The sequence below is a fragment of the Kribbella sp. NPDC058693 genome, assembly GCF_042715335.1.
Lineage (GTDB): Bacteria > Actinomycetota > Actinomycetes > Propionibacteriales > Kribbellaceae > Kribbella > Kribbella jiaozuonensis.
The window spans coordinates 57,053-114,723 of record NZ_JBHXSQ010000002.1 but is presented as its reverse complement, the minus strand read 5'-3'; the positions used below and the strand labels follow the sequence as shown (position 1 = coordinate 114,723).

At 67.3% G+C, this 57,671-nt stretch carries 45 protein-coding genes (1 of these 45 cut by a window edge); 12 read left to right on the top strand and 33 right to left on the bottom strand.

Translation table 11 applies throughout. The annotated features are described in order from the left end of the window. Positions 1-39: 39 nt before the first annotated feature. Positions 40-2,130 carry a M6 family metalloprotease domain-containing protein gene (locus ACFWUU_RS10285; RefSeq protein ID WP_380174470.1) on the top strand — a complete coding sequence of 697 codons (2,091 nt, stop codon included), beginning with the start codon at positions 40-42 and terminating at the stop codon, positions 2,128-2,130. Here the strand turns inward: ACFWUU_RS10285 and ACFWUU_RS10280 are convergent. The 5 genes from ACFWUU_RS10280 to ACFWUU_RS10260 are packed head-to-tail and all read right to left on the bottom strand — an operon-like array spanning position 2,098 to position 8,022. After that, a complete protein-coding gene (locus ACFWUU_RS10280; RefSeq protein WP_380174468.1) occupies positions 2,098-2,736 on the bottom strand; it encodes a histone deacetylase in 639 nt (212 codons plus the stop codon). The genes ACFWUU_RS10285 and ACFWUU_RS10280 overlap by 33 nt on opposite strands. A 9-nt stretch (positions 2,737-2,745) precedes the next feature. Then, complete coding sequence (locus ACFWUU_RS10275; protein ID WP_380174466.1) at positions 2,746-4,332, bottom strand: peptide ligase PGM1-related protein; 1,587 nt, start codon at positions 4,330-4,332, stop codon at positions 2,746-2,748. Next, positions 4,329-5,447: a response regulator gene (locus ACFWUU_RS10270; RefSeq protein WP_380174464.1), complete on the bottom strand. Its 1,119-nt coding sequence runs from the start codon at positions 5,445-5,447 to the stop codon at positions 4,329-4,331. The genes ACFWUU_RS10275 and ACFWUU_RS10270 overlap by 4 nt, the downstream gene beginning before the upstream one ends. Further along, entirely contained in the window at positions 5,444-5,830 is a 387-nt protein-coding gene (locus ACFWUU_RS10265) for a response regulator (protein WP_137257432.1), read from the bottom strand. The genes ACFWUU_RS10270 and ACFWUU_RS10265 overlap by 4 nt, the downstream gene beginning before the upstream one ends. Next, entirely contained in the window at positions 5,827-8,022 is a 2,196-nt protein-coding gene (locus tag ACFWUU_RS10260) for a GAF domain-containing protein (protein ID WP_380174462.1), read from the bottom strand. Before ACFWUU_RS10260 ends, ACFWUU_RS10265 begins: the two co-directional genes overlap by 4 nt. A gap of 200 nt (positions 8,023-8,222) precedes the next feature. Here ACFWUU_RS10260 and ACFWUU_RS10255 point away from each other — a divergent pair, with 200 nt between their 5' ends. Beyond that, the gene (locus ACFWUU_RS10255; protein ID WP_380174460.1) at positions 8,223-10,250 is read left to right on the top strand and encodes a phosphocholine-specific phospholipase C; all 2,028 of its coding nucleotides are present in this window, start codon (positions 8,223-8,225) and stop codon (positions 10,248-10,250) included. 65 nt (positions 10,251-10,315) lie between these two features. Here ACFWUU_RS10255 and ACFWUU_RS10250 read toward each other — a convergent pair whose 3' ends face one another. From ACFWUU_RS10250 to ACFWUU_RS10215, 8 genes are all read right to left on the bottom strand, one after another. Then, on the bottom strand, positions 10,316-13,462 hold the full coding sequence (locus ACFWUU_RS10250) for a type ISP restriction/modification enzyme (RefSeq protein WP_380174458.1): 3,147 nt from the start codon (positions 13,460-13,462) through the stop codon (positions 10,316-10,318). 265 nt (positions 13,463-13,727) lie between these two features. After that, positions 13,728-14,615 (bottom strand): ABC transporter ATP-binding protein, encoded by an 888-nt coding sequence (locus tag ACFWUU_RS10245; protein WP_380174456.1) that lies wholly within the window; start codon positions 14,613-14,615, stop codon positions 13,728-13,730. Then, the gene (locus ACFWUU_RS10240) at positions 14,612-15,403 is read right to left on the bottom strand and encodes an ABC transporter ATP-binding protein (RefSeq protein ID WP_233714993.1); all 792 of its coding nucleotides are present in this window, start codon (positions 15,401-15,403) and stop codon (positions 14,612-14,614) included. The genes ACFWUU_RS10245 and ACFWUU_RS10240 overlap by 4 nt, the downstream gene beginning before the upstream one ends. Before the next feature lie 22 nt (positions 15,404-15,425). Next, on the bottom strand, positions 15,426-16,301 hold the full coding sequence (locus ACFWUU_RS10235) for an ABC transporter permease (RefSeq protein ID WP_233714994.1): 876 nt from the start codon (positions 16,299-16,301) through the stop codon (positions 15,426-15,428). 5 nt (positions 16,302-16,306) lie between these two features. Beyond that, positions 16,307-17,401 carry an ABC transporter permease gene (locus ACFWUU_RS10230; protein WP_137257437.1) on the bottom strand — a complete coding sequence of 365 codons (1,095 nt, stop codon included), beginning with the start codon at positions 17,399-17,401 and terminating at the stop codon, positions 16,307-16,309. After that, positions 17,398-19,137, bottom strand: coding sequence for an ABC transporter substrate-binding protein (locus ACFWUU_RS10225; RefSeq protein WP_380174454.1), 1,740 nt, complete (start codon positions 19,135-19,137; stop codon positions 17,398-17,400). The genes ACFWUU_RS10230 and ACFWUU_RS10225 overlap by 4 nt, the downstream gene beginning before the upstream one ends. 349 nt (positions 19,138-19,486) lie before the next feature. Then, a complete protein-coding gene (locus ACFWUU_RS10220; RefSeq protein ID WP_380174452.1) occupies positions 19,487-22,567 on the bottom strand; it encodes a sacsin N-terminal ATP-binding-like domain-containing protein in 3,081 nt (1,026 codons plus the stop codon). Positions 22,568-22,583: 16 nt separating this feature from the next. Further along, complete coding sequence (locus ACFWUU_RS10215) at positions 22,584-23,021, bottom strand: cupin domain-containing protein (protein ID WP_380174450.1); 438 nt, start codon at positions 23,019-23,021, stop codon at positions 22,584-22,586. 52 nt (positions 23,022-23,073) lie between these two features. Between ACFWUU_RS10215 and ACFWUU_RS10210 the strand changes: the two genes are divergently transcribed. Together ACFWUU_RS10210 and ACFWUU_RS10205 are read left to right on the top strand one after the other, a co-directional pair. Continuing rightward, the gene (locus ACFWUU_RS10210) at positions 23,074-23,868 is read left to right on the top strand and encodes an SGNH/GDSL hydrolase family protein (RefSeq protein WP_380174448.1); all 795 of its coding nucleotides are present in this window, start codon (positions 23,074-23,076) and stop codon (positions 23,866-23,868) included. After that, positions 23,865-24,443 carry a GNAT family N-acetyltransferase gene (locus ACFWUU_RS10205; protein WP_380174446.1) on the top strand — a complete coding sequence of 193 codons (579 nt, stop codon included), beginning with the start codon at positions 23,865-23,867 and terminating at the stop codon, positions 24,441-24,443. The genes ACFWUU_RS10210 and ACFWUU_RS10205 overlap by 4 nt, the downstream gene beginning before the upstream one ends. On the opposite strand, the gene ACFWUU_RS10200 is transcribed toward ACFWUU_RS10205, so the two are convergent. The 3 genes from ACFWUU_RS10200 to ACFWUU_RS10190 all read right to left on the bottom strand — a co-directional run bounded on the left by ACFWUU_RS10200 (position 24,440) and on the right by ACFWUU_RS10190 (position 25,960). Beyond that, positions 24,440-25,228 (bottom strand): GNAT family N-acetyltransferase, encoded by a 789-nt coding sequence (locus ACFWUU_RS10200; protein WP_380174444.1) that lies wholly within the window; start codon positions 25,226-25,228, stop codon positions 24,440-24,442. The genes ACFWUU_RS10205 and ACFWUU_RS10200 overlap by 4 nt on opposite strands. After that, positions 25,225-25,392, bottom strand: a complete 168-nt coding sequence (locus ACFWUU_RS10195) for a hypothetical protein (RefSeq protein WP_170989919.1) — start codon at positions 25,390-25,392, stop codon at positions 25,225-25,227. The genes ACFWUU_RS10200 and ACFWUU_RS10195 overlap by 4 nt, the downstream gene beginning before the upstream one ends. 73 nt (positions 25,393-25,465) lie before the next feature. Further along, positions 25,466-25,960, bottom strand: coding sequence for a MarR family winged helix-turn-helix transcriptional regulator (locus ACFWUU_RS10190; protein ID WP_233714997.1), 495 nt, complete (start codon positions 25,958-25,960; stop codon positions 25,466-25,468). Positions 25,961-26,172: 212 nt separating this feature from the next. Here ACFWUU_RS10190 and ACFWUU_RS10185 point away from each other — a divergent pair, with 212 nt between their 5' ends. Beyond that, positions 26,173-26,817, top strand: coding sequence for a hypothetical protein (locus tag ACFWUU_RS10185; RefSeq protein ID WP_380174442.1), 645 nt, complete (start codon positions 26,173-26,175; stop codon positions 26,815-26,817). Here ACFWUU_RS10185 and ACFWUU_RS10180 read toward each other — a convergent pair. Both ACFWUU_RS10180 and ACFWUU_RS10175 read right to left on the bottom strand, forming a co-directional pair. Further along, complete coding sequence (locus tag ACFWUU_RS10180; protein ID WP_233714998.1) at positions 26,756-27,499, bottom strand: YqjF family protein; 744 nt, start codon at positions 27,497-27,499, stop codon at positions 26,756-26,758. The genes ACFWUU_RS10185 and ACFWUU_RS10180 overlap by 62 nt on opposite strands. Next, positions 27,472-27,792 carry a hypothetical protein gene (locus ACFWUU_RS10175; RefSeq protein WP_380174441.1) on the bottom strand — a complete coding sequence of 107 codons (321 nt, stop codon included), beginning with the start codon at positions 27,790-27,792 and terminating at the stop codon, positions 27,472-27,474. The genes ACFWUU_RS10180 and ACFWUU_RS10175 overlap by 28 nt, the downstream gene beginning before the upstream one ends. Before the next feature lie 59 nt (positions 27,793-27,851). On the opposite strand from ACFWUU_RS10175, the gene ACFWUU_RS10170 reads away from it, so the two are divergent. Further along, entirely contained in the window at positions 27,852-28,910 is a 1,059-nt protein-coding gene (locus tag ACFWUU_RS10170; RefSeq protein ID WP_380174439.1) for an epoxide hydrolase family protein, read from the top strand. Here ACFWUU_RS10170 and ACFWUU_RS10165 read toward each other — a convergent pair. From ACFWUU_RS10165 to ACFWUU_RS10130, 8 genes are all read right to left on the bottom strand, one after another. Next, positions 28,907-29,908: a sugar phosphate isomerase/epimerase family protein gene (locus tag ACFWUU_RS10165; RefSeq protein WP_380174437.1), complete on the bottom strand. Its 1,002-nt coding sequence runs from the start codon at positions 29,906-29,908 to the stop codon at positions 28,907-28,909. The genes ACFWUU_RS10170 and ACFWUU_RS10165 overlap by 4 nt on opposite strands. A gap of 167 nt (positions 29,909-30,075) precedes the next feature. Continuing rightward, positions 30,076-35,445 carry a ThuA domain-containing protein gene (locus ACFWUU_RS10160; RefSeq protein ID WP_380174435.1) on the bottom strand — a complete coding sequence of 1,790 codons (5,370 nt, stop codon included), beginning with the start codon at positions 35,443-35,445 and terminating at the stop codon, positions 30,076-30,078. Between the two features lie 91 nt (positions 35,446-35,536). Continuing rightward, on the bottom strand, positions 35,537-36,697 hold the full coding sequence (xylA, locus tag ACFWUU_RS10155) for a xylose isomerase (RefSeq protein ID WP_380174433.1): 1,161 nt from the start codon (positions 36,695-36,697) through the stop codon (positions 35,537-35,539). Next, positions 36,694-37,857, bottom strand: a complete 1,164-nt coding sequence (locus ACFWUU_RS10150) for a Gfo/Idh/MocA family protein (RefSeq protein WP_137257447.1) — start codon at positions 37,855-37,857, stop codon at positions 36,694-36,696. The genes xylA and ACFWUU_RS10150 overlap by 4 nt, the downstream gene beginning before the upstream one ends. A gap of 29 nt (positions 37,858-37,886) precedes the next feature. After that, the gene (locus ACFWUU_RS10145) at positions 37,887-38,927 is read right to left on the bottom strand and encodes a substrate-binding domain-containing protein (protein WP_137257448.1); all 1,041 of its coding nucleotides are present in this window, start codon (positions 38,925-38,927) and stop codon (positions 37,887-37,889) included. A 10-nt stretch (positions 38,928-38,937) separates the two neighbouring features. Further along, the gene (locus tag ACFWUU_RS10140; RefSeq protein ID WP_202877899.1) at positions 38,938-39,927 is read right to left on the bottom strand and encodes an ABC transporter permease; all 990 of its coding nucleotides are present in this window, start codon (positions 39,925-39,927) and stop codon (positions 38,938-38,940) included. 80 nt (positions 39,928-40,007) lie between these two features. After that, the gene (locus tag ACFWUU_RS10135; RefSeq protein ID WP_380174431.1) at positions 40,008-41,510 is read right to left on the bottom strand and encodes a sugar ABC transporter ATP-binding protein; all 1,503 of its coding nucleotides are present in this window, start codon (positions 41,508-41,510) and stop codon (positions 40,008-40,010) included. After that, positions 41,507-42,769, bottom strand: a complete 1,263-nt coding sequence (locus ACFWUU_RS10130) for an ROK family protein (RefSeq protein ID WP_380174429.1) — start codon at positions 42,767-42,769, stop codon at positions 41,507-41,509. The genes ACFWUU_RS10135 and ACFWUU_RS10130 overlap by 4 nt, the downstream gene beginning before the upstream one ends. 157 nt (positions 42,770-42,926) lie before the next feature. On the opposite strand from ACFWUU_RS10130, the gene ACFWUU_RS10125 reads away from it, so the two are divergent. Continuing rightward, entirely contained in the window at positions 42,927-44,420 is a 1,494-nt protein-coding gene (locus ACFWUU_RS10125; RefSeq protein ID WP_380174427.1) for a lectin, read from the top strand. Here the strand turns inward: ACFWUU_RS10125 and ACFWUU_RS10120 are convergent. From ACFWUU_RS10120 to ACFWUU_RS10110, 3 genes are all read right to left on the bottom strand, one after another. Continuing rightward, positions 44,417-45,226 carry a hypothetical protein gene (locus ACFWUU_RS10120; protein WP_380174425.1) on the bottom strand — a complete coding sequence of 270 codons (810 nt, stop codon included), beginning with the start codon at positions 45,224-45,226 and terminating at the stop codon, positions 44,417-44,419. The genes ACFWUU_RS10125 and ACFWUU_RS10120 overlap by 4 nt on opposite strands. A 252-nt stretch (positions 45,227-45,478) precedes the next feature. Further along, entirely contained in the window at positions 45,479-46,276 is a 798-nt protein-coding gene (locus tag ACFWUU_RS10115; RefSeq protein ID WP_380174423.1) for a dienelactone hydrolase family protein, read from the bottom strand. A gap of 10 nt (positions 46,277-46,286) precedes the next feature. Then, positions 46,287-46,664: a YciI family protein gene (locus tag ACFWUU_RS10110; RefSeq protein ID WP_380174421.1), complete on the bottom strand. Its 378-nt coding sequence runs from the start codon at positions 46,662-46,664 to the stop codon at positions 46,287-46,289. Between the two features lie 133 nt (positions 46,665-46,797). Here ACFWUU_RS10110 and ACFWUU_RS10105 point away from each other — a divergent pair, with 133 nt between their 5' ends. Further along, the gene (locus ACFWUU_RS10105; protein WP_380174419.1) at positions 46,798-49,677 is read left to right on the top strand and encodes a S8 family serine peptidase; all 2,880 of its coding nucleotides are present in this window, start codon (positions 46,798-46,800) and stop codon (positions 49,675-49,677) included. A 158-nt stretch (positions 49,678-49,835) separates the two neighbouring features. On the opposite strand, the gene ACFWUU_RS10100 is transcribed toward ACFWUU_RS10105, so the two are convergent. The 3 genes from ACFWUU_RS10100 to ACFWUU_RS10090 form a co-directional block, all read right to left on the bottom strand. Then, on the bottom strand, positions 49,836-51,395 hold the full coding sequence (locus ACFWUU_RS10100; RefSeq protein WP_380174417.1) for an amidohydrolase: 1,560 nt from the start codon (positions 51,393-51,395) through the stop codon (positions 49,836-49,838). 25 nt (positions 51,396-51,420) lie between these two features. Next, positions 51,421-51,813: a VOC family protein gene (locus ACFWUU_RS10095; RefSeq protein WP_380174415.1), complete on the bottom strand. Its 393-nt coding sequence runs from the start codon at positions 51,811-51,813 to the stop codon at positions 51,421-51,423. A 77-nt stretch (positions 51,814-51,890) separates the two neighbouring features. Further along, entirely contained in the window at positions 51,891-52,370 is a 480-nt protein-coding gene (locus tag ACFWUU_RS10090) for a winged helix-turn-helix transcriptional regulator (RefSeq protein ID WP_380174413.1), read from the bottom strand. A 164-nt stretch (positions 52,371-52,534) separates the two neighbouring features. Here ACFWUU_RS10090 and ACFWUU_RS10085 point away from each other — a divergent pair, with 164 nt between their 5' ends. The 3 genes from ACFWUU_RS10085 (at position 52,535) to ACFWUU_RS10075 (ending at position 55,714) form a co-directional block, all read left to right on the top strand. Next, positions 52,535-53,539, top strand: coding sequence for a helix-turn-helix domain-containing protein (locus tag ACFWUU_RS10085; protein ID WP_380174411.1), 1,005 nt, complete (start codon positions 52,535-52,537; stop codon positions 53,537-53,539). Positions 53,540-54,031: 492 nt separating this feature from the next. Then, complete coding sequence (locus ACFWUU_RS10080) at positions 54,032-54,874, top strand: alpha/beta fold hydrolase (protein ID WP_380174409.1); 843 nt, start codon at positions 54,032-54,034, stop codon at positions 54,872-54,874. 186 nt (positions 54,875-55,060) lie between these two features. Continuing rightward, positions 55,061-55,714 (top strand): alpha-ketoglutarate-dependent dioxygenase AlkB, encoded by a 654-nt coding sequence (locus ACFWUU_RS10075; RefSeq protein ID WP_380174407.1) that lies wholly within the window; start codon positions 55,061-55,063, stop codon positions 55,712-55,714. Positions 55,715-55,739: 25 nt separating this feature from the next. Here ACFWUU_RS10075 and ACFWUU_RS10070 read toward each other — a convergent pair whose 3' ends face one another. Continuing rightward, a complete protein-coding gene (locus ACFWUU_RS10070; RefSeq protein ID WP_380174404.1) occupies positions 55,740-56,369 on the bottom strand; it encodes a hypothetical protein in 630 nt (209 codons plus the stop codon). Positions 56,370-56,488: 119 nt separating this feature from the next. Between ACFWUU_RS10070 and ACFWUU_RS10065 the strand changes: the two genes are divergently transcribed. Beyond that, positions 56,489-57,671: the 5' portion of an MFS transporter gene (locus ACFWUU_RS10065; protein WP_380174402.1), read on the top strand. It continues 74 nt past the right edge of the window; only the first 1,183 of its 1,257 coding nucleotides appear in the window; it begins with the start codon at positions 56,489-56,491; its stop codon lies off the right edge, out of view.

The window sequence follows — 57,671 nt, the reverse complement described above, 5'->3', positions numbered from 1 at the left end:
CTCGATGTTCCGCCCACTTCGTCGATCGGATGCCCGCCCGTGTCTGAGCAACGGAAAGTTCGTCGTGTCCTGCGGCTGGTTGCAGTGCTGGCCGCCATCTCGGTGCCGTCGATGGCACTTGCGTCGCCCGGTGCGGCTCCCCCGGATCCTGCGAATGCCTGGCAGTACCCGCACTGGCCGCAGCAGCAGCCCTGGCAGCAGTCGGGGCCGGACTTGCGGGTCGCGAAGACGACGGCGACCGGGCTGCCGGGGCCGATCGACCCGCAGAACTGGGAGAACCCGGATCACATGACGTGGGCCGACTACGTCAAACCGCCGGGGACGAACTGGGCCGACCCTGCGGTGAAGGGATCGCAGCGGACGTTCAAGGGTGCGCTCGTATTGCTCGACTACCCGAACCAGGACTTCGTGATCACCAAGCCGAAGGGCTCGACCGTGTTCGGCAACCCGAGCGCCGCGGCGAACGGCGTACCGCGGGACCAGGTCCCGGCGTTCTACCACGACTTCCTCAACAAGCCCGAGCCGCTCAACCACGGGCACACGCTGCACGAGTATTGGATGGAGGACTCCGGCGGCCGGTACGGCGTCGACCTCTCCGCGTTCGGCCCGTACCGGCTGCCGGGCAAGTCGCACGAGTACGGCATGGAGTTCCAGAGCCCCGCGGAGTGCCCGGCCGGCGACGATTGCGACCGTGACATCCGGACCGACGGCAAGGCCGCGTGGGTCGCCGACCAAGGGACCGAAGTACCGGCCGGCTTCGACTTCGTGTTCTTCCTCAGCGCCGGGCAGGACGAATCGTCCACCTGGCAGGAGTTCGGGATGATGAAGTTCCCGACCAAGGAGGACGTCACCGACGACTTCGGCCCGCCGGACCCGGCGCTGCCGAACTGGTCGGACACCCGGTACGTCGACTGGACGTCGTGGGCCGCCGGCGCGTCGATCTGGCCGAACGCGGGCGGCGGCTCGTCAACGCAGGCGGAGAGCTCCGGGATGGGCGTGTTCGCCCACGAGTTCAGCCACATCCTCGGGATCGGCGACAACTACAACAACCCGTACAGCATCCCGGCCCGGCGCGACTACACCGGTCCGTGGGAGATGCTCAGCCGCGGCAGCTTCAACGGCCCGGGCGGTCCACACAGCCGCTGGATGATCCCGGCGACCGGCGGCGCCTCGATGGGCGCGCAACACATGCTCCGCAACAAGGTCAAGCTGCAGATGGTCGACGAGCAGAACGTACTGCGGTTGTCCCGCGAGGCGCTCGCGTCGTCGGGTGTCGTGATCGCGAACGTCACCGCGCGCAGCGTGAACCCGGGCGCTAAGGACCTGTCCGGCGTCAACGTCGAGCTCGGCGGCGCGGGCGATCTCGACGCGCCGTGCGACGTGAACACGGACCCGATGTGCGACGGCCGCGGGTACCAGAACTACACGGTCGAGGTGGTCGACCGGATGGGCACGGACTCGTTCACGCCCGATTCCGGCGTACTGCTGACGAAGACCAAGAACCAGGACCGGGCGCCGTTCGAGTGGGTGATCGACGCGAACCCGCAGGACATCAACCTGACCGACTATGTCCTGCCCGACGGCACGAAGGTCCCGATCACGATCGGCGACTACCGCCAGCTGTCGGACGCGCTCTTCCACGCCGGTACGAACTCCGGCAGCGAGTACGAGTACACCGACACCGCGAACCGTCTGCACTTCTACATCACCAACGTCCACCGCGACCGCAAGGGCGTGCTGTCGTACACGGTCGCCATCCGCTCGCTCGACGGCTCGGGCGCGCAGAAGCGCGGCGTACGCGTCCTGCCCACGGTCGCGAAGCCGGACCGCAGCGGCGTACAGACCTGCACCTTCCGCCTGACCAACACCGGCAAGGCCGGTACGACGTCCGGCCCCGAGGACATCACGCAGTACCTGAAGGGCGACGTCTACCGCCTGTCCGCCAAGGCCAGCGGCTGGCCGGTCGCCCTCCCCAACGCCCTCGCGACCGCCAACGCCGGGCAGCAGGTAACCGTCCCCGTCTACACCAAGCCCGGCACCGGCCCGATCGGCAAGATCACCCTCACCGCCACCTCCGAAAGCGACCCGACCAAAACCTCAACCGCGACCTGCATCGCCATCAAGCACTGACCGCAAGGCGCCGGGCGTCCAACCTGACCTGACGCCCGGCGCCGCGAGCAGATAGTCGACCACGCGGTCGATCCCCCAGCCGTGCGCTTCCACCAGGCCGGTAGCGATCCAGCGCAGGTACGGCGCGGCCGGGGCGGAGGGGTCGAGGTCGGCGACGGTTCCGTGGGTGACGGTGAACATCGGTACGCCGTCGCGTTCGCCGAGGCGGGCCACGGTTTCGTAGCGGCCCGGGCCCATCGTGTGGAGTGAGTCGACCATGGGCAGCAGGCCGGCGAGGTCCACGGCGAACTCGCCGCCGGGCTCGCGGCGCATCTCCTGGGCGGCGACGTCGCCGAGTTGGTCAGGCGTGAGGAGGTACGCCCGGCCGGCAACGACCCCGTCGGCGCTCGCGTCGTAGAAGGCGGAGCCGCCGCCCCATACCTTCGACGTACCGGCGAAGACGAGGCCGCCGGGGAACTCGACGCCGGCGATCGCTTCCGGGTCGCTGTGGTCGCGGCAGCCCGGATAGACGCGCGCTCCGCCTTCGGGGCGGCCGCCGGCCAGGTAGCAGCGGAATCGGTCGAGTGCGAGATTGGATCCGTAGGCGACGTACCAAACTCGCTGCATGAAACCCCTTCAGAGCGGGAGCGGGCGTTCCGCGAAGGCCTGCTCGGCTTCGGCCAGCACGATCCGGGAAGCATCACGGTAGCGGCGATCCGCGTCCGCCGGGCTGTCCCCCACCGCCGTCAGCCCGAGCCGGCCGCGCTCGGTCAGGCAGCTGATCATGTGGAACACGATCCCCACCTGCCGCGACTGGTCGAAGTGCAGCCCGTTGCGGGCGACGATGTCGAACAGGTCCGCCGGCCCGAGCCCGGTCAGCAGCTCCGACTCGAGGTGATCCGTCGCGACCAAGTGCTTCTCCTGCCCACTCGGTGTCAGGAACAACGCCGTCTGCGGGTCGTAGCGCCCATCGGTGAGGAACTGCAGCGTCAGGAACGGATGCGTCGTACCGCCCTTGCGCAGGTTGAGTTCGATCGCGTACGCCGACCAGCCGACCGCACCGCGCACCACGACGAAGTCGACCGCGAACCGCCCGAGCGCGCCCTCGTCCGCCAGCCGCTGCCCGATCGTCGCCGCATGCTCGGTGATCATCCGCGCGTACTCCGGCGCCGCCGGGAACACACACCCGAGATAGCTCTGCCCACTCGCCCCGCCGAGCAGCTGATCGTGGGTCGACAGCAACTCGACCTTGCCGCCCGGCACGACCCGCAGCTGCACACTGGGACTCCGCAACTCGTCCCCGACGATCCGCTCCTCGACGATTCCACCGTTCTCCGCGAACTTCGCGATGTACACGTCGAACGGCGTCGTCACGGACTCCAGCTCCATCTCGCGAAGTCGCTGCAACACCTCGTCCCGCTCCCCCACCGCGCCGGGCGCCGGCAGCCCCTTCAACCGGACCACCGCATTGCCTTCACCGGACACACCTTCGTTGAGCTTCACGATCACGCTGTCCATCGTCGGCCGCTCGGCCCGCATCGTCAGCAGCGCGTCAGCGAGCTCATCCAGACTCCGCAGGTCCTCCTTGCCCAGCGGATGCGGTACGCCGAGCTCCGCGAACAACCGCCGGCACCCGGACTTCGACCCCAACGGCGCGAGCCGCGGATCAGCGGCGTACATCGGGATCCCGAGGCTGATCGCGACGTCCCGCTCGAGCTCGGTCGTGTTGTACGGAACCAGATGCGACCGCATCCGATTCGGAATCAGATCAGCAATCCGCTGCAACAACCGCGGCCGAGCCAACAACTTCTCACTCAGCGACACCGCCGACGCATCATCCACCGAGATCAACGACAACCGCGCCCGAGCATGACTCGGAATCACCCCCGGCAACAACGACAGGTAGTACTCGATGATCTCCGGCGCGATCGGCATCGACGTCACATAAACCATCCGCAACCGCGGCTCCCGCAACAGAATCAGCAGGAACAAGAACCGCTCCTCGTACGCCTGCATCAAGGTCCCGGTCTCAGCCTCGGTCTTGTCCAGCGTCAGCGACGGTACGACGATCACCGACTCGTCGTCATGGTTGCGCCGCATCGCGTCCCACACGCCGGCCATCCGCTCCTGCAGCAGATCGAACCGCTCGTACCGCTCCGCCTCGGTCAATGCCGAAAGCACGCGCTCCGTCCGGTCGGGCGCCGTCCACAGATCACCGGTCATGACGCAATCCTCGAGTTGTCGAGCCCACGGATGCTGTAGGCATGCACGGTCCGGCTGAAGCCGCGAACCTCCCGGAGTCCCGCGTCCTCGCCCAGGACCCCGTCCCCGGCGGCGCTGAAGACTCGTTCGGTCGCGAGGATCTGCCAGGGGTCGGCATCCGCGCACAGCCGTGCGGCGAGGTTGGTCACGCTGCCGATCGCCGCGTAGTCGAGTCGCCCGTCGAATCCGATCGTGCCCAGCGTCGCGTAGCCCTGCGCGGCCCCGATGCGCAGCGACAGATCGTGGCCGCGCCGGCTCCAGGCCTCGGCCAAACCACGGACTCTGGTGCGCATCGCGACACTCATCCGCAACGCACGCAGCGGACCGTCCTCGCACCGGACCGGATCGTTGAAGAACACCATCAAGCCGTCGCCGGCGAACCGCTCGAGCGTTCCCTCGAAGCGGAAGATCAGGTCACCGAGCGCGTGGTGGTACTCCTCCAGCACACCCATCACCTCCTCCGGCTCGCTCGCCTCCGCGAACGTTGTGAAGCCACGCAGGTCACAGAACACGACGACGATCTCGCGCCGGTGACTGGCCAGGAACGACTCGTCGCCGGAATCGACGATCAGCTCGGCGAGTTGCGGACTGAGGAAACGCCGCAGCCGACCCATCCGCTGCAGCTGCGAGACCTGGTGCTCGACCCGCGATTCCAGCTCCTGGTTCCATCCCGCCAGCTCGGTCGCCTGTCGTTTGATGGTGTCCTGGTACTGCTTGATCCGCGCGAGCGATGCGACCCTGGCCAGCAGTTCGCTCTGGTTGATCGGCTTGGTCAGGAAGTCGTCTGCACCGGCCTCGAGCGCCTTCACCTTCTGCTCGTCGCCGCTGGCCGTCACCATCACCACCGGCAGGTACGCCGTGTCCACCTGGTCCCGGATCCGCCGGCACACCTCGTACCCGTCGATCCCCGGCATCAGGATGTCCAGCAGGACGAGGTCGACGTCGTCGGCACCGATGACCTCCAGCGCCTGCTCACCCGAGGATGCGGTCAGTACGTCGTACCCTCGCGGGCTGAGGATTGCCTCCAGCAACCGGACGTTCGGCGGCTGGTCGTCGACGACGAGGACTCTGGTCATGTCGTCGCACCGCCGAGCTGGAGAAAGTCGCGCACCTGCTGCGGCAGCCGGCGGATGCTGATCGGCTTCTCGACGTACCCGGTGAAGCCCGATTCGAACGCGTCATGCCGGTCGTTGTCCATCGCGAACGCCGTCACCGCCACCACCGGTACGGCGTGCTCGCGCTCGCCGGCCCGGATCCGGCGCAGGGCCTCGGCGCCGTCGATACCCGGCAGCTGCAGGTCCATCAGGATCAGATCGGGATGCTCGGACGCCGCGAGCCGCACCCCGTCCTCACCCGACGTCGCCTCGATCACCTCGTAGCCGGAGAACCGTAGTACGTCCCGCAGCAGTTTGAGATTCTTCGGATTGTCCTCCACCACCAGGATCCGGCCTGGATTCATCGATTCTCCCCCTCGTCGTGGGCGAGCGCTCCGACCGCCCGCAATGCCTGCAGCAACGCGTCCCGGCTGACCGGCTTGACCAGGTAGGCGGCCGCGCCGAGGGCCGCGCCGCGACCCCGTTCGTCGACGATCGACACGATGACCACCGGGATGTCGCGGGTCGCCTCCTCGGCCTTCAGTGCCTGCAGCACCGCCCACCCGTCGATCCCGGGCAGCCGGATGTCCAGCAGTACGGCGGCCGGCCGAACCCGTCGTACTGCGTCCAGCCCGGACTGACCGTCGCCCGCGACGGTGACCCGCACGACCGGGCCGGACAGGTACGCGGTGATCAGCTCGAGCGACGGCCTGTCGTCCTCGATCACCACGACGTCCGTGACCGCCCGGGCCGGATCCGGCCGGACCTCCTTCTCCCTGCTGCGCAAGGAGAATCCGAAGGTGCTCCCGACGCCGACCTCGCTCTCCAGCCACATCCGCCCACCGAGCAGTTCGACGATCCGCCGCGAGAGCGTCAGGCCGAGCCCGGTCCCCTCCTCCCGGGACGGACCGCGACCTCCCTGCTGGAACGACTCGAAGATCCGCTCGCGATCCTCCGGAGGGATGCCGCGGCCGGTGTCGGTCACGGTGATGTGGACCTCGGCCCCGGACCGCGTCGCGCGGACCACGACCGAACCGCCGTCGTCGGTGAACTTGACGGCGTTCGTCATCAGGTTCAGCACCACCTGCTTCAGCCGGAGCTCGTCGGCGTACACCTCGTCGATGCCGGGTCCGATCTCGACCCGCAGCTCGAGACCGTGGACGGTCGCCCGCTCACGCAGCATCGCCACCGTGTTGTCGAGCAGCCGTCGCAGCGGGAACGTCGTGTACTCCAGCTCCATCCGGCCGGCTTCGACCTTCGACAGGTCGAGAATCTCGTTCAGCAGTTCGAGCAGGTGCTGGCCGGAGCCGTGGATGTCGCGCAGGTACTCCTCCTGCCGCTCGTTCAGATCCCCGAACATCCGCTCCAGCAGGACCTCGGAGAATCCCAGTACGGCGTTCAGCGGCGTACGCAGCTCGTGCGACATGCTCGCCAGGAATTCGGACTTGTGCCGGCTCGCCACCTCCAGCTCTGCACTCTGCTGCTTGAGCTCGCGATACAGCTGGGCGTTGAGCAGCGCGAGGGTCGACTGATCGGCGAACATCTCCAGCAGCGCGAGCGTCTCCGCCGAGAACTCACCGGGCCGTTTGCGCCGTACGACGAGTGAGCCGACGATCTGGCCCTCCCGCAAGAGAGGTACCGCGACGAGCGAGCGCCAGCCGGCGTCGTACAGGACGGCCAGGTGCGGATCGAGCTCGACCTCGCCGAGATCGGGGACCGCCAGCGGCCGGCCGAGCTTGGCGGCGCGACCGACCAGTGTCTCGTCGAGATGGATCCGGGTCGTGCGCAGCTGTTCGATCACTCCCGGGTCGGTCCGGTACACGCTACGCACCAGGAAACACTGCTGGTCCTCGTCGTACTCCATGATCGAGCCGCCGTCGGTCGCCGAGATCCGGACCGCGTGCTTCGCGACGGTCGAGAGCACGTTGGAGACATCGAGGCTGGAGTTCACCGCCTCGCCGACCTCGCGCAGCGCCTCCAGCTCACCGAGCTTGCGGGCCAGCTCGGCGCCGCGCGCCTCGAGCTGCTGGACCAGCTTCACGCTGTTGAGCGCCATCGCGGCCTGGCCGGCGAAGGCGGTGACGAGGTCCTGCTCGCCCTGCCCGAACGGACTGACCTCGTTGCGCCAGACCGCCAGCGCACCGACCACCTCGTCGTCGATCAGCATCGGCGCACCCATCGTGGTCCGGAACCCGGCCATGCGTTGCAGATCCTGCCGTCCGAACGCAGGGTCGGCGAGAACGTCGGGGATCTGCTGCGTGGTGCGGTCGAGGCCGACCCGGCCGATCAGTGTCGTCCGGTCCAGCGGCGTCGGATGCTCGATCAGGTACTGGATCGTCACGTCCGTCAGACCTACTGCCTTGCTCAACTGGAAGTGGCCGTCTTCGAACAGGTACAGGTGAGCGGCTTGTGAGCGGCAGAGGCGGCGGGCGCTTTCGACGATGGTGGTCAGGACGGTGTCCGGGTCTCCGGCCGAGCGGCCGACCGCGGACAGGACCTCGTTGGCCGCGGCGAACTGGTCGTTCAGCGCCGCGAGCTCCGCCTGGAGCCGTTCCACCCCGGATTCCCTGGCGCCGAAAAGCGCCCGCCCACCCATCGCAGCCTCCCCCAACCCCCAGGCCGCACTAGTCCAGTCTTGCGCCAAAGTGGAAAGCGAGCAATTCATCTTCCATCGTTTAAACGTTCAGATTAGGGTGCCTCCGTCGCAGTGCTGGTGATTCAGACTCCATCCGCCCCACCGCCTGTCAGGAGACTTGCATGCCAGACATCAATCGCCGGAGGTTCCTCCAACTGGCCGGAGCCTCGGCCGCGTTCGCCGCGATGGCGAACAGTATCGAGCAGGCGGCCGCCATCCCGGCGCACCGTCGGTACGGCACCATCCAGGACGTCGAGCACATCGTCGTACTCATGCAGGAGAACCGGTCGTTCGACCACTATTTCGGCACGCTGAACGGTGTCCGCGGGTTCGGTGACCCGCGGCCGGTGACGTTGCCGAGCGGTCAGCCGGTGTGGCACCAGAAGAACGCGCTCGGCAAGGAGATCCTGCCGTTCCACCCGGACGCCGACGACCTGGGCATGCAGTTCATCCAGGACCTCGCCCACAGCTGGGGCGACGCGCACCAGGCGGTGAACGGCGGCAAGTACGACCAGTGGATCCCGGCGAAGACGTCGACCACGATGGCGTACCTGACCCGCAAGGACATCCCGTTCCACTACGCGCTCGCCGACAAGTTCACGCTCTGCGACGCGTACCACTGCTCGTTCATGGGCTCCACCGACCCGAACCGGTACTACATGTGGACCGGCTACACCGGGAACGACGGCACCGGCGGCGGCCCGGTCCTCGGCAACGACGAGGCCGGCTACGGCTGGACGACGTACCCCGAGCGGCTCGAGCAGGCCGGCGTCTCCTGGAAGATCTACCAGGACATCGGTGACGGCCTGGACGCGGCCGGCGGCTGGGGCTGGATCGACGACGCGTACCGCGGGAACTACGGCGACAACTCGCTGCTGTACTTCAACAACTACCGCAACGCCTCGGCCGGGAACCCCTTGTACGACAAGGCCCGCACCGGCACGAACGCGAAGGCCGGCGAGAGCCTCTTCGGGCAGCTCACCGCCGACGTCAAGGCGAACAGGCTGCCGAAGATCTCCTGGATCGCGGCGCCCGAGGCGTTCACCGAGCACCCGAACTGGCCGGCCAACTACGGCGCCTGGTACATCTCCCAGGTCCTCGACGCGCTCACCTCGAACCCGGAGGTATGGAGCAAGACCGCGCTGTTCATCACGTACGACGAGAACGACGGCTTCTTCGACCACGTCGTACCGCCGTTCCCGCCGCTGTCCGCATCACAAGGCCTGTCTACGGTCGACCCCGGCCCGGACCTGTACACGGGTACGAAGGCCGCGCACGGCGCGTACGGTCTGGGTCAGCGGGTGCCGATGCTCGTCGTGTCGCCGTGGAGCACCGGCGGCTACACCTGCTCGGAGACGTTCGACCACACCTCGATCATCCGGTTCATGGAGTCGCGGTTCGGCGTCCACGAACCGAACATCTCGCCGTGGCGCCGCGCGGTCTGCGGCGACCTGTCGTCCGCGTTCGACTTCGGTACGACGGCCACCCGGCCGGCCAAGCTTCCCGACACCACCGCGTACCAGCCGCCGGACAACAAGCGGCACCCGGACTACGTGCCGACGCCGCCCGCGGTCGGTCAGGTGCCGGTGCAGGAGCGCGGCTGCCGCCGTACCCGGCCGTTGCCCTACGCACCGGTCGTCGACGGAGCCGTTGCCGACGGCAAGTACAAGCTGACCTTCAGCTCCGGGCCGCACGCCGGCGCGCAGTTCCTGATCACGTCCGCGAACCGCACCGACGGCCCGTGGACGTACACCGCCGAGGCCGGCAAGACCGTCGCCGACATCTGGAATCCGATCTACTCCGGCGGCGTCACCGACCTCACCGTCCACGGCCCGAACGGCTTCCTCCGCACCTTCAAGGGCAAGCCCGCGACCGGCCTGGAGATCACCGCCCGCGACAACGCCGGCAACCTCACCCTGACCATCACCTCCGACGCCGCCCGCCGGGTGACGATCAAGGACGCCTACACCGGCAAGAGCAAGAACCTCGACGTCCGCAAGGGCAAGACGACGTACACCGTCACCACCACCAGCCGCTGGTACGACATCTCGGTCACCACCACGACCGACACGACGTACCTGCGCCGCTACGCCGGCCACGTCGAAACCGGCGCCCCCGGTACCAGCGACCCGGCCATCAAGACGGCCTGAAACCAGGGCGAATGTCTGGCGGTGGGGCAGCACCCACCGCCAGACGAAGCCACCGACCGACCAGATCAGTCGCTGAACAGGTCACCGTTCGCAGGTGGCCTCGGCGCCTTCGTGGCCCACGACGGCACGGGTAGCACTTGTGCGGCCTCGAGATCTGGGACGGTGATCAATCGACCGTCCATGATCCGGGCAAGCAACTCACCCTGTGCTGGCTCGAGCGCCACGCACCGACCGATCACGTTGAGGAGCTCCAGGAGCTCTGTGGTCATGGCTGGTGTCCAGCGAGTAGAGATGATGTCATTCAGCGGCGAACCGCTCTTTCCAGTCGGCGCCTTCTTCCGGTAGTCGAACCAATGCCTGAGTACGAACATCCCGGACACCTGGTAGTCCACGACCTCCTGCGGAACCGGTGCGATCTCTCCTTTTCCGATGTGGAGGGTTCGGCTTGCCGGTGAGTACCGAAGCTGCGTCGGCATGTCGGCTTCACCGTCCGGGATGCTCACGCGCACCGTCGGCCGCTCGACCTGCAGCCGAGGTGGACCGAATGGACGACCTTCAGTCCGACTCACCGCACGTTCACCATAGGTGTGCAACCACAACACCTCCCGACCTAGACAGACCGCGTCGTTCCAATAGGTCGGGTCAGCGGTGAGGGGCATCCTGATACCAGGCGACGTAAGAAACTCAGCGAACCTCGAGAGGTACCCACTGTGCGAGGCTATCGCTGCGAAGTAAGCGACCAACTGATCCGCGTCAACATTGTGCCCGAAGCGGTCGGAAAGGAATTCCAGAAGACCCGGAGCGACGTTGGGAGAGACTGCCAAAGCGTCCCGGTAGAGCGGCAGAACGCGTCCGCCACGCCCCATGAAATAATGCATGTCGGGTATCAGCGCGGAGAACACCAATGCTGGACCCGCCGTGATCGGGTGCGCGTGCTGCTCGACCATGTAGAGCTGGTGATCCGACATCGTCCACCAAAGCGGGGCCCGAGGTCGATCCAACACGCGTGCGTCTGCGATCAGCCACTTCCTATCAAAGGATCGGTGAGCGATTCTTTGTACCTCCGGCGCCATTCGCCTTTCGGTACGCAAGGTCCCAACATGAGTTGGCAAGCCCGGCACGGGTCGCACCAGAGAATCGATCGTCGATGACGTTTCCTTCATCAAGGACCGCTTTTCGTCCGCCGATGCTGTCACTAAACAAGCCCAACGGCGCTCTAAAGACTCGATCTCTGGCGCATAGACCCAGGTACGGTTCGGTTTGACCCCCGGGACGACCCACGGCACCAGATCGATCATTGCTGGCATCGAGTTCCACCTCGCGCCAGACTCCGCCTCGAATGGCTTCCCCCAACCAGTTGTGCACACCGTCCACCGAGGTGACTCCAGTCCAACCTCCCCGAGTGCGGCTTCCTTTTCCTCGACTGTGCCACTCAAACTCAATCGATGGATCCGAGCTGGCACCGTCGGATCAGCATGTCCCTTTCGGATGAAGATCGCCACACAGATGGGCTGTTGATTCGCCTTGAAGAAGCGGGTCGAGACAGGTGGCTGGTGGCCTTCCGGCGTCAGGTCGATCAGCCAGCCCTCGTCGGCAGTACGCCGCAGGTACTCGCGCATCCCGGCGAAGCCAGGTCCGGTCGTGAAGCCGGCTGAGCACACCATCGCCACGATGCCGGCCGGATCCGCGGGATGCGCGTCGAAAGCCTTCCAGGTCGCCCAGCGCCAGAAGTAGACGTACTTGTTCGAGAGGACGTACTCGAGCTTGCCGTTGCCCGGCTTACGGAACGCGGACAGGCTGGGCGATGTGAAGGTGTCCCCGGGTTTCTCGATCCAGCTTGATGAACCCTTTGCCTTGTCCTTGTACGGCGGGTTGCCGATCACGACCATCACCGGGTCGTCGCGCTTGACCTGGTTGGCGCCGTGCCGCGACTGTTCAATCGCCTCGTACATCCTCCCGAGCGGGAGGATCTGAAGATCTGGGTCGTCCAGTGTGTCGGTGAGAAACCTGCGCTCACGGATCGGGATCTCTGCCCTGTGACGCTTCTTCAGCAGTGTGTGAATCCGCAACTCCGCGACCGCGTACGGAGCCGCCTGGTTCTCGAATCCAATCAGCCGGTTTGAGAGTTCGCGGAGGTGCGGAACCACCGCCCCCGGCCCCTCCTCCTGCGAAATGGTCTCCGCGACCGTGTTCACGACGTCCGCCAGGAAGCTGCCCGTACCCATCGCGGGATCCACGACGATGACATCCGACTGAGCGAACCCAAGTGGTCGATCGAGCCGCTCTCGCAATATCTCGTCGACGAATCTCGTCATGAATCCGACGAGTGCGGCGGGGGTGTAGTAGACACCACTCTTCTTGCGCAGCTCGGGATCGTACTTGGCCAGGAAGTTCTCGTAGAGCAGCGCATACGAATCGTCCGGGAAGAAGCTCCAGTCCACGACACTGAGCACGCGGATCATCGTTGTCAGCGCGACGCTGTGTTCCTCCTCCGGCTGGTCCGTGAGCACTGTCAACGCACGACCCATCAGGGAGTGCTTCTTCCCGAGCAGACGCGCAATCTCACCGATCGACTGGTGGTCGAAGCTGACTTCCTCGACCCGTGCGAGCAGGAGAGCAAAGGTCACCGTCTGGGCATACTGATCGGCGAACTCGGCGTCGGTGAGGTTCGGAAACAACACCTGCCGCCAGTCAGTTGCGAGCCTGGTGAAGTTGGGAGTTGCCTGTCCTCGCTTCTCGCGGTCGAGCTCAGTCGCTATGTCGTCGCGAAGCAGCCGGCACAGATTGGCGACCAGTCGAACCAAGTCGTCGAGAGTGCGAGGACGCTCAGGCTTCCACAACAGGAACCCGTCGATCACACTCTCGAACTCGCTGCCTGCTGCATGCAGATTTCCTGCCGCGTGCACCAAGCCGGGCTCAAGCCGAGCAACCTTGCCTTGGAGCTTGCCGAAACTGAAGCGAGCAAACTGCTCGCCATCGGAGTACAGAACATTCGGAAGTTGCTGGAATCGCCGCCACTGCTCGAGATCGTGTTTCCCGGGGCGTTGCCAGGTCTCCGGAACGCCGTGCCCTGGGCGTTTCAGCTCGACGTAACCCACCCGGGCATCGGCGACATCCACAGCATAATCAGGCCGAATGGAGAGATCCGGCAGACGCGTCTCGCCGATCATCGTGACCGTCAGACCGCGACTTTCCGCAACCGATCTGATCATCCGTTCGAATGGTCCCCGTAGATGGTCCTCACTCGAGCCCTCGCCGGTCCGAAGCTTGCGGGACACCTCTCGGCCGAAGCGCGCGATCGCGAGATCGATCGCCGCTTGTGCCGGCTTCTGAACAGCATTCGACCGAGGCATCAGTCCCCCAGTTGTTTCAAACGTTCAATGGCACCTCACGTCAGCGCAGACCTTGAACTATTTTCTGGCGCACCGAACGGCGCGGCGAGTTGACTCGGCGCGCCGTTCAGCGGTGACTGGCTCGTTAAATGATCGGGGCTTCCGGCTTGGTGGTGTCGGCTGGCGTGTTGTCGTCGAGGTGGTCGAGTTCGTCGACCTGGATGCGGGACGTCCAGCGTTGGTCGGGGTCGGGTTGGGGGATCGAGTCGAGGAGGAGTTTCGTGTACGGGTGGCTGGGCTCGTGCATGACCGTCGCGACCGAGCCGCGCTCGACGATCTGGCCCTTGGTGATGACCATGACCTCGCCGCCGAGGTAGTAGACCGTGGACAGGTCATGGGTGATGAACAGCGTGGTCATGCCGTGCTCGCGCTGGAAGTCGAGCAGGATGTCCAGGAAGTGCTTGCGGACCTGGGCGTCCAGCATCGACACCGGCTCGTCGGCGATGATGAACGACGGGCGGAGCATGTGGACGCGGGCCAGCATGATCCGCTGCCGTTGCCCGCCGGACAGCTGGTGCGGGTACCGTCCGAGCACGTTCTCCGGCTCCAGCCGGACGGCCTGCAGCGATTCCTCGATCAGCTTCAGGCCGGCCGCGCGGGTGTCGGCGAGTTTGAACTTCTTGACCGCCTTCCACAACGCGCGATCCACCCGGTAGAACGGGTTGAAGATCGCGTACGGGTCCTGGAACACCGGCTGCACGTCGCGCCGGTAGGCGTCGTACTCCGCCCGGCTCAGCTTGAAGATGTCCTTGCCGCCGTACAGTACCGATCCGGCCGTCGGCTTCTGCAGGCCGAGGACGTTGCGGGCGATCGTGCTCTTCCCGCTGCCGCTCTGACCGACCAGGCTGACGATCTGCGGCGGTGACGCGAGCAGGCTGAAGCTGACGTCGTCGACCGCGGTCACGTAGCCGTCGGCGACCCCACGGGCGTGGAATCGTTGCTGTACGCCACGAAGTTCGAGCTCGGACTTCACGATGCCTTCCTTCCCAAGCGCGGGATCGACTCGATCAGCTGCCGGGTGTAGGGATCCTGCGGATCCTTGAACACCTGGCGTACGCCGCCGACCTCGACCAGCCTGCCCTCGTACATCACCGCGACCCGGTCCGCGAGCTGCGCATGCACACCCATGTCGTGCGAGATCACCATCAGCGTCACGCCGAAATCGGTACGCAGGTCGGCGAGCGACTGCAGGATCACCCGCTGGATCGTCACGTCGAGCGCGGTGGTCGGCTCGTCCGCGATCACCAGGTCGGGTTCGAGTGCGACCGCGATCGCCATCAGCACCCGCTGCTTCATCCCACCGGACAGCTCGTGCGGATACATCCGGGCGACCCGTGGCTCCAGGCCGACCTGCGCGAGCAGCCGCGGGATCATGTCGCCGACCGCTTCCTTGCGGTTCGGTGCGTGCTCGACGATCACGTCCTTGAACTGGTCGTGCACCCGCATCACCGGGTTCAGCGAGCTCATCGATCCCTGTGGGAGATACGAGAGCGCGCTCCACCGCAGTACCCGGAGCTCTTCGCCCTGCACCTTCAGCAGGTCCACCGGCGATCGTCCGGCGGGATGGAACATCACCGAGCCGCCGGTCACCTTGCCCGGCGCCTTCAGGAGCCGGAGCAGTGCGACCGCGAGCGTGCTCTTCCCGCTGCCCGACTCGCCCGCGATCCCGAGGATCTCGCCGCGGCGGACGTCGAGGTCGATCGCGCGAACCGCCTGCACATCGCCGCGGTTCGTGGAGTAGACGACCTCGAGACCCTTCACTTCCAGAACATTGGCTGGCACGTTATTCACCGGCCACTCCCCTCAGCCGCGGGTTGTAGACCTCTTCGAGGCCGATGTTCACCATGTTCAGCGCCGCGAACAGCAACGTCAGCAGTCCGACCGGTACGACGAACATCGGCCAGGCTCCCAGCGTCAGCGCACCGGTACTGATCGCGCTGTAGATGATCTGACCGAGGTCGATCACGCCACCGGGCCCGAGCCCGATGATCTCCAGACCGACCAGTCCGAAGATCGCGCCGAGTGCCGAGGACGCAAACCCGACGCCGATGAACGGCAGCAGGTTCGGCAGCAGTTCGGTAGTGATGATCTCCAGGTCGCGGGCCTTGCTCACCCGGGCCAGATCGACGTACGGCCGGGTCCGCAGGCTCAGCACCTGGGAGCGGATCGTCTTCGCGGCGAACGGCCAGGCGAAGATCGAGATCATCACGCCGACCTGGAACAGGCTGACGTTCTTCGCGTACGCCGACAGCGCGATCAGCAACGGGAACGTCGGGATGACCAGCAGGATGCCGGTGAACGTGGACAGGATCCCGTCGATCCAGCCGCCCTTGTACCCGGCCACGAACGCCACGATCACGCCCACGACCGTCGAGATGACACCGGCGATCGCGCCGATCTGCAGCGAGACGGCCAGCGCCTTCACCACCATCGCGAACACGTCCCGGCCGAACTGGTCGGTGCCGAGCAGGTGCCCCGGCCCGGGCACCAGCCACTTGTCGTACGCCGCCAGCTCGATCGGGTCCTGGCCGCCGCCGATCGCCTTCGCGATCAACGGGCTGAACAGCGCGAGCAGGACCAGCACCCCGAGGATGACCAGTCCGGTCGCCAGCCGCCGGCTGTTCCGGATCGTCCGCAGTACCGCCGTCAGGATTCTCATCGTCATCACTTCCAGTACTTGACCCGCGGGTCAAGCAGCGGGAGCAGGAGGTCGAGGAGCAGGACGGCGGTCAGCACCGAGAAGATCGCCATGTCGGTGACGCCGAGGATCGTGTTGAAGTCGAGCTGCTGGATCGCGGTCACCAGCGTGGTCCCGAGACCCGGATAGTTGAACAGCTGCTCGACCAGCACGTTGCCGTTGAAGATGAAGCCGAGCGAGATCCCGAACGCGGTGATCTGCGGCAGGTAGCAGTTCCGCAGTGCGTACCGGGTCAGGATCCGCCAGCTCTTCAGGCCCTTTGCCTCGGCGTACACCAGGTAGTCCTCGCCGAGAATCGGAACCATCAGCATCCGGGTGGACAGGATCCAGCTGAACGTCCCGATCACCACGATGGACAGACCGGGCAACAATCCGTACTTCAGCACACTGCCGATGAACTCGAGACTGATCGCCGGTTCGATGTTCGAGTCGTACGCCGATCTGGCCGGCAGTAACCCCATCGAGTACGAGAAGATGTACACCAGGATCAGCGCGACGAAGAAGTACGGCACGTGCGACAGCGCGATCGACAGGTTGGTCGCGATCGCCGAGCCGAGCTTGCCGCGTCGCCAGCCGGCGATCGCGCCGATCAGCACACCGAGGATCCAGGCCAGTACCGAGGAGATACCCAGCAGGCCGATCGTCCACGGCAACGCCCGCAGGATCACGGTCTGGGCCGGCGTCGGATAGTTGATCAGGCTCGGCCCCAGATCGCCGTGCAGGACCAGCTTCTCCATGTACACGACGTACTGGGTCAGCAGGTTCCCGTCCAGGCCGAACTCGTGCTTGTAGCGGGCGATGATCTCGGCGCTCGCCTGGGCGTTGTAGATGTAGTTCTGTTGCAGGGTCTGGATCAGCGTCTGGATCGGGTCACCCGGCATCAGCCGGAAGAAGAAGAACGCGATCGTCAGCGCGCCCCACAGCTCGATCAGGTACAACCCGAACCGGCGGAGCGCGTACGCCGCCAGCGGATGCCGCGACAGCCAGGCCCGCACCCCCGAGACGGGTGCGGAGTCCTGGCTCTTGTCGACAGCGACCGCAGGCGGGGCTTCCGCCGTCACGCCGGTCCCTTCTGCCCGGTGGGCTCGATCTTGCCCAGCACGAAGATGAAGTGCTGCCACCAGTTCAACGGCACTTCGTACAGGTCGTCGTCGGTCGGCCAGCCCTTCCAGAACGTGGTGTTGAAGTACGACGGGTAGCCGGTCTGGATCACCGACAGCATCGGCAGGTCCTGGAAGTAGATCTCCAGCGCCTGGTTCAGCAGCGGCTTGGCCTCTTCGCTGTTCGGGTCGAGCTGGGCGAGCTTCTCCGAGATCGCGTCGAACTTCGGGTTCCGGTACCGCAGCTTGTTCTTACCGGCCGCGTTCTTGCCGACCGGCTGGTACTTGTCGCTGGTCCAGTCCGAGTACAGCTGCTCGGGGTCGATCGCGATACCGGCCCAGCTCGAGTCGATGTCGTACTGACCGCGCTGGAACTTCTCGTCGTGCACGTTGCCGGCCAGGCTGCGCAGGGTGGCCGGGACGCCGACCTTGGCGAGCTCGGTCTTCAGCACGTTCGCGATCGCGTACTCGCCGCCGTCGACCGGCGAGGGCGTGATGATCTCGAGGTTGATCTCCTTGCCCTTGTACGTCCGCTTGCCGGCGGCGTTCTTCGGCGCGATCTCGTCGAGCAGCTGGGTCGCCTTGTCCGGGTTGAACTCGAACTTGTACTTGTTCGCCAGCTCGTCGTTCTTCCACTTGTCGTTGGTCGGGTAGTCCGCCCACGGGTACTGCGCCGGCGGCACCGGGACCGGCCAGATCGACTTGCCGATCTTCTCCCGGTCGAGGCAGTAGTTGATCGCCCAGCGCATCTTCGGCTCCGAGATGACGCCCCGCGACGGGTCGCAGTTCAGCCACAGCACCCGTGGGTTCGGGTCGTGGAACTGCGTTGTCTGCAAGGCCGGGTAGCCGGTGTTGCGCAGCTGCTTGGCGTGCTGCTCGTCCACCGAGCCGACGTCGAACTCCGCCCGCTCGAACGCCAGCGACGCCTGGTCGAGCTGCTTCGACGTGCTCTGGTAGACGACGTACTGCGGCTTGACGTCGAGCTTGTCCTTGTTCCAGTAGTTCGGGTCCTTCTCCCAGATGAACATCTTCTGGTTCCGGATCGCCTGCTTCAGCTTGTACGGACCGCTGTGCACCGGCGGGTTGTCCTTGAACTTCGTCGGGTCCTGCGACTTCCAGATGTGCTCGGGCATGATGCCGAGCGGCGGACCCGCGATCGCGGAGATGAAGTTGTAGTGGAACCGCGGTCCCGGCTTCAGCATCTTGACCACGGCGGTCTGCGGGTCCGGAACCTCGATGTCCTTGACGAACTCCTTCAGCTCACCGCCGCCGCCGAACAGATCGGGCCGGTCGCGCAGCAGCAGCATCGTGAACTTGAAGTCGGCCGCCCCCAGCGGCTGCCCGTCGTTCCAGTGCGCCTTCGGGTCGAACTTGAAGGTGACCTCGGTGTGGTCGTCGTTGTACTTGTACTCGGTCGCCAGCCAAGGACGCATCTCGCCGGTGGCGAAACTCAAGTAGAACAACGGCTCCGTGCTCAGCTCAACGCCGGCGCCCGAGGGCGAACCGTTCGGGATCATCCCGTTGAAGCTGTCGAAGACGGTGTACTCGACCTGGCCGACGATCACCGACTGATCCCGCGGGACCGGGATGTTGGCCTTGCCGATCTGGATCGACTTGGTCGCGACCGGCTTGTTGTTGTTGGCTGGCTTGTCGGAGTACGAGCCTCCGCCGGAGCAGGCCGCGAGGAAGGCCGTCATCGCAGCCGCGGCACCTCCTCCGACCAGACTCCGTCGACTTAGCTGGTACCGGACGACATCTTGGACGTCTTCGAATTGGGGCCGCGGCGCTTCGTTCATGACGAAAGTCACCTCCGTTTCCGTTGCGCGGACAGGCTCATCACCGACCGAGAGGTGCCACGGACTATAAGTAGCGTTGACAACGTTGGCAAGAGTTCGTTGCCACGTTGGAAATATGACGTCATATCCGCAGATCAGTCGATATACCAACCTTTGACAACGTTGGTTCGCTCTGCGTGACGCCCGGAGGCGGAAACGCTTCCAAAGATGGTCACAGGGCGTGCAGATTCGGCCCGGCGGCCGATTCCGGTCAGTCGTAGACGGCGTCGACCAGAAGTTCGGTACTGCGGTCCGGTTCGTTGAGAACCGCCCGGATCACGTGCCGCCGGTCCCACCGGCCGGCCGACCACGCCAGGGCCTTCGCGAGGCCGTCGAAGGTTGCCGCGTGCGGGGCGCCGTCGGCGTCGACCCACCACGAGACCTCGACGCCGTCGACGGTGAGCTCCTCGTGCTCCCACCACGTCGCCGGCACTTCGGGAACGAGTTCACGAACGATCGGCGGTACGTCGGCCGCCGTACCCTCGCCGTCGATCTTGCCCTCGGCAATCTCCTGCGCCATCGGTACGTCGAGGAGATCGCTCAGACCGTCGGCGGCTGCGCCCGAGCCGATCACGAACCCGCCGAGGTCCTCCCGCTGGACCCACATCGGGCCGTCGATCACGACGGCCTGATCCGCGTCGATCACGCGAGTCGCGCCGTCGGCGTCCAGTACGCGGGTTTGCTCCGGCGCATCGCCGGGGAACAGGGCGAGGGTGCCGAGCCGGGTCCACAGGCGGAGGATCGAAGCGGCGTCGACGTCGCGCTCGGGGTCGGCCAGTCGGTCGAGGACCAGGCTGATTCCGTCGGCATCGAGGTCGCCGACGTCGCGGACCAGGCCGACCGCCGTACGGACCTCTGGATCGAGATCGGTCGTCCAAGTGGGTGCTTCGTCGAGGAAGGTGGCGAGCACCGGTTCGGCTTCAGGGTCGGCGCGTCCGGCGAGCGGTTCGCCGTCGTCGAGCAGGACGTGTTCGCGGATCCACCAGGCGGCGTACGACGGGACGCCGAGCGGGCGGTCGTCGGGGCCGACGATGCGGACCTGGGTGACGAGCGCGCGGCGGAGATCGGGCTCAGAACCCATGATTTGCAGGGCTTTCGGCCAGTTGTCGTCGGTGATCCAGTCGAGGTCGCGGATCGCCTCGAGCTCGCCGACGGTGGCGCCGTACCGGGAGCCGTCGGGGGCTACGTCGTACGCCCAGTCCTCGATCGCGTCGAGGTCCTGGACGGCTTCGGGGAGTTGGTCGAGGGCGACATCGGACGCGGCGACGACGCCGAGGGTCGCGAGGACGCCGACGGCTTCCAGGGCGGGCAGGCCGTAGCGGTCGAGGATGTCGCGGGCGATGGGTGCGACCTCGTCGGGGTCGAGGATGGCTTGTGCGTCAGAACCCTCGACAACCAAGGCGTTTGCGGGGACGAGCTCGCCTTCGGCGTCGCGCAGTACGAGGTCGTTGAGCCACCAGAGGCCCTCGGCTTGGGCTGGGTCGGCGGCGACGAGGCTGAGTACGGCGTGGGCGACTGCGTCGGGGTCGTCTGCGTCGGCGGAATGCTCGACGGCGGTGCGGACGGAGCTGTCCTCGAGGAGGGATCGCGGGGTGGCTGGGATGGCGCCTAGGCGTTCCAGGGCGGGGTCTACCGCGTCGGGGTGGACTACGCGGACGCCGTACTCGCCGAAGGCTGCGAGGATGTCGACAGGGATCTCGGGGCCGGGGAGCAGGAGACCTCGGGCGCCTCGGACCAGGCGGCCGTCGGCTAGCGGGACTGGGAGGGTGCCGAGAGACTCGCGGATGAGCGGGTCGGTGACCATGGCGGTGAGGGAGCTGTAGAGGTGACGCCACCAGGCCGGTGGCTCGTCTCCGCCGAGCTGATCCACCACTTCGGCTAGCTCCAGACGCCTTACCTGCAAGGCATCCAGTGCCAGGCGATCCTCTCGGCGTGCGGGGATCAAGCCCGGGACGATCGGTGCGAGGACTGTGTTGAAGGCATCGTCGGCACCTTCCACCACCACGGCATCCCGCGGTCGCAGTACGCCGTCCTCGACTGCGTGGAGGAGCTCCACGCCGGGTAGCACCTGGAGGATCTCGTCGCGTAGCACCCGATCGAGCGCTCCGGCTGCAAGCCCGGTGGGCACCAGGTGCAGGACGTCGTCGCCGTCGGCGACCCGCGCTCGCAGGAGCTCGCCGTACGCCGTCGCCGCTTCCTTCACGAGCCGGTCGGTCAATGGGCCTTTAGCTACATGCCGTCGCGTCGAGTCGAGCGGGAAGCTTGCCAACAGCAACGCTCCGAGCGAGAGCGGCTCGTCCGTCGGGGTCGGGGCATGGACGACCGCAGGCACCTCCGTCGTCGAGGCCGCCGCAACCACCGCAGCCGCCGCAGCCCCTGACTGCGGCTGGATCTCGGCGCGGGGCAGTGCCCAGACGACCGACCAGTTCGGGCGGGAGCGTTCCTCTGTTGGGCGGTCGGCCAAGAGCTGGTCGCGTTCTGCGGTGGTGAAGGTGCCGGCTGCGCGGTGGATGTGCCAGCGGGACTCGACGTCCTGCAGGACTCGATGGTCGTCGGCTGTTTCGATCTCGATGCGCTCGAGACCGGGGAGGGCGAGCAGGAGCGCGTCGTCGGCTTCGGCAAGCAGCCGACGGACGAGGGCAGCCGCAGCCTCGTCGCGAAGCGGGAGGATGACCGCGGTGTCGTAGTCGGCGGGTGGTTCGCCATCGGCTTCGAACGGCAACCGCAACACAGGCACCTGCCCATCCCGCCGCCGTACTTCGGTGTCAAGCTCCCCCGCAAGCCCCGCAATCGCAGCCGCCGTATCCGCCTTCGAGAACCGCACCCCACCGCTGCGCGAGAGAACCACTGGCTCATCCGTCACCGCAAGCACAGCTGAAAAGCCGACCCCGAACCGCCCAACCGTCAAGACACCAGCCCGCCCGCCACCGACCTCCGCCGGGGACGACGTGGGGGCCGAGGGCGCCCCTTCCTCCCCGGCCGGATCGGCTCGCTTGGCTGATGCGCGGAGGGTTGCCAGTGACTGCACGCCTTCGGCGTCGAGCGGCGCGCCGGTGTTGGCTACGACCAGCGTGTTGTTTCTGAACTCGAACAACACGCGACCTCGCACCCCGGCGCGGGCTGCCGCATCGGCGGCGTTCTGCGCCAACTCGACGACCAGGCGGTCGACGTACCCGCCCAGCGCCAGTTCTTCCTCGGCGTTCGCGTCTTCGCGGAAGCGCACGGGTGCGGCCGCCCATCCGGCCAGCACTCGCTCGCGGACTCCCGCCGTACCGAACACGTCATCAGTCACCGGGGAAGTATGACGTTTACTGGAACGGGCAGCCCGGGTTGGGTGCGTCCTCGGACAGCGGTTTGCCGTGCGGGAGGACGTACAGCACCTCGAGCACGATCGGCTTCGGGCCAAGATTCCGCCCGACGTGCACATGCCCAGGCCCGCTCGGCTCGGTGAACGCAGCGCCGGCGCGGTACACGCCGTCGGTCTTGCAGTCGTGGTCGGAGTGGGTCAGCGTGCCCGCCTTCACGAACGCGTACAGCGTGCCGTCGTGGAAGTGCCATCCCGTCGTACCGCCCGGCTGGATCGTGATCTCGCGCAGTACGTAGTCGGTCCGCCCGATCGTGCTCTGGGACAGGATCGTCCCGGTGACCCCCGACCCCGGAGTCGCGTCCGCCGCGGACGGGAGCAACCCGATCGCCAGTCCACCGCCGGCGACCGCAGCGAGGACTCCCCGTGTGAATCGATGCATGAGAGCGACCTTTCCTGAAGCAGGTTTGTGGTAGGTCAACTATCGTGGTCCGGTGATCGCATCCGGCAGCCGGTACGTCGCCCTCGGTAGTTCGTTCGCGGCCGGACCGGGGATCAGCCCGATCGTGCACCCGCCGGCCGGCCGTTCGGGCAACAACTACGCACACCTGGTCGCCGCCGAACTCGGCCTCGACCTCACCGATGTGTCGTACTCCGGCGCAACCACCGCCCACCTGCTCGACACCCCACAGGACGACGCGCCACCGCAACTCGACGCCCTCACCCCGGACACCAAGCTCGTCACGATCACCGTCGGCGGCAACGATCTCGAGTACGTCGGAACGTTCCTGCGCGGGAGCTTCCTCAACACGATCGCCAAGCCCGCCACGATCTTCGGCCGCCGGGTCGCGAACCGGATCCGGGCGCGGGTCAGCTACCTCAAGGACGAAGCGTCGTACCAGGCTGTCGCGGACTCGTTGACGAAGGTGGTTGAGCAGGCGCAGGAGCGTTCGCCGGACGCGCGCATCCTCCTGGTCGACTACCTCAGCCTGGTCGGACCGGCCACGCGGCCGCGCCTCGACGTACCGCTGAACGAGGAGCAGCTGCCGAGCATCGCGATGATGGCAGACGGGCTCGCGGGTGCGTTCGCGAAGGCCGCGGCGGCAACGGGTGCCGACCTGATCGCGGCGTCGGCGGCCAGCCGCGATCACGCGATCGGTTCGGCCGAGCCGTGGACAACCGGGTTCACGCTGCTGCCGCCGACCCTCGGTGGCTTCGTTCCGTACCACCCGAACGCGGCAGGCATGCGTGGCGTCGCCGACCTCATCATCGAGGTACTCCGGACGTGAAGGTGCGTGAGGCAACGACCTCGGACGTCGACGCGGCGGTCGGCACGCTCACCCGCGCGTTGTTCGACTATCCGATGTCCCGGGCCTGCCTCGACCCGGACGGGTACGAGGAACGACTCACGCAGTACCACCGCTTGTTCGTCGAAGGTATCGGGCTGCCGCACGGGCGGATCTGGGTCACCGACGATGTGAGCGCGGTCGCGGTCTGGTTCCCGCCGGACATGCCGGCCGACGTGTTCGCGCCACATGCCGCCGCGTTCCAGGAGGTCACCGGATCCCGGGCCGCGCTGAATGCGGAGTACGGCCAGGCGATCGGGATCTTCCATCCACGCGACCCGGTCTGGCTGCTCGCGCTTGCCGCGGTCGATCCCGATCACCAACGCCAGGGCCTCGGCCACGCCGTCATCGAGCCGGGTCTCGCCACGGCCGACGCTGCCCACTCCCCCGCGTTCGTCGAGACCCAGGACCCAGCAAACGTGGGCTTCTACGAGTCCTTCGGCTTCACCACGATCGCCGAACTAGAGCTCCCCCACCACGGCCCGACCCACTACTCGATGTACCGCGCCGCCCGTTAAGCAGGCTTGTGCACGTACGGCGTGGTGGTGGTGACCGCCAGGAAGCCGAGCCGCTGCAGGATCGGCGAGCTGTCGTCCGACGCGTCGACATGCAGGTACTTGTAGCCGAGCGAGACCGCACGGGCTGCGCGGACCGCGACGAGCGCCTTGTAGATGCCTTTGCCGCGCCACTCGGCGAGCGTTGATCCGCCCCACAGACCGGTGAACTCGGTGCCCTTCTTGTACACGGCCCACGCGGCGGACACGACCTGACCGTCGACCTCGGCGACGAAGATGTCGGTGCCGGATGCATGCCGGCGCACCAGGTCGTCGGTGAGCCAGGACCAGTCGTCGTTCCAGACGGTCGACTCCATCGCCGCGATCCGCTCGAAGTCGGCCCGGTCGGAGACCAGGCGGATCGTCACGCCGTCGACCGAGTCGCGGCCGCGGAGGCGCTCGGCGATGTCGGCGCTCTCGGCAACGAGCACAGTCTCCTGCTCCTCGGGCTCGAACCCGGCGGCCCGCAGCCGATCCGGTAGATCGGCCGGCTGGTCGTGGCCGCGCAGTTTCCACTCGACCGCCTGGCCCTTCGCCGCGAAGTAGTCCCGCTGGCGGGCGATCAGCGCGTCGATCTCGGCGCTGTCGAGACCGTCGAGCGTGCGGTAGCTGACGAACCCGCGGCTCGGGTACTCGACCCGGATCACCGGGCCGTCCAGGCTCGTCGGCACGTCCGCGCTCTCACCCGTACCGCGCAGTTGGTCGTCGTATACAGCAAGCAATTGCTCGCGCTTCGAGTCATCGGTCACGGAGCGACTCTGACACGCGATCGGATCACCCACCAGCCACTCCTAGGGCTCTTCTCCGTACGGCGACGCCGCGTACGGCCGACGCGCTCACTCAGGCCGTGCTTGTCGTCACGCTTGTCGTTGGCGAAGTGGCTGAGCGACACCATCAGGTTCAGCGGTTCCATCGGTCGGTCCTCCAGGGTCTTGGCGCTTACACCCATACGTCGGACCCGACCGGCCGGGATTGACATGCCGCAGCTAGGAATCTTTCTCAGTGACGAGAACCAGCTGCCGGAGCAGGTCGTCGAGCCGCGTGCGATCCGCGGCCGGCAGCTGGTGGATCAGCTCCTCCTCGACCTTGACGATCTGCCCGATCGCGCGTTCCCAGAGGTCGCTCCCGGTCGGCGTCAGCGTGGCGACGACCTTGCGCCGGTCGTCGCGGTCGTGCGCGCGCTCGATGAACCCACGCCGCTCCAGCGCATCCAGCCGATTGGTCAGCGCCGCTGCGGACATCCCGAGCTGCTTGGCCAAACCACCCGGTGTTTCGCGGTACGGCGTACCGCCGCGGCGCAGCATGTGGAGCGTCTTGAACTCCCACAACTGCAGTCCGTACTCCGCGAGCACGGCCTCCCGCCGCCGCTCGAGGTACCGCGTCAGGACCTGCATGCGGACCGTGATCCCTTCGACGTCCGGATCCAGCCCGGGCAACTGACCGGTCCACAGGTCGACATGAGCATCCACAAAGTCCTTCACCCGACTAACTTTTCAGCCATTGAAGGTTAGTTGTCAAATATTTCGACATCGAAATACCCTCAGGACATGACCCAGCTAGCTGCCACCGCAGTCGTCACCGCCGCCACTCACCTCATGCGCGCCGGCCAGTGGCCCGCCGCCACCGCCCTCCTGAACGCCGCCGAGCCACCGAACCTGGTGAACACCTGGCCCTCGCCCTGGCCCGCGCTGAGGTGGCCGCTGACCAGGATTTCGCTCAGCAGACCGATCACGCGCCCGCCGCGATCGCCGCCGTCGAGGCAATCATCTCGGTCCCCTCCCCCGAGCAGTCCTGGGATCTCGCGATGCTGAAGCTCCGGAAGGACTATTCGACCGTCCTCTTCGGATCACGCGCCGACGACGGAGGGCTCGCGGAACGTGCGCAGCAGCTGATCGAGGAAGCTCCGGACGATGCCCGCCGGGGAGCAGTTGCCTTCTCTGCCGGTGTGATGGCCGACAACGTCTACCAGCAGCCCCAGGAGGCGTTCGCGCACTACACGACGGCGTACCAGCTGGGTGAGAAATCCGGCGACGACCTGGTGATGTCCTACGCACTCCGGCATCTCGGCGACCACGCGCACACCGCAGGCGATCTCGTGCTGGCCAGACAGCACTGGGAACGGTCGACCGAACTGCGGCAGACGGTCGGTCACCTGCTCGGCGCGCTGGCCCAGCAGACCCTGCTCGCCGTACTCCTGCGCGACGAAGGCGACGCGGCCGGCTCACGCGCACTGGCGACCGAGGTCAACCGGTGGGCTGGTCAGGTCGACCTGAAGTTCATCGTCCGGGAGACAGCTGCCCTGATGGCAGACCAAACGCAGCCGGAACCCCAGCGCTGAAGGCGACATGATCCGGCGGGCGGCCGGGCGGGGTGAGGCCGACTGAGGTCAGCAGCGCGTCGGCGTTCAGTTCGGTGAGCGTCGCGGAGTGCAGGATCCACGGCGGATGCTCGTTGGGCAGATACCAAGTCCGTGCCGCCCGCTGGATGTGCAAACCCCAACGTGCGGTCAGGAAGTCTTCGAGCGCGCCGACTGGGATGCGCTCCCCCACCAAGATCCCAACGGCGGCCTCGATCCCGCGCAGTCTCGACGTGTAGCTGTGGCGGTCGCCGTCGCGGGTGTGGGTCATACGAGCCCACCGGTACGGGAGCCCGAAGACCGTCCGCGCCGCGGTGACCACGGCGAGCCGGTTCGCATCGAGGCTGAGGAACACCACCCCGCGCCGACCGGTCTCGTCGATCGAGTAGAGCCGGATGTTCGTCTCCAGGAACGAGCCGAAGTACGGCACACCCGGACCATGCGGCAGCCCGGTGTCGACCATCCGGAACGGCACGAGACCGACGTACGTGCGTCCCTCGAAGGTGTCCGGACGCGTGCCCGGCGGGAAGAACCGCGCGACCTCGGCCGGCTCGACCGCCCAGTGCAGGAACGTCAGGTCGAGCCACCGCTGCCGCAGGATCCGCGGTCGCCGCAGCGCCGGCGCCGCCGGCCAGGTCACTCCGCCGTCGGCCGGACCTCGCACCTCGGCCTGCCGTCGTTCAGCTCACACACGATGTACGCCGTACTCCCGGCCTCGGTCGGCTTCCACGGCATCACCGCATCGCCCGCGAGCAACGCATCCAGCGTCTGCAGCTCAGGGTCGCGCTGCTCGGCGTGATGGTGGTACCCCGCCGCCCCCAACGCCAACGCGATCGACATCCCGAGCAGATTCACCTCGTTCGCCCCGTCCGGGACGGTCGTCCCCTCCACCGGCTCCAGCTTGATGCCGTGGTCCGGGACCTCCACGATCTGCGCGGCGTACTTTCCAGCACTCATAGGCCGAGCGTAGCCGTAGCGGTCAGCCGCTGTCCGCTACGCCTTCTAGTGTCGGACGCATGGAGTTTCGGGTAGAGGTACCGCAGACAGAGCTGGACGAGTTGCACCGTCGCCTGGACATGGCGCGCTGGCCGGACCAGTTGCCGGACGTCGAGTGGTCGTACGGCGTCGAACGCGAGCGGCTGCGGGACGTCACGGAGTACTGGCGTACGGCGTACGACTGGCGGCGGTTCGAGAAGCGGCTCAACGCGCACCCGCAGTATGTGACCGAGGTCGACGGGCAGCGGGTGCACTACCTCCACACGAAGTCGTCGGGAATGCCGCTGCTACTGCTGCACGGCTGGCCCGGAGCTGGCTCCGACTACCTAGAGCTTATCGAGCCGCTCTCGCAGGACTTCGACCTGGTGATTCCGACCATGCCCGGCTTCGGGTTCTCCGGACCGACCAGCGCGACCGGGTGGGGTGTGGAGCGCATCGCGCGGGCGTGGATCAGTTTGATGGAGGAGCTCGGGTACGAGCGGTACGGCGTCCACGGGTACGACTGGGGTGCGCGGATCGGGCCGGCGCTCGCGCGGTTGGCGCCGGAGCGCGTGATCGGGCTGCACTTGGATGGCTACCTGGCGTTCCCGCAGGGCGAGGAGCTGACGGAGGACGAGCAGCAGCGGTTGGGCGGGTTGGACAGGTGGCAGGCGGAACGGTCCGGGTACGCCTCGATCCAGGGCACCCGGCCGCAGACGTTGGCCTACGCCCTGGTCGACTCCCCCATCGGTCAGCTGGCCTGGAACCTGGAGTGGTACGACGACTACGGCCACCGGATCGGTGCCATCAGCAACGACAAGATCCTGGACGGCGTGACGCTGACCTGGCTGACCGGGACCGCGGGCTCACAGGCCCGGCTGTACCGCGAAGGTCAGTCGTCGTGGAGCACAGAGGTCGAGTACTGCGCTGTGCCGACAGGGCTCGCGGTGTTCCCCAACGACAGCACCGTTCGCAAGCTGGTCGAGCGCGAGTTCGATGTCGTGCACTACACCGAGTTCGACCGCGGTGGGCATTTCGCCGCACTGGAGGTCCCCGAGTTGGTGATCGGGGACCTCCAGGATTTCTTCGGCAAGCTCTAGGACGAGAAGGCCGCGTCGAAGGATGCGGTCGGGGCGTCGAAGGCGAGGGTGCGGACGAACTGGATCGCTTCGGCGGCGCCGACCAGGCGGTCCATGCCGGCGTCTTCCCACTCGATCGAGATCGGGCCGTCGTACCCGATCGTGTTGAGCATCCGGAAGCACGCCTCCCACGGGACGTCCCCGTGGCCGGTCGAGACGAAGTCCCAGCCGCGCCGCGGGTCGCCCCAGGCGAGGTGCGAGCCCATCCGCCCGTTGCGGCCGTTGCCGACCTGGCGCTTCGCGTCCTTGCAGTCGACGTGGTAGATCCGGTCCTTGAAGTCCCACAGGAAGCCGACCGGGTCCAGGTCCTGCCAGACGAAGTGCGACGGGTCCCAGTTCAGCCCGAAGGCCGGCCGGTGCCCGATCGCCTCGAGCGTCGCGGTCGTCGTCCAGTAGTCGTACGCGATCTCCGAAGGATGCACCTCGTGGGCGAACTTCACACCCACCTCGTCGAACACGTCCAGGATCGGGTTCCACCGATCCGCGAAGTCCTGGTACCCGGCCTCGAGCATCGCCGGCGGCACCGGCGGGAACATCGCGACCGTCTTCCAGATCGACGACCCGGTGAACCCGACCACCACGTCGACCCCGAGCGCCCGCGCGGCCCGGGCGGTGGTCTTCATCTCCTCCGCCGCCCGCTGCCGGACGCCCTCCGGATCACCGTCGCCCCAGATGTGCGCGGGCAGGATCGCCTGGTGCCGCTGGTCGATCGGGTCGTCGCAGACCGCCTGCCCGAGCAGGTGGTTCGAGATCGTCCACACCTTCAGGTTGTTCTTCTCCAGGATGTCGAGACGATCCTGGACGTACGCCGGATCCCCGGCAGCACGCCGTACGTCGAGATGGTCGCCCCAGCAGGCGATCTCGAGTCCTTCGTAGCCCCACGAGGCCGCCAGCCGCGCCACCTCCTCGAACGGCAGGTCGGCCCACTGGCCGGTGAACAACGTGATCGGTCGAGCCATTCGTCTCTCCTTGTCGTGTTACTGCAGGGGTGTCCCCGGCGGCGTCCGGAGCGCGAGGCCGCCGCCGGGGACGGTCACCGTAGGACTCGCCGGGCCGTCGCCCGTCCGGGGCCGAACCAGCCGGGGCGGCGGCAGGTGTACGGCGGCGAGTTCCCACGGCGACGTCATCAGGCCAGCCGTGCCTTCAGGTCCTGACCGACCGCGGTCAGCAGGGTTCTGGCGGGCACGTCCCGGACCGTCCGGGCCTGGGCCAGGTACAGGTTGAGCGCCACCGCGGCGACCACCGACTGGTTGCGCTTGACGGCACGCTCGGCCAGGCCGAGCTGGATCTTCATCACCGTGGCGGTTGCCAACGGCACCTTTCCGGCGACCCGGTAGCGATCGACCAGCTTGACCGCTTCCGGGTACGACGCGACGACGGTGAACGGGACGTTCTTTACCGAAGTGTTGCCGGCCTTGTCGGTTGCCGTCGCCGTCAGCGTGTGTGCGCCGAGCCCCAGCACCACGCCGTCGAGACTGCCCGTGGTCGCCTTACCGTCCAAGGTCATCACCACAGACCCTGGTCCGGAGAGCGCGTCCGCGGCGGTCGCTGTCACCGACGCAGTCGACGCGACGCCCAGCGCCGCAGGTAAGCCGGCGACTGTTGCTGTTGGCGGCGTCTGGTCGAGCTTCACCGTCACCGTCGCCGGCTCCGACACGTTTCCGGCCGTGTCACTGGCGCGGACCGACAGCGTGTGGGTGCCGTCGGCCGACAACGCGATCGGTGCTGTGTATTCGGACCAGTTGCCGTCACCAACCTTCTGTTCCAGATACACCTGACCACCTTGGTCATCCGTTCCCATGGCAGTCGCCGTGACGGGACTCGTCCACCAACCCGCTTGTCCCGAAGGCGTGGACGGGTTCAGCGACAGGTTGACGGTCGGCGCCGTCGTGTCGGTGACTCGCTTGAAGTACTCGAACTTCGCTGTCTTCGAAGCCGCCTGATCGACACCGAAGGCGTAGATGCCGAACTTCGCGTTGGCGAGCGCCGTGTTGGTGACAGGTGGCAGCGCCGTCCAGGTTGTGCCGTCCGAGCTGTAGGAGCCGGTGTAGGTCGAGCCGGTCTTGGACAACCGGAGGTACCAAACACCCTGAGACGGACTCGGGGCGTTGGGCTGCGGAGACTGGACCACATCGGCCACCTCGCTGCGGAGTTCGATGCCGCGCGCAACGGTCGAACCCGCCGGGTTGGTGGTGAGGTAGTCGAGTTTCACGTAGTTCGCATCGTCGGCGTAGACCATCAGACCCGCCTGCTGGAAGGCCTCGTCGAACGTCGAGGCGTCCACCTTGGTCTCAATCGTCCAGTCGCCGTCGGGCGCCGGCTGGAGCATGAGGTTGCGCGGGTTCGTCGCCGTACCGCCGTAGATGTCGCCCTTGCTGGTGTCGATCTCCAGCCCGCCACCGCTGACTCGGTAGGCGGCAGGATCAGGCCGTACGACGTCCGTCCAGCGGCACGCGTCGAGCGTCGTCCCGGTGAACTCGTCGTCCGGGGTCGGCTGCTCAGCGGTGTCGTCGGGCGTGATGCTGAAGTAGTCGAACGACGCCGCGATCGGCAACGCCTCGGTCCGGTTGGCCAGTCCGAACAGACCGATCCGCGGGTTGGTGATCCCGGCGAGCTGCTTCGTCTCCGGCATCTCGGTGAAGGTCGCGCCGTCCGCGCTGTACGCCGCCTTCAGGTTCGCGCCGTCCGACGTGAACCGCACCCAGACCGTATCCGGGTACGCGACACCGAGGTTGGCCGTGTTCGACGCGGCAACCTCGTTCGGTACGCCGTTCTCCTCGCGGATGAACTGGAAGATCCGATCGGCCGCCGAGGGCGCGCCCGTGGATCGACCCTGGATCACCATCTTGGCGTAGTTGTCGTCGTCGCCGTACACGATCAGCCCGGCCTGCTGGTAGGCCAGGCGAGCCGGCAGGGTCACCTTCGTGGTCGCCGACCAGGCACCTGCGGGGAGCGGTTGCAGGACGAGGTTCGGAGTACCGGTGTTGCCGGTGCCGTAGATATCCGTTGCCGTCAACGGGATCGACAACGCACCGTTCCCGACCGACAGCTCTTGGTTGCCGCGGACAACTGATGACCAACGGGCTGTGTCGAGCGCCGTGCCGTCGAAGCCGTCGGAACGGCCGGTCAGACAGGTCGGGGCGGATGGCGAGTCGACCGTCACGTCGACCTTTGCGGTGCCAACAGCTCCGCGCGAATCCGTGACTGTCGCCGTCACCGTGTGCTTGCCCGGGACCGTGAAGGTGTGGGACGCAGTCGAGCCGGTGGCCGTGCCCCCGTCGCCGAAGCTCCACGCGTAGGTGAGCGGCAGATCGCCCTCAGGATCCGTTGCAGCAGCTGTGAAGTCGACTGCCAAAGGAGCCTTGCCCTGGGTCGCCGATGCCGTCACCGTCACTGCCGGGCGCTGGTTCTCCGTCACGCCCTTGCCGATGAACTTGACCCAGTTGACGTTCAGCTGGCCGGTCGTCTTCACGAAGTACAGCGGCCCACTGTCCAGCGACGCACCGCTCACGTCACCGGTGAAGTCGCCGTACGTCTGCCATCCGCCGGTCGGCGTCACCTGGATGATGGCAACGACCGGACCGTCCGTCGGCGACCCCTGTCGGACCTGAACCGTCGCACCCGCGTCGGGTGAGGCAGCACGCAGCTGGAGCTGGTTGATGTTGGTCAGGTTGGTCGGCTTCCAGCCCCACCAGTCACCGTCCTCGATGAACCCGATGTTCTTGCCACCGCCCGCGGTGTCACCGGTGTCCTCGACCTGTACGCCGGGCGCCGAGCCAGGCCCACCGGTCTCGCTGAAGAACTCCGCCTCGCGGGTCTTCGGCTGCAGCTGGACCACCTTCTGGCTGGTGATCTTGCCCGTTCCCGGCGCGCCCTTGTCCGTGTAGGTCACGGTGACGATGCCGAAGATGTTCGCGCCGACATGGCCCTGGTCGCCCGGCAACGGGAACTCGCCCTCGCAGCCGTGGTACTGCTCGTACGGATGCGCGTGCTCGTCGTGCCCGAGCGCCGGCTGGGTGATCACATCATTGCAGTCGATCACGCCGTCCTCGGGGTCGGTGACCGTCACCTTGTAGTGGATCGTGTCGCCGAAGTCGAAGAACCCGCCGTCGACGGGCGTCTGCACGGTGATCGTCGGCGCGGTGTTCCCGGCCGTGATCGTCCGGTTGGAGACCGCAGTACGGCCGTCCGGATCGGTCACCGTCAACCGCGCCGTGAACACGCCCGCGGTCGCATAGGTGTACGACGGTTTGGCGTCGGTGCTGTCCGTCGTACCGTTGCCGTCGAAGTCCCAGGCCAACGTGACCGGTTGCCCATCCGGATCTCGCGAGCCGGTCGAGTCGAACGCCACTGTCAACGGCACCGGGCCGGACGTCTTGTCGGTCGTGAACTGCGCGATCGGCGCCCGATTCCCTTGCACGTAGTCGATCCGGTAGACGCCGGAGTCGGCGTTGTTGCCGCCGAACCCGCTCCCCCACTCGATCACGTACAACGCGCCGTCCGGTCCGAACTGCAGCGCATGCGGCCGGATGAAGTTCATCTTCTGCAGCATCCGTGACACGTCGGCGATGCCGGTGCGATCGTCGTTCAGCTGCACCGAGAACAGGCGGCTGTCGTTCCAGTCCGCCCACACCGCCTTACCGTCGAAGTACGCCGGCCACTTGCGATCCGAGGGGTTCGCGGCGTCGTACTTGTAGGCGCCACTGGTCATCGGCGCGCCGCTGCCGCCGATCTCCGGTACGCCGGTCGTCGACTTGCCCTGCCACATCGTCGCCGGGATCGCGGCCGGCAGCTGCGTCAGCCCGGTGTTGTTCGGCGACTCGTTGACCGGCGCGTTGCAGTTGAACGTCGCTCCCGACGTACCGGTCGCGAAGTCGTAGTCGTTGTACGGCGTGTTCGCACCGACGCAATACGGCCAGCCGTAGAAGCCGGGCTGGGTGAGGATGTTCCACTCGACGCGACCGTCCGGACCACGGGTCGGCGACACCGCACCGGCGTCCGGCCCGTAGTCCGCGACGAACAGGTGGTTGGTGGTCGGGTCGATCCCGATCCGGAACGGGTTACGGAAGCCCATCGCATAGATCTCAGGCCGCGTCTTCGCCGTACCTGGCGGGAACAGGTTCCCGGCCGGGATCGTGTACGAGCCGTCCGCTTCGGGATGGATCCGTAGGACCTTGCCGTTCAGCACATTGCTGTTGGCCGCGGACCGCTGCGAGTCCCACGCGGCCCGGCCGGCCCGCTCGTCCAGCGGCGCGTAGCCATCGGAGTCGAACGGGTTGCTGTTGTCGCCAGTGGCAACAAACAAGTTGCCGTTGCCATCGAACTCGAGCGCACCGCCCGCGTGGCAGCACTGGTCGCGCTGAGTGTCCACCCGCAGTACCTGCTGCTCGCTGGCGAGGTCGAGGGTGTCACCAGTCACCTTGAACCGCGAGACCCGGTCGAACGGCTCAGAGCTCACCGGCGAGTAGTAGAGGTACAGGAAGCCGTTCTGGGCGAAGGCAGGATCCAGAGCGATGCCGAGAAGCCCGAACTCCTGGCCCGTGTAGACATCCAGCGTCCCCGCGGTAACCACCGAACCGTCGGTCTTGATGATCTTCACCGCGCCGTTCCGGTCGATGTAGAACACCCGGCCGTCATCGGCGATGGACAACTCCATCGGGTTCGAGGTGTCGTCGTCCAGCGTGACCTTCTCGTAGCTGTCGCTCAGCGACGCACCACAGTCCGCCGGCTCGACACCGGCCGCGGTCTTGATGCCGCCGAGCAGTTGTTTGCGGAACGTCCGGTCGGCGTACGACTCGATCGTGTGGCCCATGCCCGTGTACCAGGCACGGCCGCCGTCGTAGTCCTGGCACCAGGTGATCGGGTGCTCGGGACCCATGTTGCCGCCCGTGTACGACGACTCGTCGAGCGAGGCGAGCACGTGGACGGTGCCGCGGGGATTGGTCCGGTAGTTGTACCACTCGTCGGTGCGCTGCCACAGCGTCGGCGCATCGGCGGTGGACGGATGGGCGTGGTCCTCCACCTTCACCGTCGCGGTCGGCGTGCCGGCCGGGTGACTGTCGAAGTAGCTGCCGACGAGCTGGCCGTACCAGGGCCAGTCGTACTCCGTGTCGGACGCGGCGTGGATACCGGCGTACCCGCCGCCGCCGCGGATGTATCGCTCGAAGGCGGCCTGCTGGTCCGCGTTCAGGACGTCGCCGGTCGTGGACAGCCAGATGACGACCTCGTACTTCGCCAACTCGGTGTCGTTGAACATCGACGCGTCCTCCGTCGCGGTGACGGTGAAGCCGTTCTCGGTGGCCAGGTCCTTGATCGCCTGGATCCCGGCCGGGATCGAGTCGTGCCGGAATCCTGCGGTCTTGCTGAAGATCAGGGCGTTGAACGTCTCGTCACCGTGACCGGGATGGGCCCGGGCAGGTAACGGTGCCAACAGGGCCGCGATCAGGGCGAGCACGAGAAGGCACACCAACGTGCCAGGTCTGCGTAGCTGGATCATGCGGAGCTCCTCATGGGGACGGACAAGGGGTGCGCGCTCCATCACTACGAATCCCGTGCTCTGCCCTGCGCGGGACTACTTACCGGCTAGCTCAACGGACGCCGAGCAGGTGCTCCATCGCCAGCTGGTCCAGCCGTTCGAACCCGAGACCGCGCTCGGCCAGCGCGTCCGGGTCGTACTTCGCGGCGCGGAGATCGGCCAGCGACTCACCCTCGGCCAGGGTGGGCTCTGACAACTCCGCGACCCGTGCGGCGGCGAGTGCCTCCGCAACCTCGGGGTCGGCACGGAACGCCTGGACCTTCTCGCGAAGGATCAGATAGTTCCGCATACAGCCCCGCGCGGTCTCCCAGACGCCTTCCTCGTCCTCGGTCCGCGGCGGCTTGTAGTCGAAGTGGATGTGGCCCTCGTACGCCGGGTAGCTGCCGGAACCCTGCAGGACGTCGACCGTCCAGAAGGCCTCCCGCAGGTTGCCGGCACCGAACCGCAGGTCCTGGTCGAACCGCGGACCGTGCTGCCCGTTGAGGTCGATGTGGTACAGCTTCCCGTGCCACAACGCCTGCGCGATCCCGTGCGCGTAGTTCAGGCTGGCCATCTGCTCGTGGCCGACCTCGGGGTTGATGCCGACCAGCTCGGGATCCGCCAGGTCGTTGATGAAGGCGATCGCGTGGCCGATCGACGGCAGCAGGATGTCACCGCGCGGCTCGTTCGGCTTCGGCTCGATCGCGAAGCGGATGTCGTAGCCCTGCTCGCGGACGTACGCGCAGAGCAGGTCCATCGACTCCTTGTACCGGTCGAGCGCGGCCCGGACGTCCTTCGAGCCGCCCGACTCGGCGCCTTCACGACCGCCCCAGAGCACGTACGTCGTCGCGCCCAGCTCGGCGGCGAGGTCGACGTTGCGGAGCACCTTGGCCAGCGCGTACCGCCGTACCTGCCGGTCGTTGGCGGTCAGACCGCCGTCCTTGAAGACCGGGTGGGCGAACAGGTTGGTGGTCATCATCTCGACGGCCATGCCGGTGTCGGCCAGCGCCTTCTGGAACCGGTCCAGCGTCTGCTTGCGGGTGGCGTCGTCGGGGACGACGTCGTCGTCGTGGAACGTGACCGCCGCGGCGCCCAGTTCGGCGAGCTTCTCGACCGCGTGGACCGGGTCCATTGCGGGGCGGACCGCCGTACCGAACACGTCGACGCCCTGCCAGCCGACGGTCCACAGACCGAAGGAGAACTTGTCGTCCTTGGTCGGGGTGTAGCTATTCATTGCGGAATCTCCTGCCATTGTCGTGACGTCGAGCTGGTCTCGACCGCGGCCAGCACTCGCTGGACCTGCAGCCCGTCGGCGAACGACGGTGCCGGATCGACTCCTTCGGCGATCGCGGTGACCAGGTCGACGACCTGATGGGTGAACCCGTGCTCGTAGCCGAGCAGGTGGCCCGGCGGCCACCACGCGGCGACGTACGGGTGGGCGGGTTCGGTCGCGAGGATGCGGCGGAAACCGGCAGTCCTCGAGTCTTCGGTGGCGTCGTAGTAGTGCAGGAGATTCATGTCCTCGAAGTCGAACGCCAGACTTCCGAGGCTTCCGTTGATCTCGATCCGGATCGCGTTCTTGCGTCCGGTGGCGAACCGGGTCGCCTCGAACACGCCGAGCGCACCGGACCGGAACGTGGCCAGGAACACGGCCGCGTCGTCGACCGTGACCGGTCCGCGCTCGGTCCCCGCCGTACCGGCCAGACCGGAGTGCTCGGCCGCGACCGGGCGCTCCTTCACGAACGTCTCCAGTCGCGCGCTGACCTCGCCGATCGTGTCACCGGTGATGTACTGCGTCATGTCGATGATGTGCGCGCCGATGTCGCCGAGCGCGCCGGAGCCGGCCTTGGACTTGTCCAGCCGCCAGGACAGCGGCGCCTCCGGGTCGGCGATCCAGTCCTGCAGGTACTGCGCGCGGACGTGCCGGATCGTCCCGAGCTTGCCCTCGGCAACGAGCTGGCGGGCCAGCGCGATCGCCGGCACCCGGCGGTAGGTGAACCCGACCATCGACCTGATCCCCTTGGCCCTGGCCGCCTCGGCCGCGGCGGTCATCGCCTCGGCCTCCTCGACCGTGTTGGCCAGCGGCTTCTCGCACAGGACGTGCTTACCGGCCTCCAGGGCTGCGATCGCGATCTCGGCGTGGCTGTCGCCCGGCGTACACACGTCGACAAGCTGGACGTCGTCGCGGCCGAGCAGCTTGCGCCAGTCGGTCTCGGTGTCCTTCCAGCCGAGTTTCGTCGCGGCCGCCTGTACAGCCTCGGCGTTGCGGCCGCAGAGCACGTTCATGGCGGGGTCCAGCGGCAGGTCGAAGAAGCGCGGCGCGCTCCGCCAGGCCTGCGAATGGGCCGCACCCATGAACGCGTAGCCGATCAGGCCGATGCCCAGGTTCGTCATAGCTCTCCTCTTAGCTCTCGCGGTGTTGATTAGCTTTCGAAGGCGGTAGGCATGTACTGGTCCACGTTGTCCTTCGTGACCACCGGCGCGTACAGCTGCACCGTGCGCGGCACCTCGACCTCCACCAGGTCGCCGAGAGCCTTCTTCTGCACCAGCAGACGGGCCAGCCGGATGCCGTCGGCACCCTGCGTGGACGGGTAGATGACGGTGGCCTTGAGCAACGAGTTGCCGGACTTGATGTCCCGCATCACGTTCGCCGAGCCGGCCCCGCCGACCACGAAGAACTCCTTGCGGCCGGAGTTCTTGATCGCGGCCATCACGCCGACGCCCTGGTCGTCGTCGTGGTTCCAGATCGCGTCGATCTTCGGTGCCGCCTGCAACAGGTTGGCGGCGGCCTTCTCCCCCGACTCCACGGTGAACTCCGCGGCCACCCGGTTGCTGACCTTCAGCCCGCAGTCCGCGAGCGCTTCCTTGAAGCCCCGGCTGCGGTCCTGAGTCAACGGCAGCGAGTCGATGCCGGCGATCTCCGCGACCACCGCGTCCTTCTTGCCCTTCAGCTGGTCGCAGATGTACGTGCCGGCCGACACGCCCATCCCGTGGTTGTCACCGAGCACCGTCGTCCGGGCCGCGAACGGGCTGTCGAACTCGCGGTCGACGTTGATCACCGTGATGCCGGCCTCCATCGCCTTCGTTGCGACCGGGGTGAGCGCGGCCCCGTCGAAAGGAAGCAGAACGATGGCGTCGACCTTCTGGTTGATGAACGTCTCGACCTGGCTGATCTGCAGGTTGACGTCGTTCGTACCCTCGGCGACGACCAGTTCGACGTCGGAGTACTTCTTGGCCTCGGCCTGGGTCGCCTTGGTGATGGCACCCATCCAGCCATGGTCGGCGGCCGGCGCGGAGAAGCCGATCTTGACCTTCTTGCCGGGCTCGTCGTTCTTGACCGCGGCCTGGTTGGCCGGCGCCTTGTCGGCGTTGTCCTCGGCCTTCGGGGTGTTACTGGTACACGCAGTCAACGCGACCGCAGCGAGACCTGCGACCACCAGACTTCGGGCGGAACGTTTGGACATCGTTGTCCTCCTATGAACTCGTCGTGCGGGCGGCCAGACGTTGCTGCAGCAGGACGGCGACCACGATGATCGCGCCCTTGGCCACAGACTGGGCGGAGATGCTCAGGTTGTTGAGCGTGAAGACGTTGTTCAACGTCGTGAAGATCAGTACGCCGATGACCGTGCCGACGATCGTGCCGCGGCCGCCGGACAGCAGCGTGCCGCCGATCACCACCGCCGCGATCGCGTCCAGCTCGTACAACTGACCGTGGGTGGAGCTTCCCGTTGTCGTCCGGGCCATCAGCATCACCGCGGCGATCCCGCAGCACAGCCCGGCCAGGACGTACAGCGCCACGGTGTGACGCTGGACCTTGATACCCGCCAGGCGGGCGGCCTCGGCGTTGCCGCCGACGGCGAACGTACGACGGCCGAAGGTGGTCCGGTTCAGCACCACCCAGCCGGCCGCGGCGACCAGCAGGAAGATCCAGACCAGCACCGGTACGCCGATCAGCGAGCCGCCGAAGAAGTCGACGAACGAGTTGACCGTGATGATCTGGGTCTTCCGGTCCGAGATGATCTCGGCCAGACCGCGCGCCGCCGCCAGCATCGCCAGTGTCGCGATGAACGGCACGATCTTGCCGTAGGCAACCAACAGCCCGTTGACCAGACCGCACGCGGCGCCGACCACGAGTGCCGTGGTGACCATGAACAGCCAGTGGTAGTCGGCGGCCAGCTGCTGGGTGGCCAGCGTGGTCGCCCAGACCGAGGCCAGCGCGACCATCGCGCCGACACTCAGGTCGATCCCGCCGCCGGTGATGACGAACGTCATACCGACGCTGACGACACCGATGACGGCTGCCAGTCGCAGGATCGTCAGCACGTTGGCGCCGGTGGCGAACGTGTCGCCGGCGGTGATCACGCCGACGATGCACAGTACGACGAGCGCGATCACCAGGCCGAGGTTGCGGCCGAAGCCGGACCTCAGCAGGTTGGCCGATCGTTGCGCCGCCGGCTGGGTCACAGTCGCCTGTGTAGACGCTGTCGTTTCTGGTGCCTGTCTATCTGGTTTCTGTGTATCTGGTGTCGTGATGTCCTCACTCATCACACGGCACTTCCCTCCATCACCAGGTCCAGGACCTGGTGTTCGTCGATGGCTTGCGCGGGTCCCGTGTGGACAGCACGCCCCTCCCGCAGTACGACGACCCGGTCCGACAGACCGAGCACTTCCTCGACCTCGCTGGAGACCAGCACGATCGCGACCCCGTTGGCCGCCAGCGTGCGGATCAGCGCGTAGATCTCCGAGCGCGCGCCGACGTCGACGCCACGCGTCGGCTCGTCGAGCAGCAGCACCCGGCAGTCCCGCAGCAACCAGCGCGCCAGCACGACCTTCTGCTGGTTGCCGCCGGACAGGTTGCGGACCGGATGGTCCACCCCGGCCGGCCGCAGATCCAGCGACCTGGCCAGGCCGGCCGCTGCCTCCCGCTCGGCCCGGTTGTTCAGGAATCCCCCGCTGGCGAACCGCTGCATCGTCGAGACGGTGATGTTCTTGTACACCGCTTCGTCCATCAGCAGCGCCTGGCTCTTACGTTCCTCCGGGGCGAGCCCGACCCCGGCCTTGACGGCCGACTGCACCCGGCCCGGCCGCAGGACGGCGCCGTTGACGCGGACGGACCCGCTCGCCGCGCGACGAGCGCCGTACACAGTCTCGAGTACTTCGGAACGGCCGGAGCCGACGAGGCCCGCGAGCCCGAGGATCTCGCCGGCCCGGACCGTGAAGCCGATCCCGGCGAACTCGCCCGGCCTGGTCAGGTCGTCGACCTCGAGCACGACCGGCGCCGTACCCGGGATCTCGTTGCGCGGCGGGAAGACGTACTCGATCGAGCGTCCGGTCATCAGCCGGATGAGTTCCTTCGTCGGGGTCTCCCGGGCGTCGAGTCCGGTCGCGACGGTCGCGCCGTCCTTCAGGACCGTGACCCGGTTGCCGATCTGGCGAATCTCCTCGAGCCGGTGCGAGATGTAGACGACCGCGACGCCGCGCTCGGTCAGGCCGCGGATCACCCGGAACAGGTTCGACACCTCTTCGGAGTCGAGGACCGCGGACGGCTCGTCCATCACGATCAGCCGGGCGTCACGGGACAGCGCCCGGGCCATACTCACGACCTGCTGACCGGCGGCCGGCAACAAACCGACGGCCCGGTGGGTGGGGATCTCGGCGTGTCCGAGGCCACGCAGGATCTCGCGTGCCCGGACGGTCGCCTCATGCGTGCGGCTGAAGCCGAACCGGGCCGGCTCGTGGCCGAGAAAGATGTTCTCGGCAACGGTCAGGTCGGGGACCAGGTCGAGTTCTTGGTAGATCGCGGCGATCCCGCGCTGGATCGCCGCGGTCGGACTGTTCAGCTGGACCGGCTCGCCGTTCAGCTGGATCGAGCCCGCATCCGGTTGGTGCGCACCGGTCAGCACCCGGATCAGCGTGGACTTGCCGGCGCCGTTCTGCCCGAGCAGGCAGTGCACCTCGCCGGCACGAACGTCGAGGTCGACACCGTCGAGCGCCCGTACACCGGGAAACTCCTTCACGATGCCGGTCATCGTCAGTAGATCGGTCATCGCGCGACTCCGATTCTGGTCGGGTCGACGAAGACCTGGTCGAGCGAGATCTGCGCGCCGCCTCGGACGGCCGCCGCGAAACCGAGCTCCGACCGGACCACGCGGCAGCCGCCGCCGTTCGGTGCGATCACGCGGTCGCGGATCGCCTTCTCCAGTGGCTCTTTCAGCCATGGCCCGAGCACGGCGAAGTAGCCACCGAGTACGAGCACGTCCGGGTTCAGGATGTTCACCAGGATCGCTCCCCCAATCCCCAGCCAGGTACCGACGTCCTTCAGGGCGGACAGCGTCCGCGCCTCCCCCGCTTCGGCCCGCCGGGTGATCCCGGCCAGCCGTTGCTCCACGTCCAGCGACGGATCCCGTACCGGGTCGTCCCTGTCCGTTGCCTTGTGCAACAGTGCGGTCAGCCCGACGACGGTCTCCCAGCAGCCGGTCCGGCCGCAGCCGCAGGTCCGCCCGGGCGGTGCGACCGGCATGTGCCCGACCTCGCCGCTGTACCCGTGCCCGCCGCGCAACAGCTGTCCGCCGGCCACCACACCACCGCCGACACCGACCGCACCGGTCAGCAGCACGAGATCGTGCACCGGCTCGTCCTCGGTCTGGCGCAGATCGGCGTACGCCGCCAGCGCCGCCAGGTTCGCCTCGTTGTCGACGTGCAGCGGGTACGTCGGCTCGCCGAGCCGCGTCCGCATCTCCTGGGCGACCGACAGCTCGCCCCACCCCAGGTTCGGCGCGAGCTTCAACTCTCCGGTCTCGCCCTGGACCAGGCCGGGCACGGCCAGGGTGACCCCGGCCAACTGTCCGCCGCGCGTCTCCACGGCCGCGACCGCTTCCTTGACCAGGTCCGCGAAACGGTCCAGCGTCGTACTGGGATCGAGGTGTGCGACATCGACCGGGACGCGCTTCTCGAGCACGACCGCGCCGGTCAGGTCGAGGGCAGCGACGGCCAGGTAGTCCACGTTGATCTCGGCCCCGACGCCGCACACCCCGGTGCCGTCGAGCTCGACGAGCAGACCCGGGCGGCCGAGAGCCCGGCTCGAGTCGGCCCGTCCTTCGCGGAGCAGGCCGCGCTCGACGAGCTCGGCGACGAGGCTGCTGACGGTCGCTTTGTTCAGTCCGGTGTCGTCGGCGATCCGCGCCCGCGAGCGCGGGCCGAGGTCGCGGACATGCCGCAGTACCACGGAGAGGTTGTTCCGCCGGAGCGAGACATGATCGGCGGCAACGCCCCGGCTGCCCGGGCGGCGGCCGTCCGTCAGCGTCATCTGTCCACCCCTCCGCAGACTTTGTCTGTTGAACCAACAAACTAAGTTCACACGGGTGGGTCGTCAAGACTTCGTAACAGTCGAGTTCTTGCAGGAATTTGTTCAGCTTTGTACGCTCGCCGCGCACTCTCCTGTCCGCCCCCACCAGGAGCACCCCATGACGCTCTCCCGCCGTACCTTCCTTGCTGCGACCGCCGCAACCGCAGTCGCCGCCACTCAACTCGAGACCGCCTTCGCCGCCAGTCCGCCCGGAGATGTGGTCGGCAAGATCACCGTCGGATACCAGGGCTGGTTCGCCTGCCCCGGCGACGGCGCCCCGATCAACGGGTGGTGGCACTGGAGCAACAACTGGGGCCAGCCGCCCTCGCCGACGAACACCGCGATCGTGAGCTGGCCGGACGTCCGCGACTTCAGCACGACGTACGCGAACCTCGTCAACGGGCAGCCCGCCAAGCTGTTCTCGTCGTACGACCAGCAGACCGTGAACACGCACTTCCAGTGGATGCAGCAGAACGGCTGCGACACGGCCGCGCTGCAGCGGTTCAACCCGACCGGCGGCGAAGGACCGACGCGCGACGCGATGGCCGCGAAGGTGCGGCAGGCCGCGGAGCAGTACGGGCGGAAGTTCTACATCATGTACGACGCGACCGGCTGGACGAACATGCAGTCGGAGATGAAGGCCGACTGGACCTCGAAGATGAGCGCCTACACGTCGTCACCGGCGTACGCGCGGCAGAACGGGAAGCCCGTGGTGTGCATCTGGGGCTTCGGGTTCAACGAGGCGAACAAGGACTTTCCGGCGTCGGTGTGCCTCGATGTCATCAACTGGTTCAAGGGTCAGGGCTGCTACGTGATCGGTGGCGTGCCGACGCATTGGCTGCCTGGGAACGAGGACTCGCGGCCCGGGTACCTGGACGTGTACCACGCGTTCAACATGCTGTCGCCGTGGATGGTCGGCCGGATCAGTGACATCGCCGGCGCGGATCACTACTACAACAACGTGAACCAGCAGGACCAGGCCGACTGCAACGCTCACGGGATCGACTACCAGCCGTGTGTGATCCCCGGCGACCTGCAGTCCGGGCACCGTGCGCACGGCGAGCTGATGTGGCGGCAGTTCTACAACTTGACGCGGGTCGGCGTGCAGGGCATGTACATCTCGATGTTCGACGAGTTCAACGAGGGCAACCAGATCGCGAAGACCGCGGAGTCGTCCGCGTGGGTCCCGTCCGGCACGGGCATCCGCGCGCTCGACGAGGACGGTACGGCGTGCTCGTCGGACTACTACCTCCGGCTGACGAACGACGGCGGCCGGATGTTCAAGGGCCAGGCACCGTTGAGTGCGACACGGCCTACCGTTCCAATGCCGAGCCAGGGCTCAGGTGGCGTGATCTTCTACGAGCACGTCGATTACGGCGGCGCGGCCGGCACAGCGCTTGCCAAGGGCAACTACACCCGCGCGCAGTTGCAGGCGGCCGGCGTACAGGACAACTGGGCGTCGTCGGTGCGCGTGCCGTCCGGGTGGACAGTGACGATCTACGCCGGCGACAACTTCACCGGGCAGACGTGGACACGCACGGCAGACACACCCAACTTCATCGCGCTCTCCCCGAACGCGAACGACCGGCTGACGTCCTGCCGGATCTCCTAGAACAGCTCCATGCTGTCCGCGGTCGCGGTGATGACCGGGTTGTCGAAGTACATCCGGCAGGCGATGGCGTGGCCGGAGCAGGTGAGCAGGGCCGGTCCGGCCGCGTCGACGACCTTGTAGGCGACCGGGTGCTCGCAGCGCTCGACCTCGCCCTCGTTCTGCCGGCCGCAACCGAGGACGTGGCAGGTCGCGGTGTCGCCGATGTTCATCAGCGTCAGGCCGTGCTCGGGGCAGACGCCCCAGCCGACACCGCAGACCTGGCCCTCGTTCGCGGCCAGGCGGACGAGCTTGCCGGCAGTTGCCTCGAGCTTGGTCGCCATCTCGCGGAACGTGGTGGCGGCCTGGTCGAGCTCCTGCCGGAACCGCCGCAGCTCGCTGGAATCGGGCATGCTCTGCGTCGCGGCCTGCAGATCCTCGGCCAGCGTCATCGCCGCGACCGCGATCTCGTCGACCCGGACCGGGGTGTTGAACTGACGCAACGTCGTACCGTTCTGCACCCGTGGCCGGTCGCGTACCTCGGACAGCCAGTCCGAGCGCGATGGCTCTTCGGTCCGGATCTCCGCCACCTGCTCCCCTGGCTGCCAGGTCGGTGGCTTCGCGCCGGGCTGCTGGCCCGACTGGCCCGGCTGCTGGCCAGGACGTGGCTCAGGAAGCGGCTTCGCCTCCGGACGACGGCCGGTCGGCCCGTCGGACTGATCCGCTGCCGATGCTTCGAGGTGTGCGGATGGTTGCGGACCGTGACCGTTGGTCCCGTTGGCCGACCCGTTCACCGGTATCCGGCTCTCCTGCGCTGTCCGCCCGTTCATACAGCCTCACTGTCCGGTGCCTGGCACCCGCCATACGCGATGCGTCCCCTGTTGTGCCCTCGGTGGCCGATCGTGCCATGTCTCAGGTACCCACGACCAGAGGAAAACGAACGGCGTCACCCACCGCTCCCCCGTACTTGCAGACCGCAACCACCAACCCCCAGGCATGAGCAGATTCCCCCACGTAAACGCCACCGAATCACACCGGATGAGTTACTCAACGTGGTTTTGACATTTCCGCACTGACTGTCGTCAGGCGGTCGCTGTGAGGTGTTCTTTGAGGAATTCCACTGTCCGGGCGCGGGCCTTGAAGGCCGAATTCGGCGGGTTGTCGCGAACCTCGGCCGTCAGCACCGCATGCGCGCCCTTGGCGTACCCGTCGGGGTTGCCCGGCGAGGAGTCGAGCTCGATCACCTCGAACGCGTCGCCGAGGTGCGTACGGAGCGTGTTGAATCGCTCCGGCGGCGCGGCTCGGTCACCGCTGAACCGCAGCCCCAGCACGCACAGCCCGTCGGTCCGCGTCCGCTCCTTGACGACCTCGAACTCTTCCTGCGACAAGCCGGGGTCGCGACGCATTCTCGCGCTCACCGGGAACGGCACTGACGGCTGACTGAGCACCGGCGCGTTGACGACGTCCTCGACGGCGGCTGCGAGGGCGAATCCCCCGGTGAAACACATGCCGATCACGCCGACGCCGCGGCCCGGCGTACGCGCGGCCAGGTCCCTCGCGACGGCACGCAGGTACTTCGTGATCGGCCGCTCGGCGTTCACCGCGAAGCTGCGGAACTCCTTCGAAACGCACAGCCGCGCAACGGTTCCGAGCGTGTAGCCCATTGTGGCCGGGCGTCCCGGCGTACCGAAGGGTGATGGGATCACGACCGTGAAGCCCTCATTGACGAGGTGCTCGCCGAACTCGGCCACCTCGGGACTCAGGCCGGGGATCTCCGGGATCAGCACGACGCCGGGTCCCTGGCCCTTCTCGAAGCAGTCGTACGTCAGGCCGGCACCGGTGAACGGCGCCCTCCGCCAGGAGCTCAGGTCCACAGTCATGCTCCGCAGCTTAGAGTGTGCGGTCGGCAACAGCCTGTCGTCCGAGTGATCTGAATTCCTCGACCATCGGGCGAATCTCGACCATCCCGACCTCGGTGACCGGATGACCGGCCGCGATCTCGATCGCCTCTTCGAGCGTGTCGCACTCGATCAGGTCGAAACCGCCCATCTGTTCCTTGGACTCGGCGAACGGACCGTCGGTCGTGACGACCATGGCGCCGCTGCGTCGTACGGCGGTCGACTGCGCCGGCGGTTGCAAAGCACCGCCGGTCAGGTGGACGCCGCGCGCCTTCACGTCAGCGACCCAGGCCTCGGTCTTGCGGATCGTCTCGTCGGGAACGCCGTCGGGATAGTCGTGGTCGGGACGGATCAGCAGCAGATACTTCACGGATTTACCCTCCGTTGGAATCGTCGGAGCTTCAACGGGACGTCGTTGCCGGATTGCAGCTTTGTACATGGGTTCTGGTCTGCACTGTCTGAAATACTCCGGACGTCTACCACTTTGACCCGTGGGGGGTCCTGTGAGTCTCCGCCCTGCTCATTTGCTGCGCCTCGGGCTGCCTGCTGCCCTGATCGCCGGCTCGCTGATCATTCTGACCGGCTCGTCCGGTTCGGCTGCCGGGCTTTCGCCGTACCGTCCGCCGTTCACCGCCCACCCGTCGGCGGCGGCCGAGTTCGAGCCGAACGCGGTGATGGTGAAATTCAAGCCCAAGGCAACGACCTCGGCGCGACGGGCCGCCGTGGCGAAGGCCGGCGGCAGCACCGAGGACTCGATCGCCTCGAACGTCGTGAAGATCAAAGGCGAGCTGTCCGCGCCCGACCTGCTGAAGAAGCTGAAGGCCGACCCGAACGTCGAGCTGGCCTCGCTGAACTACAAGCGCTACATCTCAGCGGTCCCGAACGACGAGTACTACAACACCGATCAGAAGACGTACCTCGGCACTGCCCGGGTACCGCAGGCCTGGGATCTCTCGAAGTCGACCGGCAACCAGATCGTCGCCGTCCTCGATACCGGTGTCGACGCCGGCCATCCGGATCTCGTCGGGCACCTGGTCGCGGGCTACAACGCCACGTCTCCGAACCGCGGGCCGATCGACGACAACGGCCACGGCACCATGACGCTGGGCATCATCGCCGCCGCGGCGAACAACGGTGTCGGCGTTGCCGGCGTCGGCTGGAACGTGAAGGCGATGCCGGTCAAGGTGCTGGACTCCAACGGCGGCGGGTACGACGTCGACATTGCCGAGGGCATCGACTGGGCGGCTGCTCACGGCGCGAAGGTGATCAACATGTCGCTCGGCGGACCGGGCGACAACCCGATCCTGCACGACGCGGTCAAGCGCGCCGTCGCCGGCGGCGTGACCGTTGTGGTTGCCGCTGGCAACAGTGGCACCGACGAGCTGCAGTACCCGGCGGCGTACCCCGAGGCGATCGCCGTGGCCGCGACCAACGCCGGCGGTGTGCTGACCGACTTCAGTTCGTACGGCGACTGGGTCGACGTCGCGGCACCGGGGTGGAACATTCTCAGCACCGGCGCGCGGAACCTGACTCCGCCGCAGTACTCGCCGTACTGGTATTGCACCGGGACCTCCTGCTCGGCGCCGATCGTGACAGGGATCGCGGCGCTGGTGAAGAACAAGTGGCCGTCGTTCACGCCGGCCCAGGTCGCCCAGCGGCTCGAGGTACTCGCGCGGGATGCGGGTCCGCGCGGCATCGATCCGTACTACGGCCACGGGATCGTGGACGCCTACGCCGCCCTCGGCGGCCGCTTCGCCCCAGACTTCCCGGTCAACCCCGAGGACAATCTCGACCAGCCGTCCCGCTCCTTCCCGGTGGCGGTGCCGGCCGGAGGTTCCAAGTCGGTCACCTCGACGATCAGCGTCGAGGGCGACGTCGACTGGTACCAGGTGACGTCGGCAACCAACCGCAACCTCAAGGTGTCGGTGACCGGGCCGCTGTTCAGCTGTGCCTATTCGGTGAACTTCGGTCCCCGCGTCGACGTCTACAACGGCAGCCTGCTCCCGTTGGGGCACGCGGTGAACCCGTACCCGTCCACGCCGACCGATCCCGCCACCGGCTGTCCAACCGCGACGACGCTCACGGCGTCGGTCAACGTCAGCGCGTCCGACGTGACCTTCATTGCCGTGCGCAACGACAACGGGTCCAGGGACACGCGGAAGTACACGTTGACCGTCTCCGAGGAAGGTGCCGGCTCGACGCCGAGCGGGACCGCCTACCCGGTCGTGGACGTCAAGCCGAACGATCTGTCCGCTGCTGCTCCGCTCACAACGACGCCGGTCGTGATGTTCGCGCGGGCTGTCGTTGCCGACAGCGTCAACCCGACGACGGTCCGGCTGCTGAACGGCAGGACCGGTACGGCTGTCGGCGCGACGGTCGCCTTCGACGCCGGGACCCGACTGGCCACGATCAAGCCGACGGTGCCGTTGCTCGACAACACGCCGTACCGGATCGTGGTCAACGGAGTGCAGGGGGACGGTGGGACGCTCGCGCCGTTCACCAGTGTGTTCTCGACGGTGGACCAGGTGCCGGCTGCTGTTGGTGCGTTTGATGCGACGGGCGCCTATCTGGCCGCGAACCTCAGCTGGAAGGTGCCGCCGACGGGCGACCTCGACCAGGTGATCGTGCGGCGGAACCCGACGAGCAAACCACCTACGTCGACGACCGGGACGCTCGTCTACGCGGGCACGGGTTCTGCGGTGAAGGACACCGGGCTCGCGCAGGGCGTGACGTACACGTACGCCGCCTGGGTCAAGGATCGCGGCGGCAAGGTGAGCCCGATGGCGACGACGCAGTTGCTCGGCATGAAGACCGGGATCTCGACGACGTCGACGTCGATCAACTACGGCGGGACGATCACGCTGCGCGGAAGCACGCTCCGGATCGACAACAAGGCGTACGCCGGTCTGCCGACCAACCTCTACGTGCGGCCGAAGAACTCGCCGAAGTTCACGCTGCTCGCGGCGCTGAAGACGTCGGCCACCGGGACGGTCAGCTTCGCGTACAAGCCGTTGGTGTCGTCGGTGTTCATGATGACGTTCCCGGGCAACACCGACCTGATGGGGACGCGCACACCGGACATCACCGTCAACGTAGCGCCGACGATCTCGGCCACGATGACACCGACATCGATCAAGCTAGGCAGCACCACGGCGATCAGCGGCTACGTCACTCCGGCACACGCCGGCCAGTCGGTCTACCTGCAGCAGTACGGCAACAAGATCTGGAAGTCGCTCGCCTCGCTGAAGCTGACCTCCTCAGGCAAGTACGCCTTCGGCATCAGACCAGCAACACGAGGCCAGATCGCCTACCGCATCTGGTTCCCGGCCGACGCCGACCATGCACAGGCATTCTCCGCAACCAAGATCGTCACCATCAGCTGAACCTCGCGTCGCGCGTGCCCCGGCCGCATCGGCCGGGGCACTCGCGTCGTACACGCCCCGGCCGCTTCCGCCCGCGCACTCCCGTCGTACATGCTCTGGTCGCGTGCATGCCCTGGTCGCGTGCATGCCCTGGTCGCTTCGGCTGGGGTAGGCGCGGCTCAGGGTGCGTAGTGTTGGATCGCGCCGCCCTTCGAGAGGTCTACGAGGGTGTGTGCCAAGGACCTCGCGTCGGCGAGAACCTCTTGGACGTCCATCGTGGTGAGGTGACGGTCGCGGACCACGACCTTGCCGGCGACGAGGACGGTGACGACGTCGGAGGCTCGGACGGAGTACACGAGCGCGGCTCGTGGATCGTGGACGGGTTGGTTGTGGGGAGCGCTGAGGTCGACGAGGGCGACGTCCGCTTGGCGGCCTGGCTCGAGAACGCCTACCTGGTCGGCGAGGCCGGCGGCTGCGGCGCTGCCTCGGGTGGCGAGGCGGAAAGTGTCGGACAGAGTCATCCACTCGGCGTCGTGCTCGCGTTGTTTCTGGGTCAGGGCGACCATGCGGATCGCCTCCCAGACGTCGAGCGTGTTGTGCACAGCGGCTCCGTCGGTGCCGACCCCAACGTGTACGCCGGCCGATCGGAGGCCCTTGATCGGCGTGACCTCGCCCATCGCCAGCTTGAGATAGACCTTCGGGCAGGATGCGACGCTGGTGCGATCGGCGTACCGCTCAAGGATCGGAAGATCGGACTCACGGATGCCGCACCCGTGAGCAATCAGCGCGCCAGCGTCCAACACGCCCGTCCTCTCGAGCACCTGTATCGGTGTGACGCCGTGGTTGTCCAGAGACGCTTGGGTCTGCTCATCAGTCTCCGCGGCGTGCAGATGGATGCGGAGACCCTCCGCCCGCGCAATCTCCGCCGTACGCTTCAGGTCATCGTCCGAGACCGTGTACGTCGCGTGTGGGCCGAGGCTTGCGGTGATGCGTGGATGGAGCTGACTGAGCTCGCGGGTCGTGTCGATGGCTGCGTCGATGCCGTCCTGGCCTGCGGAGGAGAAGTACGTCGGCGCGAGGTCGGCGCGGATGCCCGACTCGATCGCGGCTGCTGCGATCTGGTCGGCGTGGAAGTAATGGTCGACGAACGTGGTGACACCGGCGAGCAGCATCTCCGCACACGCCAGCCGCGCTCCTACCCGCACCCGCTCCGGCGTCAGGTTCACCTCCATCGGCCAGATCCGCTGGTTGAACCAGTCCTCGATCGAAAGATCCTCCGCCGCCCCACGCATCATCACCATCGGACTATGCGTATGCGAGTTAACCAACCCCGGCACCGCAACCAGCCCCGTCCCATCAACCACCTCCACCTCCCCCACGCCAAGCTCCCCACCCGATCCACCCGCGCCACCCGCGCCACCCGCACCACCCACGCCACCCACGCCACCCGCGGCACCCGCACCACCAACGCCACCCACGCCACCCGCACCACCCACGGCACCCGGCCCACCCACGCCACCCACGGCACCCGGCCCACCCATGTCACCCGCGCCGCCCATGGCGCCCGGCCCACCCGCGGCACTCGCACCACGCGCAGCGTCCGCGGTCGGCGGGGTGGTTGGGGTGATTGCGGTGATGAGGTTGTCCTGGATGTGGATGTCTTGTGCCTCCTCCACCCGGCACTCGCCCTGCTCGGGCACCACCAGCACGGCAACGTTCCGGATCAGCATGCGAGTCATCCGTACTCCAACCGTCAATGGGCGATCAGGGCTGGCGACTTGCGAGGATGCAGAACTCGTTGCCCTCGGGGTCGGCCAGGGTGACCCAGCTTTCCTCGCCGGTCTGGCCTACGTCGGCGGGGCGTGCGCCCAGCGCGAGCACTCGGCGTACCTCGGCTTCCTGATCCGTGTCGGTCGGGTTGAGGTCCAGATGCAGCCGGTTCTTGATCGTCTTGCCCTCCGGCACCCGCGCGAACGTCAACGTCGGCGGCACAGGCCCGGGCCGGCTCCTGCCTTCAGGCACCAGCGGCGACCCGATCGTGACAACGCCTTCCTCCTCCTCGTCCCGCACCTCGTAACCGAGGACCGCACACCAGAACTGCGCAAGCCTGTACGGATCGGCACAGTCGATCGCCAGCTCCGTGAACTTACTGGTCATTGCCCGGCCTCCAGGTCGGCTCGCGGATCGTCGAGGTCACCAAACTACGACGAGGGTGTACTACGAGCCCGCGGCCGTCAGGGAACTGTGATCAACCCCGGCCCTGCCTCGATTGCGACGTCGTCTGGATCCACATCGTGGCCCGCGTCGCAGCGGATGCGGACTCCGACGGCGGCACCGCAATCACGGTGGGTCGCACGCAAGGGCGGGCCTGCTTCGTCCGTCTCCCATTTCGAACCCCATTGGAGCAGGGCATAGACAACGGGCTGGAAGTCCATTCCCTTGGCGGTCAGTTGGTATTCGTGCCGTGTCCGCTGACCGGGCTCCCGGTAAGGCACCCGCTCCAGCAGTCCGGCGGCGGTCAGTTCCTTGAGCCTGGCTGCCGCCGCGGGCTCACCGATCCCGACCCGGCGGACAAAGTCCTCGAATCGGCGGGTACCGAAGATCGCCTCCCGCAGGATCAGGATCGCCGAACGCGTACCGACGACGTCGATCGAAGCAGCGACCGAGCAGTTCGCCATCGACCAGGTCTCCCGCTGGCTGAGCAGATCTGTCATGTTCGCGAGTGTAGGGGCTGACTTGCGTCGACAACAGCCTGCGCCGTACGCTGACTGACATTAACGAAAGTCAGCTAGGCGAACAGACGCCTGCCGCCGCGTCGGACAGACGGCCGCCTGATCGAGGGGTATGAGCTGGTGCTGCGGATAGAAGGTGGGCGGGGATGACAGACATTCTTGATACGCGGAGCGTGCCTGCCGCCGATCGCGCCGAGGTGGTACGGGAGACGATCGGCAGCAGGAAAGTCCGGGTCGAGATCGACTTCCCGGCCGAGGCTGGGCCTGCGGCTGCGTACGGCGCCATCAGTCAGCTCGGACAACTGACGTTGTGTTCGGTCCGCTCGAACGCGCTCAGTGTGGAGCGGACCCCGGCCCTGGCCCGGGACGAGCTTCCGCCGAGCATCTTCCTCGGTCTTCAACTGGCCGGTTCGAGCCTGGTCGTCCAGGGTGGCCGGGAAGCGGTCCTCAAACCACGGGATCTGGTCATCTACGACTCGACCGCGCCGTACACGCTGGTCGATACCGACGGCATCCGCCAGCACTTCTTCCGGATCCCCATGGCCGCTCTGCGCCTGCCGCACGACGCGATTAGACAGATCTGCGCCACGACTCTCAGCCCCGGACATCCGATCGCCGATCTGGTCGCGCCTTACCTGTATCGGCTGGCAAGCCACCCGGACATCTACACCCACCCGGCTGCCGACGCGGTGAGCCACCCGAGTGTCGAGCTGGTCCGTGCGCTGATCACCACCCACCTGGATGCCGGTGCGCTGGAGAAGGAACCACCGCACGCGACTTTGCTGGTGCGGATCATGGAGTACGTCCGCGCGCATCTGGGCGACCCCGGGCTGCACGCGGGCCAGATCGCCGCCGAGCACCACATCTCGGTGCGGCACCTTTACAACGTCCTTGCCGCGGGCGGGATTTCACTCGGTGACTGGATCCGCAGTCAGCGGCTGGAGGGATGCCGCGAAGACCTTGCCCGGCCCGGGTTGCGATCGTTGACGATAGCAACGGTCGCCCGGCGTTGGGGATTCACCGATCCGTCCAGCTTCGGCCGCCTCTTCCGTGCTGCCTACGGGCTCTCGCCACGCGAGTGGCGAACCCTGGGAGACCGCGATCCGGTAGGTGCCACCGGGGTCTCGAGCCTGATCCCGGCGCCGGAGTAGCCGCTGAAACGCCCGCCGACCGCCGACGTGCGCGCTCCGTGCGCGCTCCGTGCGCGCTCCGTGCGCGCTGCGTCCGCGCTGCGTCCGCGCTGCGTCCGCGCTGCGTCCGCGCTGGGTGCGCGCTGGGTCCGCGCTAGGCCCGCGCTAGGTGCGCGGTCTTCGGTCGGACGTGGTGGCGGGCTGGTCGAGTTCTCGCCACTGCCCTGTGGTCATCTCGGACGCCGCGAAGATCGCGGTGGACGATTCGTGCACGGGTATCTGCACGGCGTGCAGGTTAACGCGCGCGACGGGGCCGGCGGCTGCATCGGACCCTAGCGTCGATTCCGACACCACAGACGGTGTCCTCGACGGGCGGGCGCACACGCCACCTTCTGGACGCACGCCGAGCCGTTCACGCCGCGTTGCTGAAGCTCCCCTCCGAGCTCGGCTCCGCCGCTGAACCCCGCCCGGCGAGCCCGCTGAGCGGACTACGAACCCCTGCAAAGGACATGCATGCGTACGTCGAAGAAGTCATTACCCCTGGCCGTCGCGGCTCTCACCGCCGGCGTGCTCGCGCTGGGCGTCGGCAGTGCCGCCGCCAGCAGCGCGCAAACCACGCAGAACGACGCGCAGCCCAAACCGACGATCGTGCTCGTGCACGGCGCGTGGGCCGACGGCTCGAGCTGGTCTGCCGTCACCTCGAAGCTGCAGAGCGCCGGATACACCGTCGATGTCGAGGCAAATCCGTTGCGCGGCCTCGCCACCGACGCCCAGTACCTGCGTGATCTGCTGGCCACCATCCCCGGTCCGGTCGTGCTGGTCGGGCACTCCTACGGCGGCATGGTGACCACCAGCGCTGCCACCGGCAACCCCAACGTCAAGGCCCTCGTCTACGTGGATGCCTTCATCCCCGACCAGGGCGACAGCCTGGGCGCGCTCGCCGCCGCACAGCCCGGCTCCGAACTGGACCCGAACAGCTCGATCAACACGGTGCCGATCCACGACGCCGGCGGAAACGTCATCAACGCCGACGTCTACATCAAGCCGAGTCAGTTCGCGGGCCTCTTCGCGGGCGGCATCCCGGCCAGGCAGGCAGCCATCCTGGCCGCCGCCCAGCGGCCACTGACCGCCACCACGCTCAGTGAGACCCTCGCCGGAGTTCCGGCGTGGAAGACGATTCCGTCCTGGGACGTCATCGGTACGGCGGACAAGGTGCTTCCCCCGGCGGAGCAGCAGATCATGGCGCACCGCGCCGGCGCGCACATCACCAAGGTCAACGCGCCCCACCTGTCGATGATCTCCGACCCGGACACGGTGACCGGCGTAATCGTCGACGCCGCGCGCGCGACCAGGTGACGACCAACCGCTGAGCAGTACACAGATCCACGACCATGTCGCTCGCATCGCCAATGCGATCGACAACGGACCCAACGGCCTGCTGGACCTCGTCGACAGCCGACGAGGCTTCCAGCAGGTCCTCCTGAAGACGTCGTCACGAGGATCCAGGGGAACAGGTGTTCGAATGTCGGGTATGGTGGGGGTATGGGTGCTGATCTCCAGGGCTCGTTGCTGGATGCTTTTGCGGATCCGGCGTTGGGGTCGTTGGGCGGGCTGACGCGGACCGAGTTGGGGCGTGGGGCCTGGATTGACGTGTTGCCGGGGTGGTTGACCGGGGGCGATCAGGTGTACGAGCGGCTGGCGCGGGATGTGCCGTGGCAGGCGGAGCGGCGGCAGATGTACGACCGCGTGGTCGACGTACCGCGACTGCTCTGCTTCTACGGCGAGACCGTCGACCTGCCGCTGCCGATCCTCGAGGAAGCTCGAGATGCGTTGAGCGAGCGGTACGCCGAGGAGTTGGGTGAGCCTTTCCGTACGGCGGGGCTGTGCTTCTACCGGGACGGGCGGGACAGCGTCGCTTGGCACGGGGATCGGATCGGGCGCGGGGATCGTGAGGACACGATGGTCGCGATCCTGTCGGTCGGCGAGCCGCGTGTGCTCGCGCTCCGGCCGCGGCCGGGTGGATCGGGTGGGGCGAGTGGGCCGGTGGGTTCAACGGTTCGGTATCCGCTGGGACATGGGGACCTCATCGTGATGGGTGGATCGTGTCAGCGCACCTGGGAACATGCGATCCCCAAGGCGTCCGGTCGGATCGGGCCGCGCATCAGCATCCAGTTCCGCCCACGCGGCGTGCGCTAGCAAGACGCGTCACGGCCGGTGCAGCTCACGCGGCGGAAGGTCGCCCGACACGCGGGCGATCAACAGCAGGCTCCCCGACAGCAGCCCGGCCGGCGAGTGGTTGGTCGGTGAGTGGTTGGTAGATGCCGTCGCGGGTGGCTATGTAGAAGCCGAGGAGGCGTAGGTCGGCGGCTTGGCAGATGGTGGTGGCGGCTTGGGCCCATTGGTTGTCCAGGGCGGGTGAGCGGGCGGGGCCGGGGCGGCCGAGGGCGAGGATGACGCCTGTGTCGGGGGCGGTCTGGATGGCGGGGACGAGTGGGTGGAGCGCGTTCGCGCAGAGCGAGCCGGGATCGGGGGCCGCGCTGGGATCGAGGGCGGTGCTGGGATCGAGGGCGGCGCTGGGGTCGAGGGCGGCGCTGGGGTCGAGGGCGGCGCCGGGCCGCGTACGTCGGATCGGTCGGTCGGGTGGGGCGGGGTGGGGTGGCCAGGGGTGGTCTTGGGGTAGGTCGACGGAGATTGTGGCTCGGTAGTGGTCGTCGGGGTCGCAGAGGAGGATCGAGAAGGTGCCGCGGTGGCGGTCGCCGAGGGTGAGCATCAGGTCGACGACGTTGGCGGCGACGTCGGGGGCGGTGAGTGGGTGGTCGGTCCAGGTGAGAGTCAGGTCGAGGAAGCTCATGCCTAGAAAGTGCCGTGGTTCGACTCTCCGATCCGGGTTGTCCACAGACAAAAGTGGCCCAACATTCCACGGCCGGAGTGGACCTGCCTGCTGGGCCGCTGAGTACCTAGGCTCAACTCATGAGCAGCAGACTTGGACAGATGCTTCCCCCGGCCGGAGCGCCGCGGGACCTGGCGATGGCGCAGTTGGCCAACTCGGTCGGCGACGGCGCGTTCGTCGTCACCTCGGCGTTGTTCTTCACCCGGGTGGTCGGCCTGTCGACCGCGGAGGTCGGCCTCGGGCTGACGGTCGCGTGGCTGGTCGGCTTCCTGACCGGCGTACCGCTCGGCAACCTCGCCGACCGGCGTGGAGCGCGCGGCACCGCAGTACTCCTGGCCCTTCTGACAGCCAGCGGCGTGGGAGCCTTCCTGTTCGTCCGGAGCTTCGCGGGCTTCCTGATCGCAGCCGTCGTCTACGCCTGCAGCCAGACCGGGCTCACCGCGGCCCGCCAAGCACTCCTCGCGGGCCTGGTGCAGCCGGCCGAGCGCACCCGCATCCGCGCCTTCCTTCAGTCCACGGTCAACGCCGGTCTCGCCGTCGGCGCGCTCCTCGGCGGTATCGCGCTCCGCTTCGACACCGAAACGGCGTACCTGACCGTCTTCGCGATCGACGCGCTCAGCTTCCTGATCGCTGCCGCTCTGATCCGCCGGGTCCCGTCCATCTCGACCACGATCCGCGTGAAGGGCGAACCGCGCCTCGCCGTCCTCCACGACCGCCCGTACGCGGTTCTCGCGCTGCTCAACGCGATCATGCTGCTCTTCATGCCGCTGATCAGTCTCGTCGGCCCGCTGTGGATCGTCACCCGGACCAGCGCACCGAGCTGGGTCGTCGCCTCGCTGATGATCGTCAACACCCTCGGCGTCACGTTCTTCCAGGTCCACATCGCCAAGCGGGTCAAGGATCTCCGCACCGCCGCCCGCTCCGTCCGGTACGCCGGGCTCGCCATGCTGGCCGCCTGCGGCGTCTTCGCCACCACCGCCGCCCACCTGAGCCCCGCGATGACCGCCGTCGTCCTGGTGATCGCCGCCGCACTGCTCACCCTCGGCGAGATGAAACTGGCCTCCGGCGCCTGGGAGATCAGCTTTGGGCTCGCCCCCGCGGACAAGCAGGGTCAGTACCAAGGCTTCTTCGGCACCGGCCCCGCGGTCGCCAGGATGCTCGGTCCCGCGCTGCTCACCACGGTCATCCTCGGCTGGGGTCCGATCGGCTGGATCGTCATCGGCGCCCTGTTCCTGGGGACCAGTTGCGCAACTGGTCCCGCCG

Bases quoted from the DNA above. Each gene is read 5' to 3' on its own strand.
- ACFWUU_RS10195 (WP_170989919.1), bottom strand. From the start codon at position 25,392: ATGGAACCGCTGAACCTGATGGTGTCGCTCAGCCACTTCGCCAACGAC.
- ACFWUU_RS10170 (WP_380174439.1), top strand. From the start codon at position 27,852: ATGGAGTTTCGGGTAGAGGTACCGCAGACAGAGCTGGACGAGTTGCAC.
- ACFWUU_RS10165 (WP_380174437.1), bottom strand. From the start codon at position 29,908: ATGGCTCGACCGATCACGTTGTTCACCGGCCAGTGGGCCGACCTGCCG.
- ACFWUU_RS10225 (WP_380174454.1), bottom strand. From the start codon at position 19,137: ATGACGGCCTTCCTCGCGGCCTGCTCCGGCGGAGGCTCGTACTCCGAC.
- ACFWUU_RS10280 (WP_380174468.1), bottom strand. From the start codon at position 2,736: ATGCAGCGAGTTTGGTACGTCGCCTACGGATCCAATCTCGCACTCGAC.
- ACFWUU_RS10250 (WP_380174458.1), bottom strand. From the start codon at position 13,462: ATGATCAGATCGGTTGCGGAAAGTCGCGGTCTGACGGTCACGATGATC.
- ACFWUU_RS10080 (WP_380174409.1), top strand. From the start codon at position 54,032: ATGCGTACGTCGAAGAAGTCATTACCCCTGGCCGTCGCGGCTCTCACC.
- ACFWUU_RS10175 (WP_380174441.1), bottom strand. From the start codon at position 27,792: ATGAGTGCTGGAAAGTACGCCGCGCAGATCGTGGAGGTCCCGGACCAC.
- ACFWUU_RS10120 (WP_380174425.1), bottom strand. From the start codon at position 45,226: ATGAACGGGCGGACAGCGCAGGAGAGCCGGATACCGGTGAACGGGTCG.
- ACFWUU_RS10070 (WP_380174404.1), bottom strand. From the start codon at position 56,369: ATGAGCTTCCTCGACCTGACTCTCACCTGGACCGACCACCCACTCACC.
- xylA (WP_380174433.1), bottom strand. From the start codon at position 36,697: ATGAATAGCTACACCCCGACCAAGGACGACAAGTTCTCCTTCGGTCTG.
- ACFWUU_RS10215 (WP_380174450.1), bottom strand. From the start codon at position 23,021: ATGCATCGATTCACACGGGGAGTCCTCGCTGCGGTCGCCGGCGGTGGA.
- ACFWUU_RS10100 (WP_380174417.1), bottom strand. From the start codon at position 51,395: ATGACTCGCATGCTGATCCGGAACGTTGCCGTGCTGGTGGTGCCCGAG.
- ACFWUU_RS10270 (WP_380174464.1), bottom strand. From the start codon at position 5,447: ATGACCAGAGTCCTCGTCGTCGACGACCAGCCGCCGAACGTCCGGTTG.
- ACFWUU_RS10095 (WP_380174415.1), bottom strand. From the start codon at position 51,813: ATGACCAGTAAGTTCACGGAGCTGGCGATCGACTGTGCCGATCCGTAC.
- ACFWUU_RS10085 (WP_380174411.1), top strand. From the start codon at position 52,535: ATGACAGACATTCTTGATACGCGGAGCGTGCCTGCCGCCGATCGCGCC.
- ACFWUU_RS10275 (WP_380174466.1), bottom strand. From the start codon at position 4,332: ATGACCGGTGATCTGTGGACGGCGCCCGACCGGACGGAGCGCGTGCTT.
- ACFWUU_RS10160 (WP_380174435.1), bottom strand. From the start codon at position 35,445: ATGATCCAGCTACGCAGACCTGGCACGTTGGTGTGCCTTCTCGTGCTC.
- ACFWUU_RS10255 (WP_380174460.1), top strand. From the start codon at position 8,223: ATGCCAGACATCAATCGCCGGAGGTTCCTCCAACTGGCCGGAGCCTCG.
- ACFWUU_RS10235 (WP_233714994.1), bottom strand. From the start codon at position 16,301: ATGAGAATCCTGACGGCGGTACTGCGGACGATCCGGAACAGCCGGCGG.
- ACFWUU_RS10115 (WP_380174423.1), bottom strand. From the start codon at position 46,276: ATGACTGTGGACCTGAGCTCCTGGCGGAGGGCGCCGTTCACCGGTGCC.
- ACFWUU_RS10150 (WP_137257447.1), bottom strand. From the start codon at position 37,857: ATGACGAACCTGGGCATCGGCCTGATCGGCTACGCGTTCATGGGTGCG.
- ACFWUU_RS10090 (WP_380174413.1), bottom strand. From the start codon at position 52,370: ATGACAGATCTGCTCAGCCAGCGGGAGACCTGGTCGATGGCGAACTGC.
- ACFWUU_RS10130 (WP_380174429.1), bottom strand. From the start codon at position 42,769: ATGACGCTGACGGACGGCCGCCGCCCGGGCAGCCGGGGCGTTGCCGCC.
- ACFWUU_RS10135 (WP_380174431.1), bottom strand. From the start codon at position 41,510: ATGACCGATCTACTGACGATGACCGGCATCGTGAAGGAGTTTCCCGGT.
- ACFWUU_RS10075 (WP_380174407.1), top strand. From the start codon at position 55,061: ATGGGTGCTGATCTCCAGGGCTCGTTGCTGGATGCTTTTGCGGATCCG.
- ACFWUU_RS10145 (WP_137257448.1), bottom strand. From the start codon at position 38,927: ATGTCCAAACGTTCCGCCCGAAGTCTGGTGGTCGCAGGTCTCGCTGCG.
- ACFWUU_RS10265 (WP_137257432.1), bottom strand. From the start codon at position 5,830: ATGAATCCAGGCCGGATCCTGGTGGTGGAGGACAATCCGAAGAATCTC.
- ACFWUU_RS10125 (WP_380174427.1), top strand. From the start codon at position 42,927: ATGACGCTCTCCCGCCGTACCTTCCTTGCTGCGACCGCCGCAACCGCA.